Here is a 57671-nt window from a genome sequence, read left to right as displayed (position 1 = left end):
TTAAGGCCGGGACTTCGTTAAGCTGGAGCATTATCGATCACCTCCAGAGCAGGCAAGTTACGGTTACTGTCGCGAAGCTTCAATAGTAGCCAAACCAGAGCTAGAGAAAGCAGTGCATAGATAGCAACTACAGCAATAAGTGTTTCAAAAACACCTTCCGTGGGAGTAACCGCTTCTGATGTCCTCATAATCCCGTAGATTATCCAAGGTTGTCTTCCCACCTCAGTGACTATCCAGCCTGCCTCTAAGGCAGTGTAGCCAGCAATTCCGGATAACACCAATGCGATGTATAACCACTTAGTGTGCAAACGTCTCCAGAACCTAGAAGCCCAGTACCAGACAGATACCACTACCAGGAAGATACCTAACCCAACCATTACCTGAAAGGCCGCACGAACTACCACTACGTTAGGCCATTGATCTCGAGGAACAGAGTCTAGTCCCCTTACCAATGCATTAGGGTCGTGAAAAGCCAGGAAGCTAAGAAGCTTTGGAATCTCAACAGCGTAGCGTAACTGCTCACGCTCCAGATCGGGCCATCCCCCTATACTTAGGCCAGCACCCCTCTCCGAATGGAACAGCCCTTCCATGGCAGCTAACTTAGCAGGTTGTCTAATAGCAACCGATCTAGCGCTAGCATCCCCGCTGAGGGGCATCAGCAAAGCCGATATAGCAGCAACGGCCATGGCTATGTTCAGGGCTCTTTGATGGTACTTTTCAGATTTACCTCTCAATATAGCAAATGCATAAACTGCTGATACCGCGAAGGCAGAAGCTATATAAGTAGATAGTGTCGAATGTAGAGCCATGACTCCCCAAGCCGGATTAAACAATGCCTTAACAGGATCAATATTGGTGGGCTGCCCGCCCACTAATTCAAATCCAGTCGGGCTCTGCATCCAAGCATTCGCAGATAGTACAAGAACCCCGGAGGCCAAGCCAGACAGTGCTACTGGAAACCCGCATAACCAATGTATCTTTGGGGGTAGTTTATCCCATCCGTATAGATATAACCCTAGGAATATGGCTTCTATAAAGAACGCATAACCTTCCAGAGCGAAAGCTACACCAATTATGCCTCCTGCAAATTCCATGAACTTGGGCCACAACAACCCGAGCTCAAAAGACAGCACAGTACCACTTACGGCTCCTATAGCAAAGAGCACAGCTGTTGCCTTAGCCCACTTACGTGCAAGATGGAGATAGTCCTTCTCTCGAGTGCGTAGCCACAATCCTTCAGCTATAAGCATAAGTACAGGCATCCCTATGCCCATAGCAGCAAATATCATATGAAAGGCTAGTGAGAAGGCCATTTGAAATCTTGCAGCAAGGAGCTCGTCCATAACTGACCTCCGAAGTTGTATGCATGCCTTCGATAGATTCTACCCATACAGGTGTTGGTATGAGATCGCCTGGAAGGTCAGTTATGGACTGACCAAAAGATCAGTAAATGGGGTCAAAACCTAGTCTTGTCTCTTATCCTTAGGGATCAAGCCGTGCTGGAGAGCATAGGCTACTACTTGCGCTCGGTTCTGAAGGTGTAACTTATTCAAGATATTATGAAGGTGATATTTGACTGTACTCTCAGATAAGAAAAGCCTTTCAGCAATCTCTTTATTAGAAGTTATTCCTTGTACTAAAAGTTCCAGTATCTCCCTTTCTCTATCGGTTAACTCAGCATCCGGGCGTTTCTTACGCTCAATCTTCGGCTGAGCGAATTCCTGAAGAACCTTGCGCGCAAGATTAGGGGGGAGGGCGGGCTCTCCCTGATATGCTGCCTCAAGCAGCTCAAAAAATCTATCGGGATCTATGTTCTTAATTATGTATCCACTTGCACCAGACCTAATGGCTTCGAACAAGTCCTCTTCTTCTTCAGAAGCCGTCAGTACTACCACCTTAATCTCCGGAAGTTCGGCACTGATGAGCTTAGTAGCCTCGATGCCATCCATCTTGGGCATCATTAGGTCCATTAGAACAATGTCTGGCTTGAGCTCACGGGCAAGCTCCACCGCCTCCTCGCCGTTAGTAGCCTCACCTACAACCTCTATGCCACGAGCCTCGAGCAGGCTCCTAAGGCCGTCACGCACCAGAATATGGTCATCTACTATCAATACTTTCATATGCTTTTGAACTCCCAGCCTGTAACTCGCTCTTAGAAAGGGGTATTCTCAATCTTATCTCAGTACCTTGTCGTGGACCAGTATCTATATTGAGCTCTGCACCAACAGACTCAGCTCTCTCCCGCATCATGGCTAGCCCAAACCTTGGGAAATCACTTCTAGTAAGGGATGAAGGATCAAATCCTGCTCCATTATCTTTTATCGTGACCACTAACCTATCATCTCGTTTATAAATAGTAATCCAGGCCTGAGTAGCCCCTGAATGTTTCCTGATATTGGACAGAGCCTCTTGAACGATACGTATTACCTGTAGATCCGTAGTAGGTGTGAGCCTAATATTCAGTCCTTGCTGTATGTCCAACTCGACCGGGATTCCACTTTGATCCTGCCACTTCTGTGCGTATTCTCTTATTACATCAATGAAACCACGATTTCTCTCCTGTGAGGTTCTTAGAGCAAGGATTTGCTCACGCACATCGGAATATGCTGAGCGGGCAGCATCAACCAGCTGAGATAAATTCTTCGAGGCTTTGTCTAACTCCCCTCGTTCCAATAACATTTGGGTAGCATGCCCCTTAGTGGTGACGTATGTAAGTACTTGAGCAAGGCTATCGTGCATCTCTCTGGCTATACGCTCCCTTTCTTCAGCAATAGCCAGGGCCTTTACTTGTTCATGCAGACGAGCATTCTCAATAGCTAAAGCTGCTTGAGTGGCAAACCGTGCGAGCGTTTCCTCGTCCTCCTCGGTAAACTCTCGAGCACTCTCTTTCCCAGCAACAAATAAATTGCCAAGCACTTTATCTCCGGACAATATGGGAACGGTAAGCAGAGAATGAGCTGCCTGATCGGAAGGCAAGCTGAGTATATGGGCTACAACCTCTTTACCTGATATCCTGATCGGTTTATGGTCAGAGGTATACGAGGTAAAAGCACCTAGTTCAGAAGCCTTTACACCACCAGGACTAAAACCAGAGGTTATGTAGGTATCAACTAGCCCAGACTCATTTATGGTAAGCAAAGCACCATACCTTGCACCTACCAGCTCTCTAGCCTGATCGACTATCTTCTGAAGCACGGACTCAAGATTAAGCTCTCCCGCGATATCAAGCCCAGCTTGATGAAGTGCCAACAGCTCCTTATTCTGCTGGGCCAAGCCAGCTTGCAATCGTGACACAATGCCAAATACTACTTCAGAGAATATAAGCGCGGCGATAAAAGTAAGAATAACCACTCCAACATCTACAGCCCAAACAGCGTAGTTTGAGAGGGACAAAAATTCGTAGAGCGCAAGGACCACTACCACGAACACAGTTGGAGCAGCAACAGTAATAAGCTTGAGCCTCTCCAGGGTTATGATACGCAATATTCCCATAACGCTTATCTCGATAAAGCATAAGTCTGTAAAATATTATTTCAAGTAAATTGTATTACAAAACAGACAAACAGACACTTAGACAATAGACATCTACTAACTAGGGGACATCAGACGTGCTGCAGGAAAGACTCCTTAGTATAGGACAAGAGCTCTGAAAGAGGCATGTTCCAAAGCTGGTCATTGAAAATTTCTACCTCTATAGGGCCCATGTATCCAGCGGACTCTACGGCAATACGTATACGCCGTATGTCTATGACCCCTTTCCCCATCATCTCGCGAGCCACCAGAGGTGAGCGGTCAACCACCCGGGGGTAGTCATTAACATGAAACCCTAATATCCTCCCAGCAGCTCGTCTTATTTGCTCATCAATCTTCGGATCCCACCATATATGGAAAGTATCCAGCACTAAGCCAAGATACTCATCGTTAAACTTATCAATCAGGTCATTGGCCTGTTCCATAGTCACAATCACGGACCTATCTGAAGCAAAAACAGGATGCATAGGTTCTATACCTAGCCTTATGCCACAAGATCTGGCATAAGGTAGCAGAGCATCTATTCCCTTCTCAACCATGTATCTAGCTTTACTCAAGTCTTTATCCGCAGCAGGACCACATACCAGCACCAGCACTTCAGCATCGATATAAGCAGCTTCTTCTATAGCCCTTTTGTTGTCATCTATATGGTCCGCGAACTCTTCTTCGTTACTAGCTGGAAACATACCTCCTCTACACAGGCTTGAGGCCCTTATACCATAAGCCTGAAGTAGGTTAGCAGCCTGCTCGAGCCCTACCTCCGCAATCTTATGGCGCCACATACCCACGTACCTGATACCTAAATGACTACATGTATCTACCAACGAATACAAATCATATTTCTTAGCAGTCATATGATTGAAGCTTAGCCTGGATATGTCTATCTTGCACATCTGTATTACCCTATCCCACAAATCTGTAAGAAGAGCTGCATCCTGCTTGCGGCCAATTCAGGATCTATCAGAACCCCAGCCTTATCTGCCAGCACGAACAAGTCAGCCAGGTAGATGACCGAGCGCATAGACTCTTGTCCACCTAACATACGAAAGTGCGATTGGTGTCCATTCAGGTAAGCTAAGAAGACTACACCAGTCTTATAGTACATAGTAGGAGGACGAAAGATATGCCTAGCCAAGGGGAGAGTGGGGGATATAGTGTCAAGAAAAGCTTGCCTGTTTCCAGCATCGAGGGCTGCGAGTGCGCGTACCGCGACTGGGGCAATAGGGTCGAATATGCCTAGCAGTGCGTGGCTGTAGCCTTTATCATCTCCCAGAATCAGCTCAGGATAGTTGAAATCGTCTCCGGTATAGAGTTTGACCCCTTCCGGAAGCCTACTCCTCATCTCCACTTCAAGGTCTTTATCAAGTAGAGATAACTTTATGCCATCGATCTTCTCTTGATAGCTCTCTATAAGGGCCAGGCAGGACTCCATTGCACGTACAGTATCCGAACTGCCCCAATAACATCTAAGGGCTGGATCAAATGGTTCTCCAAGCCAATGCAGGATAACAGGCTTATCAATCTGATCCAGCAACCTACTATAAACCCATAGATAATCATCTGATGACTTAGCAGTACGAGCAAGAGCACGACTAGCCATTACAACAGGTGTACCAACCACAGGTTGTACAGATTCATACTGGTAAAGGTAAGCATCTAGAATATCCTCGCGAGAGTAAGGATGCTCATCATCTAGATGGTCGGTACTGATACCGTATGCAAACTTGTCTTCGGGTCCTCTAACCTCACCTCCAGTCCTGACGATTAGTTCTCTGGCAGATTCCCAGCTAAGTCCCATTCCCCTCTGAGCTGTATCCATTGCCTCAGCCACACCCATTCCCAGAGACCATAGATACCGTCTATAAGCTAGCGTTGCATCCCAGTCTATTGCTCCTCCCGAAGAAGGATCAATGTCCGCTAGAGGATCAGCTACTACGTGCACTGCAGCAAATGCGACTCGAGAGGAAGGGACATTAGATGAAAGTGAGGTATTTACCTGATCCCTGCCTTCAAGCGTGTACATGTAGACTGTACGATCTTTACTAGGTAATTTAATCTGCAATCTAAACCCTCCGGCTAAAATTCGTTAAGCGGTGGCACATCGATCCATCTGCGTTCTCGCCACGAAAGCATAGCGAGCTCTGCCAACTGTACACCCTTAGCACCTTCCAACAGATCCCAGGGGAAAGGAGTATCAGCAACTACATGCTTAATAAACATCTCCCACTGTAATCTAAAGGCATTGTCGGGTTTCGCCCTATCTGGAAGTAGCAACCAACCTGAGAAGTAATCTTCTCTATGTGGAGAATCGGGATCCCATATTGCTCTAGGAGTAGCAGAGGACGGCTGTACCCAGCAGTCTCGCAACGTAGCTACAGCGCTGCCATCTGTCCCATCCACCTGTAGTACGAAGAGATCTTCCCTGCGAACCCTAGTAGCCCAAGAAGAGTTAAACTGCGCTATCACGTTCCCCTCCAGCTGGAAGAGTGCATAGGCAGCATCTTCAGCCGTACATTGATACTTCCTGTCGAACTCGTCGTATCTCTCTGGGATATGTATAGCTCCGATACAGCATACTGAGATAACATTCCCAAAGAGATTATCCAGAAGGTATCTCCAGTGACAGAACATGTCTAAGATAATACCGCCGCCGTCCTCCCTCCTGTAATTCCATGAAGGACGCTGAAGTCCTCCTTCATCCCCTCTTTCGAAAACCCAGTATCCAAAGTCGGCTCGCACGGCCAGAAGTCTACCCAGCTCCTCGGAGTCGATAACTCTTCGCAGTTTTCTGAAACCTGGCAGGAACAACTTGTCCTGCACAACTCCGTTCTTGACCCCTCTGATCCGTGCCAACTTAGCTAACTCCAAAGCCGAAGATAAATCTAAAGCTACCGGTTTCTCGCAATACACATGCTTTCCGGCGTTTATAGCCTTAGTCAGTGCTGGAACTCTAAGCGCGGTAGTCTGTGAGTCAAAATAGATCTGGTAATTAGGGTCCGACAGCGCGCAGTCAAGGTCGGTAGTCCATTTCGGTATTCCATACGTTTCTGCCAACTGTCGAAGCTTATTCGGATTACGACCAACCAGCAAAGGGTCAATAACAATCCTGTTACCAGAGGGAAGCAAGATACCGCCATCTTTCATAATGGCTACAATTGAACGTTCCAGGTGCTGCCTTGCACCCATACGGCCAGTTACACCATTTAGGATTATGCCTATAATATGTTCTGACACTTTGCCTCCATGGGAAGTGTAATATTAGGCTATACTGAGTAAGTATAGTCACATTATATATAATATACACAAGTTGTGTTAGAAAAATGTTAGGAATAAGATGATGAGTACGAGAGGGAACATGAGCACTTTTACGCCAGTGGGTAAACCACAGACAAAACAAGCATACGTTTACTCAACCCTACGAGAAGCCATAATGCATTGTAAGCTCAGACCAGGGCAAAGGCTGATTATAGAAGATATAGCACGAGAGCTTGGTGTCAGCCCCATACCTGTCAGGGAAGCTCTACACATGTTGCAATCTGAAGGGCTAGTGCACAATGTAGCACATTCCGGGTCGGTCGTAACTCCAATAACTCCAGACTCAGTGCGAGAGACCTTCACTATCTTGGAAGGACTGGAGACTGTTGCTGCTAGAGTTGCTGCGCAGAGAATGCAACCAGAAGATATAGCAGAGCTTGAGGCCATAGTATCGAAAATGGATCATGCAGTAGCTAGGCAGGCAGAGGATGAATGGTCGGCCCTCAACAAAGAGTTCCATACTGCAATAGTAAAAATCACCGATATGCCGACATTGCAAGAGATGACTATAAGGATGTTAGATAGATGGGACAGAATAAGATGTTTCTTCTTCCAAGGTACGATGTACCATCGAATGGGGCAGTCGCAACAGGAACATCACCAGCTTCTTGAGGCTATGAAGTCTAAAGACTATGATCAAATAGAAAACATAGCTAAAATTCACAACCAGCAAGCCCTGGAAGCCTACATGCAGCTCATAGGCAAGAAGGAGGGGTAAACCTAACTAACTGCACTGCTTCTCCAAATAGATATAGAGAAATCGACTAAATTTTAGTCCTCTAACTAGTTGACATCTTAGCTATATTATATATAATATTGCTGATTCCTAGGTGCAGGAGAAGCAATGCAGGCAAAAGTTCAAACTCAAACCAAACCTATACTGCGCGGTGCGGTCAGAGCCAGCTTAAAAGCTCTCACTACTGAGCTTAGAAAAAATTATATGCTCTATATCATGGTCCTACCGGGAATTCTTTACTTTCTAATCTTTCGGTATGGGCCTATGTACGGAGCAATCATTGCGTTCAAAGACTATCACATACAAGAAGGCATATTGGGGAGTCCCTGGGCAAACCCCTGGTACAAGCACTTCAAAACTATCTTCGAGAGCACTTACTTCTTCAATATCCTCACTAATACTATCTTGATAAGCATATATAAGCTGGTATTTGGATTACCAGCGGCCATAATCATGGCTCTGCTATTAAACGAAGCAAGAATAACTTGGTTCAAGAGGACAATACAAACCGTAACTTATTTGCCGCACTTTCTTTCCTGGGTTGTTGTTTACGGCATAGCGCAAGCTGTGCTTTCCCCATCTGGAGGACTGGTGAACAAAGCTCTAGTAGCATTGGGAATGAACCCCGTTGATTTTATAGCTAGCCCTCAGTGGTTTAGAACGGTCATAGTAGCCTCTGATATATGGAAAGATATAGGCTGGGGAGCCATCATATTCCTAGCGGCACTTACAGGTATATCTCCTCATCTGTATGAAGCCGCAGCCGTCGATGGAGCTAGCAGACTTCAAAGGATCTGGTACGTGACGATACCAGGAATTATGCCCGTTGTAGTGCTTGTTGCCCTGCTGAATATTGGCAACCTGCTGAATGCAGGTTTTGAGCAGATATTCATTTTCTATAGCCCATCCGTCTATTCAGTAGGAGATATCATCGACACTTGGGTTTATAGACAAGGTATTGTTGGGTTCCAGTATTCAGTAGCTGCTGCTGTGGGATTATTCAAGGGAGTCGTGGGATTCATACTCATATTTGGTACTAACTGGCTATCCAAGAAGTACACAGGGTCTGGCATATGGTAGATCAGGAGGATTAAGAATGGCACTCTATAGAAGCATGGGCAGGAGCGAAAAATTATGGGACGCTGGGGTCTACTTGCTCCTAACACTAAGTGCCATAGTGGTGATAGTGCCCATATGGTACGTCCTTATGATCTCTATCACTCCCTTTGAGGTTTGGGCTAGAACAGGGGGCACCCTGCTCCCTCATCCTTCGGAGATAACCTTCGAGGCCTATAAGCAGCTACTAAGCTCTTGGCGTTTACCAAGGGCATTCCAGGTTAGCGTGTTCATTACTGTATTTGGCACCCTGCTAAATCTCATTTTCACGACCATGATGGCTTATCCTCTATCCAAGAAAAATTTCAGGCTTAGGAATCCAATCCTTTTGTTTATTCTCTTCACGTTACTATTCAATGGGGGATTAGTACCTACATATATAGTTGTTAGAAACTTAGGCCTAATAGATAGCTACTTAGCACTGATACTTCCCGGCCTAATAAGCGGGTTCAATGTACTGATAATGAAGGCCTTCTTCCAAAATATACCCGATGAGCTTGAAGAAGCTGCTAAGATCGATGGCGCATCCGACTTCCAAGTTCTGTGGCACATAATACTGCCTCTATCTAAGCCGATATTAGCAACTATAGGGTTATTCTATGCGGTAGGGCATTGGAACTCATTCTTCGACGCAATCCTATATATCCGCAGTGCTGATAAGCAACCACTGCAGGTAGTTTTGCGGGAAATCCTAGCCGCTGGCAACCTAACAAACTACGTTCCTGTAGAACACGAAACCATGCCCACGGAATCCCTAAGAATGGCTGCAGTTGTAATAAGTACGATACCAGTACTTATCGTGTACCCATTCCTGCAGCGACATTTCACGGCAGGAGTGCTCCTAGGATCCATCAAGGAATAAACATTCCCAGTAAGTAGGAGGAGTAAGGCAAATGCATAAACTATCCAAATACAAAATATATTATATATTCAGTTTACTTCTTATAACTCTATCTCTCTCGATAACTTCATGTGGAGCCTCGAATACGGGAAGTACCCCTACTACTGCAGCTAATAGTCCATCTCCCAGTCCTTCAGGGGCTAGTCCTTCTCCTAGTAGTCAGCAGAACACCCCAAGCGCTAGCCCTACGCAAGCAAACAATGGACAGGAATCTTCACAGCAACATGGCAAACTCTGGTCGGACAAGCCTGTCTCCATTGAGATTTATGCAACTGTTGGATCCACCGAAGTTGGCCCCCCACCTAAGAACTGGTTCTGGTATGATGCCGTTAAGAAGGCTACTAACATAGATGTCAAGATAAGCTGGATTACAGATCCCAGCCAGTACACACCGACCCTGCAAACAAGGGCTGGCGCTAATGATTTACCTGATCTATTCACAACAGACCGTAACACACTTCAACAGCTAGTACAACAGGGATTAGTTGCCGATTGGTCCCCTTACCTCAAGTACATGCCCAACTTTGTAAAAGATAGAGATGTAAATGAACTAGCTAAGTACGGAACGTTTGATGGCAAACATTATGGACTAGTAACGAAGAATGCTTATCCTTACAAAGGCATCGTAATAATTAGACAAGACTGGTTGGACAAATTAGGGCTCAAACCTCCCAAGACAATAGATGAGTACTTGGAGGTAATGAAGGCATTTACAGAAAAGGACCCGGACGGGAATGGTAAGAAAGACACCTACGGTTACACAGCCTTTATTGACGATAACGGACAAATCTCTGGTTTTGATCCTTTCTTCGCTGCTTTTGGCGCTCAACTCGACTGGAAATTTGAAAAGGACCAAGTGGTCCCGATGAGGATCAGCGATCAGAGACGACAAGCACTTGAATTTATTAACAAGATGGTTAATGAAGGGGTACTGGACCCAGATTGGAAGACTCAGCAAGGGCAAGACTACGCTAATAAATGGAAAACCGGTAAAGTAGGCATATTTGCTGGAGATTGGTGCGCAATATTCTGTCGGCAAGGATATCAAGAATTCGCTCGGGCAAATCCAAACGGTAAGATGGTAATCATTGACCCTCCAGTTGGTCCTAATGGAGACAGCGCAGCAGGAACATACTCTAGGCTAGGAAATATGTATGTAATGTCCAAGAAGGCGGCAGATGCAGGCAAAGGAGAAGCCATTGCTCGGCTGCTTGAATGGATCGATACAGATGGCTACTACCTTACTGCCTTTGGTCAGGAAGGGGTAAACTGGAAACGCGATAGCCAGGGGCACATAGTTCCCGGACCCAAATCCTATCTTGATCCTGAAAATTTGGTGCTAACGCAGCTCAGAGGTTATGCTTACAAGGGTACGGAAGAAGAGTTGAGAGCTAGATATGATAACACTTATAAGGCAGCTAACGGGCAAACCATATCCGTATGGAGTGTTTACCAAAGAGCACTCAAACTACCCAAGCTCGATACCACTAACCAGGCCATAATTCCTCCAGCCCCGCCTGAGATATCTGCAGACCTTACGCGAACAATGGCCGAAGCTGAACTTAAGTTCGCAACAGGACAAAGGCCATTCTCAGATTGGCCCAATTACGTCAATCAAGTTAAGTCTATGGGATTAGATCAATGGACCGAGATGGCCAATCAAGCAGCAGCTGAAGCAGGCTTGATCAAGAAGTAGTTTCCCTCCCAATCGGGGTGGCGAATCTTTATCTGACGATTCGCCACCCCGATTTCACTTCTTCCTAGGAGAGGTTTCCAATGTATAGTCGCACTCTTGTAATTACATTGTTTCTAATAGCTATGCTCCCGATACGAATTACTCATGCAGCATCTACATCAACCCAAAGTTGGATGTTTGATTTCGGCTGTGATAATAGCCCTGTAGCCGAGGGGTATATACAGGTTTCGAACACTATGCTCTACGATACCACTAGAGGTTATGGTTTAGATAGAGAAACAAGTTGTCGAGATAGAGGGACACCAGACCCTGTACGTCGCGACTTTACTAATAGCTCAAATTACAACTTTCTGCTGGATGTGCCCAATGGAGACTATCAGGTAACTATCATCGCAGGAGATGCAATTGCCTCAAACAATACCTCAGTGATGCTAGAAGGACAGAACGTAGGCACTATCTCTAGTCGCAGCGGTAGCTTCGGAGAGCTAACGACCGTGACCAGAGTAATGGATACGCAACTAACTATGGGCTTTGGTAGGGATGGTAGAGTAAATGGAGTAATCGTTATAGCAATCCCCTACCCTACAGGTCTAAGGCTGGAAGATAGAGTCTTAATACCAGATCCCTCTGTAACTATCTCGTGGAATCCTGTTGAAGAGGCGATCAACTATAACATATACCGAGCCGAGGGCAACGATGGGTTTGAAAGGATCGGAAGTACAACCAAATCCTCGTATGTCGACACGACTGTGGAGTTAGGGCTTTCCTATAGATATGCCGTTACTCAGGTAAATAGCAGGGGAATAGAGTCCGCGAAGAGTAACGTACTAACAATAAATATGTGGGATGAATCACACCCGGCTCCCAGGGCCCCACAAGGGATCGAATTAGATACAGCTACAAGAGACGCTCTGGAATTTTCTTGGAATCCTGTGGATGATGCAATCTTATACTATGTCTATAGATCTAAGAATCCTACTGGGCCCTTTGAGCGAATAGGAGCTATAAGTGAGGCTCAATACCGAGACAACTTAAACCCTACCATAAACTATTACTACCAAGTACGTGCAGTTGGGATTGGTGGACTATCACTACCATCTGAAACCCTGAAAACGCCTATAACCAAAACCCCAATTAGGCGTATGGAGAAAATTAGCCGTGCTCCAATAGCAGTACATACTGATAACGGCATCTTAGTTAGTTGGAGACTACTTGCATCGGATCCTCCAAATATAGCATTTGATGTTTATAGAAATGGGCACAAAATAAATAAGTCACCAATCAGAGACCGAACAAATTATTTAGATAGGTCTGGCGATACCGAAGCAGTATATACCGTGAAGCCAATCGTTCGAGGACATATATGGGGCAAAATAGAAAGCACTACTGTATGGGAAAAGAATTATCTAGATGTTCCCCTTCACAAGCCGCAAGGTGGAGTCACACCAGACGGGGTTGAATATACATATAGCGCTAACGATGCTAGCGTTGGGGATCTAGATGGCGATGGAGACTACGAGATCGTATTGAAATGGGATCCGTCAAACTCAAAAGACAATTCTCAAGCCGGCTATACCGGTGAGGTCTTGTTGGATGCATATGAGCTCGACGGCAGCCTTCTTTGGAGAATAAATCTAGGCAAGAACATTAGGGCTGGAGCTCATTATACGCAGTTCTTGGTTTACGACTTCGACGGAGATGGTAAAGCAGAGGTGGTAGCAAAGACTGCCGATGGTACTATCGACGGCACAGGAAGAGTCATTGGTGATCCCAATGCTGACTATAGAAACAGCGAAGGGCGAATATTAGAAGGGCCGGAATACTTAACCGTATTCGATGGTCTCACTGGTAGAGCCCTTGCTACCACAAACTATGATCCACCCAGAGGAAACGTGTGTGATTGGGGTGATTGTTATGGCAACAGAGTAGACAGATTTCTTGCTGGAGTAGCATATCTTGACGGTCAAAATCCAAGTTTCATTATGGCTCGAGGCTACTATACACGTACAGTGTTAGTGGCCTACAACTGGCGAGATAATAAGATCACCAAACTCTGGAAGTTTGACAGCGCGACCCCTGGATATGAATCTTACGCTGGGCAAGGTAATCACCAACTTAGTGTTGGTGATGTAGATAACGATGGCCGAGATGAGATAATTTATGGCTCGATGGCTATAGATGATGATGGAAGTCCCATGTACTCAACAGGACTAGGGCATGGAGATGCTATGCATCTTGGCGACTTAGATCCCCAGAGGCCTGGTTTAGAAGTCTTTCAGGTTCATGAGAACGCTAATAGTCCGTACGGCTACGAAATGCATGATGCTGCCACTGGGGAGATCTTATGGGGAGTTAGGACAGGCATAGATACAGGTAGAGGTCTCGCGGCAGATATAGATCCCAGATACATAGGGTATGAAGCTTGGGCTGTTAAGGGAGAATGGAACAGCCCTACAGGGGGATTACATACAGCTAATGGAGATAAGATATCAGATAACATACCACCGGCAAATTTCGCTATATGGTGGGATGGGGACCTGACAAGAGAGATTCTGGACCACAATTGGTCTCAGGAGCAATATGTAGGGGTTGGTACTATTGGTAAGTGGGATTATGAGCACGAGAAGATGGTCAACCTCCTAACGGCTCACGGCACTTACTCCAACAACGGTACCAAGGGTAACCCTAGCCTACAGGCAGATATATTCGGAGACTGGCGAGAAGAAGTTATATGGAGAACTGAAGATAGCAGCGCGCTTAGGATCTACACTACTCCTTACCCAACCGAGTATCGATTTGTAACCCTCATGCAGGATCCGATTTATAGACTGGGTATTGCATGGCAGAATGTTGGATATAACCAGCCTCCGCACACCAGCTTCTATCTAGGCTCTGGTATGCCAAAACCCAGCTGGAAACCACTAAGCACTGATGAACCCATCAAGGTTAAATTGGACCTCTATCCAAACAGGATAACCCATACAAACGAGAAGCATAACACGCTCAGAGCACTTATAAGGTTTCCAGCTGACATACAAGGCGATGTTGTTGCGGCAAATAGCATCCATTTATTAGTAGACGGCGATGACCTATCTCCCAAGAATAGTAGGTTTGGAAAAGTCATAAGCAAAGGGAACGCCATTCTAGTACCTTTTAGAATGAACGACTTAGTTAACGCAGCAGCTGAGTATACAGGAAAGGTCGAGATAACAATCCTTGGATACACACAAGAAGGTAAAACTTTTTGGGGAACTGCTCTTATTAGGGTTGGGGAATAGACAGTCTATTCCCCAACCCTATGTAATTGATACTAATATCTCCCTCAAGCTTAGCAAGAACCCTTTGGGCCGTATCTAAATTGGGTGCTATGACGTAGTTTACCCACGTACCTTCTTGGGATATAACAACAGTCTTATCGCGAGCCTCAAGAACATAGTTGGCCCCTGACTGTTGATATCTAGCATTAAATCTAGATTCATCATATGAGATCATGGCAGAGACAAATTCCTTAGCGTCACTCTCGCTATCCCATGCACTCTTCCAAACCAGGACTTCCTGATCGCCATTCGTCCATAGAGCAAACTCATCACCATCCCAACCAGCAGCCGCTTTCCGCGCGGTCAGATCATCAATCTGACCATCAAGCAGTACCCTAGTCTGAAACTCCCCAAACAAATTTTCTTCTAACTTCTTCCAGCCCTTGCCTAAGGACTGGGACAGGTCAGGTAAATCTACTAGAGTGGGGTTATCACGATTTATATATCTCTCCGGATGAATAATCTGTTCAGTGCTGGTGGGAGGATCTCTGAAAGCCTTATTAACAGCTGCCAGACCCCCTTCCCTCATCAGGACTGCTACAAAAGTAGCTCCTGCCTCATACGGGAAAAGCAACGTTTCAGAAATTATAGGAGGCGCTGAACTAAGCTTTTCCGAGCTTATATCAGATTGTGTTATTTCATCCTGTATGCGCCCTATCAGAGCAGGATGCCTTGTCAGGTACTCCCGCTCGACGGTACGAGCATCACCTTCTACTAGTGAGGTCACAGCCAAGTACGCGTCGTCATCTTTGTCCTCATATTTCTTGAGCAGAGGATTAAGGTGAAAATGTTGATCCTGGAGAGCATGCGTCACTTCATGAGCGTATATCAGCTCTTCGAGAGCATCTAGTTTGTTGCCCTCGCTAACCACGTATAATTCCTTAGTCTCCGGATCATAGAATCCACCTATTTGTTCTGTATATAGATCCAAATATAACTTATGTAGATCTATATCACCAGATATCAAGCCAAACTCCCTAAGAACCCTTTCATCAGCTTCCGCTTCTGAAGTCGGATAGTCCTTATTTATATCTTTTTCTAGCTTCTCCCTTAGCTGCTCCCTGGTCATGTAATCTAGGCTTATAGGAGCTAGGGGTCTCAATCCCCTGATCTGCGAAACAGATCTAACTATCTCGTTTATCTGAGGATTAGAAGTTACAGATAAGCTTTCCCTGGTGGGTGTGGATGTCGAGCTCCCAGGAGATGCCGGTGGAGTAGGTTTTATAGTAGTGACCTTGGGTTTTGCTGTGGGAGCGGTCCTGGCAACCGTAACGGTGATTACGGGAGAGACCTCAGGTTGAGGGGTAGTAGGCGATTTCTGCTCAGAACCACCGCATGCGGACAAGAAAAGTAAAGCACCGATTATCAAAAAGCGTATAGATCTCAAGTCCTAACCTCGCTTATGCTTAAGAGCACTATATAGAACTATACCCTTTGAGACGTAACTCTGCTCTCTGCAGTATATAATATGTCGAGTATAGGGTATTACAAGTTAGGAGAACCCTAAGTTGGAAAGACCTCTAATCCTTGTAATAGATGATGACAAGAATATCACAAGCTTTCTAAGGAGAGCGCTATCCTACGCTGGATATGAAGTCAAAACTGCACACAATGGACAAGAAGGACTACAGGTAGCCTTATCTAATGCTCCGGATCTTGTGATACTTGACTGGTTAATGCCAGATATGGATGGCATAGAGGTATGCAAAAGACTCCGCTCAGCGGACAATATACCAATACTAATGCTGACGGCAAAGGACGAAGTATCCGACCGAGTGCAGGGGCTGGAGGCGGGAGCGGATGATTATCTTGTAAAACCCTTCGCACATGAGGAACTAATCGCCCGAGTGAAGGCTCTCCTGAGACGAGCCTCACCAGACTCGAGAAAAGTGCTGCGATTCGCTGACCTTTCGGTCGATTTGGGGACCAGAGAGGTCAAAAGAGGTCAAAGAGTCATAGATCTAACAGCTAAGGAATTTGATCTATTGGTTACCTTCATGCAACATCCCAGGCAGGTGCTAACCAGAGATCAGCTTTTGCAGATCGTGTGGGGTTTCGATATGGAGGTTGAATCTCACGTAGTAGCAGTTTACGTAGGATACCTAAGAGACAAACTGGAAGCAGGAGGGGAGTCCAGACTTATTCATACTTTGAGGGGCGTAGGATACGTTCTTAGGGAGTCTAACGAGAAATGAGCCCTCTGGGACTTTTTCCTAAAAGCCTCAGATGGAGATTAGTAGCCCTAGAGTGCATGGTAGTAGGAGTGATACTCCTAGCATTTACTGGGGCTCTGTATGAGCTAGCAGCCAGGAACCTTATGCATGATGTGCAGAGTTCATTAGTAGATAGAGCCCAACAAGTCAATGGAGCCATTCGGCAATATGTAGTTTTTGGAGCATTAAGACCGAAACAGGTTATAGAGATTCCCCCTCCTGAATCCTTTGCATCGTCTGATACAGTAGTGCAAATAAGTACTCTCGACGGTCAGGTTATAGTAACTACCTCTACACCGAACGGGAATAATATTCCTTTGGATCAGGACACACTTCAACAGGTATCTCTAGGCAATAGTACTTTCGAGCGTATAAAAGTAGGAGATGAAGAGCTAGAGGTATACAGTAGCCCTATATTACTCAGAGACAGGGTAATAGGAGTTCTACAGGTAGCAAGAAGCCTGCAGCTCATCGAGCAGACATTGGCAAGGCTCAGATTATTCGCGATAGTAGGCTTCACTCTAGCTATGACAGCTTCGATACTGGCTACATTCTATGTAGCCAATAGATCACTCTTTCCCCTAAAGGAGCTGATACGAACTGCAGAACGCGTGGGGAGGTCTGGAGATCTCTCACAAAGGGTGAAGACTTCTCCCAACCTAGACGAAGTTGGCAAATTAGCATCTACATTTAATACAATGCTAGAACGCCTGGAACTCTCTGATAAGCAACTGAGAGAAACACTAGATGCTGAGAGAAGATTCGTAGCAGATGCATCCCATGAGCTCAGGACACCACTCACAACAATACTTGGAAATGCCGGCCTTCTACTCAAAGTGCCAAATATGAGCCCGGAAGATAGACAAGAATCCCTGGAGCAAATATATGAAGAAGCTGACAGGATGCGCAGGCTTGTATCGGACCTTTTGACCTTAGCTAGGGCCGATGCGGGCTTTAGGCTCAAACAGGAACCTGTAAAAGTACAACCAGTCGTAGAGTCCGCTGTCCGAGAGATGGAGCATAGAGCTACGGATCGACAGCTACGGATAGACAAGATATCCGATGTCGAGGTAGTAGGAGACAAAGATGCGCTGAAGCAGTTGGTCCTGATACTTCTAGATAATGCCATAAAATATACTAGGAACCAGGACTCCATTCAAGTCGAAGTCGAGAAGGATGATTCTCAAGCTGTTATAAGAGTGGCAGATACTGGTATAGGTATATCCCAGGAACATCTTCCCCATATCTTCGAGAGGTTTTACAGAGCAGATACATCCAGAAGCTCCGATGGCACAGGCCTAGGACTATCAATAGCCAAATGGATAGTAGAGCAACACTGCGGTTCAATAAGCGTTGCCTCCGAAATAGGCAAAGGTTCGATATTCGAAGTCAAACTGCCAGCTAAGAAGTAGTTTTCTTATCATTTTCTTATCTTAGTCTTACCTTCAATTGAAACTACAAGAGCAAAATATTACGCGGAAATTGGTATTTGAAGTCGCATGGAGTAGCTCATGAGAAGGAGAATCAGCTACCTGTTGGTTGCATTAGCAGCCGTAACTCTCTTGGCGGGAATGAGTATCGCAAGGGCACAAGCTGATCAGAAGAAGAACTACTACGACATATTCATAGACAAAGTAGCACAACTACTTGGCAAATCTCCTGCAGATGTAGAGAAAGCACTCATACAGGCCAAAGAGCAGGTCATCGATCAAGCGGTCAAGGATGGAGCAATTTCACAGGAAAGAGCCGAGAAGATCAAGCAAAGAATAGAGCGTACAGGCAAGGTCCTTCCGATAATCACATCCAAACCGAGAGGATTGATTCCAAGAGTAATACAAGGGAATGTAAAGGCAGTCACAAGCGATAGCGTAGATGTTGAGACGAAAGCTGGAAAGGTATGGAAAGTAAATATCCAGCCACAAACCAAGATAGTGACAGCAGGACGAATTAAACAAGCTGCTGTACAGGTTGGAGACAGAGTCAAAGTAGTTGGTAAACCTCAGGGAAATAGCATTAATGCACGCGTAATACTTATCAATAACCAAGATACTAACCGCTAGAACTTCAAAGAGACTATCACCTACCCCTCCGGGAGAATGGGGACTTGAGAATCTCAAGTCCCCATTTCCTTCTTAATTTGCCATATATTGTCATATCACAATTCCATTACATTCATATCTATATAATTGACATGATAAAAACTTTGCAATATTATTAACTCAAGGCATGTGGCATACCAATTACATACCTGAAGTTCTAAATCTAGGCTTCAGACCTAATACATAAATGCAGGAGGATTTGCATGTCAGACGAGCCTTGGAATCACAATATTAGTAGAAGACGGATCCTTAAGCTAGGTGGGACGCTCCTAGCGGCGGCTGTTAGTGGAGCGTGGCTTGAAGCTTGTGGGAGTTCATCCCAGAATACCCCTACCAGTAATGTAGGGGGGCAATCTCCTGCTCCAAGTCCTACTCCCACCGCAGCATCGACCTCGATGTCAAGTCCTACACCAATAGCTTCGCCGGTAGCCACCGCTACAACAGGAAACACTAGCTCGTTGCCCTTTGGACTCATACCTGTGCAGGGTAATGTCAGCATAACCGTCACAGATGGTCCAGGCCCTGGCTGGCTCAAGCAAGATAGAGATTTTTACATGGACTTGATCAAGAAATACAATGCAATCTTTCCTAATGTGAAGATTACTCCACATGCCGGCGGTTATGATCCTCAAGCTTTCGCAGCTAAGATAGCTGGAAACAAAGTTGAGGATGGGTTCGCTGTTTGGTTTACAGAGCCTCAGAAATTCATAGAGCAAGGTGTGGCAGCAGATATAACTGATTACATCAAACAATGGAAATATTTCAACGAGTTTCGTCCAGAAGCACTTACTGTCCTTAAGGACAAACAGGGGCATATTTACGGGGTACCAGTCAGCATGTATGCCCTAAGCTTAGCGTATAATCGCAAGATTTTTGAGAAGGCGGGTTTGGATCCTGATAAACCACCTACCACCTGGGATGAGCTCAGGCAGTATGCAAAGCAGATTGTGGAGAAAACTGGCATCCCAGGATTCTGCTTCCTAAGCACGAACAATCAAGGTGGATGGTATTTCACGACCCTTATGTACACTATGGGGGCTACCCCCGAGCAGCAGATAAATGGTAAATGGACTGCAACCTTCAATGATAAGGGGAAAGGACTAGAAATACTAAAGCTACTACATGACATGAAATGGGTTGACAAATCAATGACTCCACAAGCTCTACTAGATCAGGGCAAGCAGTCTCAACTACTAGCTACTGGCAGGGTTGCCATGGCGATAAGTGGTATACCCGGGGCTGACGAGCTAGCCAAGTACAAGGCAGATATAAAGGATTTTGGGCTAGGTATAGTTCCTCAAGGTGGCGGTAATGCCGTGCTAGGGGGAGGATATGCCTGGATGTTTAATAAGAAGTCTTCCCCCGAGCAGATAAAGGCAGCTATAGACTGGGTTCTGTTTACCAACTTCTATCCAGAAAATGTAGAGGCGGGCTATAAGAAGGATAGGGCTCTGAATAGATCAATAGGTTTCCCTTCACCACCAATATTTGAAGGAGAACTACAAAAACAGCTGGAAGCTCTTATTGAGAAGTACGCTACAGTGCCAAATGAGAACTATACACCCTATACAGAGGGAATGAAGCGTATTGCAGTGAAATCCGAACCTCCAATTGAAACTCAGAAGATGTATGCAACTCTAGACCCAGTAGTGCAGGCTGTTCTAACTAAAGAGAATGTCGATATGGAAGCCTTGCTGATGAAAGCCCAAAAGGATTTCCAGACTAGTGTGCTGGACAAGCTCTCTATGAGAGCTTGTCCAGCTTATATACCACACACGTGCAGGAGTCGAGAATGAAAGTAGCTACCAGGCAGGGCTTACAAAGCTCATTTATGATCAGAGTATTGTCCTACAGGGTGAGGCGCAATGTAGTTGCATACCTTTACATAGTGCCTGCGCTAGTACTCTTTGCAGTGTTCTTATGGTGGCCAATACTACAAGCCTTTATTGTTAGCTTCCAGCATGTTGATCTTAGCTTTCAGCCCAGATGTGTAGGGCTACAAAACTTCAGGGATGTTATCACTGATCCTTTGTTCTTCACTGCTTGGCGGAATACCCTCTACTACACGATACTGGCAGCTCTATTTGCATACATAATACCCGTTATATTCGCAATAGCTGTGAATGAGATGCCTATGAAGTCCTACCTGCGAACTGCGTTTTATCTGCCAGCTGTCCTTCCACCAATAGTTACCGCTCTCCTATGGGGATGGATATACCAGCCGGAAGGAGGCTTAGCTAATACCATCTTACATATGGTAGGACTTAACCCTATTAATTGGCTCGAATCTGAAAAAACTGTCATCCCATCAATACTTATCATGACCACATGGGGTGGTATGGGCGGCACAATGCTTTACTATCTCGCAGCGTTGAATGCCGTACCATCTGATCTGTACGAAGCTGCTGAGTTAGACGGAGCCAACATACTGCAGAGAGCGATATATATAACAATTCCTCAAATTCGTCCCATTATGTGGTTGTTCCTGGTAGGACAGATCATAGGCACCATGCAAATCTTTACAGAGGTTTTTGCTTTGACAGACGGAGGGCCAAATAACGCCAGTGTGACCCTGATGCTCTTACTCTATAGATATGCTTTCCAATACAACGAATTCGGTAAAGCAAGCGCTCTGGGTGTCATCCTATTTATATTCTTATCAGCCTTCTCGATCATGTACATGCGGATGACCTTCTTCAAGAAGCAGGAATCTTAAGGGGGAGTAGAATGGCAGTTATTTCGCAAACCCGAATATGGAGAAGGATCAGCTCCAGCGAGGGTAAGAATAGAACACTAATATCGCCTGTAGAACTTAGAAATCCCAAAATCAAAGCTATATACTACCTCATTTTCTTATTCCTGGTAGCATTCTCTCTCACTATAGTTTTCCCCTTGTACTGGCTATTTACAGGCCCGATGAAAAGCCCTGTAGAGTTCTTGCAAATACCTCCAACATGGTTTCCTAGGCACTTCAGTTTGGACAACTACATAGCTGCCTGGCAACAGTTCAATTTCATCAAATACTTCTCTAATACACTAATAATAGCTGCAGGCAGCTGGGTAACCGGCATGCTTGTTACAGTAACAGCGGCCTACTCTCTCTCCAAGCTTAGACCTGTTTTTGGTAACGTGATTCTATTCTTGTTCTTTAGCACCATCATGGTGCCAGGAGCAATGTTGTTAGTACCACTGTATCTAACTGTTGCTAAGGTTCCGATTATTCATGTATCACTTCTTCAAACCTACTGGGCAATATGGCTTCCGGGAGCAACCAACGGATTCGGAATATTTATGATGAAACTTTTCTTCGATGCCATACCCAAGGATCTGACAGATGCCGCAAACCTAGATGGAGCCAATTCCATTCAATCACTTATATGGATAGTACTGCCTATGGCTAAGGCTGCGATAATCGTGATGACTATCGGAGCCATAATGGGGTCATGGAATGACTTCTTCTGGCCATTTCTTGTACTTACGGGTGCTGAAGATAAATGGCCGATAATGGTAGCACTGTTTACCTTCTCAGGTGGCCCTGGTGGAGGGGGAGCACTTGATATGACCATTGCAGCGGATGCCATAGCCGCGATACCACCTCTAGTACTTTTCTTCTTCCTTCAGAGGCACATACTCCAATCCATAAACCTCACTGGACTAATGCAGTCATAGGAATCGCAGGAAGGAGTAGTCTAAATGCTATTCAGAACCAAACTCATCCATGTCATCTTAGCAACCCTATTCGCATTTATGCTATTACCCAAACAAAACAATGTAGTCAGAGCTAATGCAGCAGAACACGGCCTAAATGCACAATACTTTGCAGACAAAGACCTCACAGACCTGAAAGTTACTAGGATAGATCCCAATATAGATTTCGACTGGAGCTCTGGACCACCCGACCCCTCCATACCACCATACGACTTCTCAGCACGCTGGTACGGAAAGATAGAGCCAAAGTACTCGGAAATGTATACCTTTTACACAACTACCGATGACGGTGTAAGGCTGTGGGTTAACGGGCAACTCCTGATCGATAAGTGGGTTGACCAAGCGCCTACAGAGTGGTCAGCATCAATTCAACTGCAAGCTGGGCAAAAGTACGATCTGATAATGGAATATTACCAAGCAGGTGGAGGAGCTATGGCAAAGTTAGAATGGTCCAGCCCCTCCCAGCCAAGAGAGGTAATACCTAGCGATAGCTTGTATCCTGAAGAGGTAACTTTCCCACCTATCATAAATAGGCTTGGCTATGATGATCCAACAGGGCTGTACATAGTAAGACCTGGCAACCCAGCAAAGCCTAAGATAGCCTTAGGTGTTATCAATAAGTCTTCCAACCCCATAACTCTCACACTGAACTGGAAGCTACTGGCAAGAGGTACCGACTTAGTATCTCAGGGCTCTTACGAAATAGATCTAAAAGGTAATGAACAGAAGTTGGTCAAGGTACCATTGGGCAAAATAAAACAACCTAATTACTATCGAGTACAAGTAGAGGTCCTAAACGAAGAAGGTACATTATTGGCCCAGAAGGATATGGGGCTCGGCATCATTTGGCCCCCACACGATGGCTTGAGATACTACTCCCACTTCGGTCTGGGATTTAGATCCGAAGGTGATATGAATATCCAGATGCAGATAGGAGAGAAAATCGGGGTCAAGTGGACAAGAGGCATAAACTCAGTGGATCCACCTATCCTCAACCCGGAACCCGGCGTCTATTGGGGTGACAGGGAAATAAGCCGAGCTCGGGAAGAAGTCTTGAGCTGGATGAGTCATGGCATCTACCCTCTGGGCTATATAAATTACAATATGCCTTGGAACGTTAGACCAGGACCAAATGGTGAACCCCTACCTAGACATGCTAATTGTCCCAAGGATATGGAAGCACATGCCAATATGGTGTACCACGCAATAGCTCCTTTGCACGACCTTGTTAAGGATTGGGAGCTATGGAATGAACCATGGGTACATGGGTGGACTTGGACTACATGTGATGCACAAGATTATAGAATAATGACTAAGCTGATATGGGACAAAGTCAAGAAAGATTTTCCTGATGTAAATCTTATAGGTGGAGGGTCAACAACCTACAACAAAGACGTAGTCTATTGTAAGGGGTGTCTCAACAATAGATACTACGGTGGATACATTGATGGCTCCGTGAACCATGCATACGGAATACCAGACGCAGCCCAACTAGCAGCAATCAAAACCCAAGCAGCTATGGATAAACTCTGGTCCAGGACACACGGCCGAGCTGGATTATGGCAAACAGAGCTAGGAACATCTGAGTCTTATTTCCCTGACTTGCCAGAGCAAGAGCGGCCTTACGAAGTAGCTAGAACTATTGCTCCTACATACCTCCTTCACATTCTGGGTGCAGGTAATATGCCAATACGCATCTTCTGGTTTGCACTATCATACGGTTCAGGCTACTCAGGAGGAGAGTACAACATATACGATACAGAAACTAATACCCCCCAAGCCTGCAGTAGTAGCTTACTCAGCCATGACTCACTTCCTGGAGGATAGCAAGCTCGTTAAGGAACTATTCCCTAATTCAAAGTCAACTTGGGGATTCTTGTTCCGAAGAAATGACGATAGTAAAGCTACAGCAGCTATTTACCTAGATCAAGACTTCAGTGGTACCATAGAGATCCCGAACGCTAGAGGGCTGAAGATTTATGACTACCTAGGAACGCCGCTATTCGACGGCAGGTCAAATGTAGCAACAATATCAGCAGAACCTTGGCAGACCATATACATCGTCAGTGAGCAATCTCCCAAACATCTAGAGAGCATATTACGCAAGGCTCACTTCAATCTAGATAATCCACTCATAGTCAATCCACTATCATTTACCAAGCCTATTTCAAGAAACTCCACCGTTAAGGTTAGAGTTGAAAATGCTTCACCCAATCAAGTAGCGGCTTCGGTAAAGATTCAAGTGCCCTCCGATTGGCTACTTATCAGGGATGAAGCCAGTACAGGTGTAATGCAACCTGGGCAGGTAAAGGTACTAAGGTTTAAGGCAAAGAGGGCTCTACCAAATACAGACAACAAGTACAACATAGTTTGGGAGGCAGAAGTAGTAAATATAAATAGTGGTTACCAGACACAGCAGTCAGGCAACCAAATAGTACAGGTAGCATATGCTCCTTATCACAGGATCAACATAGATGGGGATCTATCAGATTGGCAAGATATAACGCCCGTGTCCATAGACCCAGATGGCAATGGGGGTCTTCCTTCGGACAAGGTTTGGACTGCATGGGATAAGAATTACTTTTATCTAGCAGCTCAAGTACCTGATCAGCAACAATCCTCTAACAAGCCATTCGATGAGGATCCATATGCTTTCGCATTCTATGCCGATAGCATACAGATGGCTTTCGATACCATTAAGAAAAATCTGCCTGATGACTTGTTAGTGGGAGATCCTGAATACGAAAAGGCGTTGGCTTCTGATATGGATCACTTGTTTATAGCTACGTTAGCTCAAGGGAACATGCCGGAGCTATATCGTCAAACGGCCCCGGGGACCAACTACCAGACTTACTATCCTACTAATCCCGATACGAACCCTCCGCTCGGGCCGATGAACGCATCCCCTAGAGGTGGCACAGACGGTAAGATAAAGATAGTAAGAGATGAAACTAATAAAATAACTACATACGAGATAGCCATAGCTTGGAAGGATATCTCACCACTCTGGCAGAAATTGGAAGAACTTAGAAGAGGAGAAACAATTACTACACACTTCGCCTTTGCAATTAACGATACCGGAGACCAGGGGAGAGGTATGTATTACTGGACCAAAGAAGCAGGCATGGTTTTCTCAGGAGGGTATAACTTTGCACCTTTCTGGGGCACTGGACAGAAAGCTAACGGCGGCAGAGTGATAACGCCCTGGGGCTTCGGCAAATAGCACGTAGCATTTAGGGAGTGGCCGGCAACAGGTAAACGTTGCTGGCCACTCCTATATTTATTAATCCCCTACAACAATCGACAATACAAAGCTGACCAGACTAACAACTATTGAACCTAAAAGGGCGGGCCAAAATCCATCTACGTAGAAGCCAACATCTAATATGTTTGTAGTCACAAAGGAAGCCAGCCAAAACATCAATGCATTGAGGACCAACAGAAATAGGCCTAGAGTCAAAATAATCAACCCACACGATAGGAACTCAAGAACGGGTTTTACAAATGCATTTATCAGACCTAAAACCAAAGCCATGACCACTATGGATACAAAAGCATTCTCAGCAACCCTTATACCAGGTACCACATACACCGCCACAAGTAGGGCAACAGATGTAATTAGCCACCGCAAGATAAAGTTCATACAAATCTCCTTTGTTAGATCCTAGCTGTAGAGCCTGGCAGATACCTATTCAACGACAACAGTAGTGGCGACTACATCCCTCTGGTTATAGTAAGTAGTCTCTCCTGGTAGTGTTACATCAAGTTCATGTCTAATATCTACCGAGGAGGATCCAACACGAAAGATATATTGTCCAGGCTCAGTAACAAATTGCATAGCCTCGTTATAAAAAGCTAATCTAGAGGGATGGACTATAAAGGTTAACTTCTTGGATTGACCGGGATCCAATCTCACTTTTGTGAATCCTAGTAACATGTTTGTCGGACGGGAAACAGAAGCTACAACATCTTGACAGTAAAGCTGAACAACCTCACTCCCCGTATATTCCCCTACATTCCTAATTTCAAAGGAGATGGCTGTGGGCTTGGTGGTGTCACCAACTTCGATATTTGGCTGGCTGTACTCAAAGCGTGTATAGGACAAGCCATAGCCAAATGGGAACAGAGGATCTACAGTGGAGTCTATGTAATCTCCAAAGAACATCGCCTTGTCCCCACCATTCCTTTGACCAAAGTAATCAGGTACTTGGCCCACCCTACGAGGGAAGCTAACAGGAAGTTTCCCGCTCGGGCAAACACTCCCAAACAGCACATCAACTATAGCATTGCCCCCCTCCTCCCCAGGAGGCACGCAGAAGATTAAGGCATTAGTTGAATCAACCAGGTCTTCCAGCGTATGAACTCTACCACTTATTACGACTACGACCAGCTTCCTAGCAGCTTCAGCTATAGCTCTGACCAAATCGGCTTGCACGCCTGTCAAAGATAAGGATGTTGCGTCATTTGCCTCTCCGGAAGTAGCTGGTCTCTTCAATCCACTCTTGCCACCCACAAAAACTATAGAAACATCAGCGTTACTGGCAGCATTAACTGCAGCAGCAAACCCAGATCTGTCATCTCCCAAAATATCGCAACCCTTTTCATAAATTACGTCGATATCGGGGTGCTTATCTCTTATTGCCTGTAGTGGAGTAACGTGCGGAGTGTAGTAAGGACCAGGAGCAAAGTTTCCTAGATTAAGTTGACCAGCAGGAGTGGGTGCTGGCTCTTCTGATAGCAACCCTAAGGACTCCGTATCTGATTGAGACTCGAACAAAGACTCAAGGTGTGCTGGATAGTGGTAATCCCCTTGTAGGAGCCTCTTATCGTCTGCTGCGGGACCTATGACTGCTATTGACTTCACATCATCCTTCGATATCGGCAACACACCATCGTTCTTTAGTAACACTACCGACTCTGCTGCAGCCTGATAAGCCAGTTGTCTCTGCTCTGGTGTCTGGAACTTCGAGCTAGCAACCCCTGCATCAACATATGGATTCTCGAACAAGCCTAATCGGAACTTAAGCTCAAGCACTCTTCTAACTGCAGCATCTATCAACTCAATTTTGATGCTTCCATCTTCGATAGCCTTCTTTAGGGGTTCGCCGAAGCAATCCAAAGCAGGCAGCTCCATGTCCAATCCGGCATTTAGAGCTATGCAGGCGGCTTCTGACTTATCAGCAGCAACCTTGTGAAAAGATCGCAACATCTCAACGGAGAAGTAGTCAGCGACTACGGACCCTCTAAACCCTAACTCCTTGCGCAAAAGGTCGGTAAGGATAGACTTACTTCCGGCACAGGGTAAACCATCAACAGAAGCGTACGAATTCATAATTACTGATAAACCAGCATCCCTTATCGCTGCTGCGAATGGTTCGGCATAAACCTCTCTAAGTTCGCGTGGACCTACATGAACAGGTCCCCAATTTCTTCCTCCTAGCGAGAAAGAATAAGCCAGGAAGTGCTTACCTGTGGCTGCAACCCCTTGAGCAAGATCATCCCCTTGCAGACCCTTTATATAGGCTGTGCCCAGTGTCCCCACCAGAACAGGATCTTCACCATAAGTTTCCTCGACCCTTCCCCAACGAGGATCTCTAGCCACATCAAGCACCGGAGCTAGTGCTAGCCTGGCTCCCACAGCCAACATTTGCTCTCTAATCACCTGAGCAACTTTTTCTATTAGCTCGGGGTTCCAAGAACAAGCCAGCCCTAAAGCCTGGGGAAAGACAGTGGCATCTCTATGACAAAAGCCTCCGACGGACTCCTCATGAATAAAGACTGGTATGCCTAATCTCGTCCTCTCAATCACAACCTTCTGAATAGAATTCATAAGATTTGCACTTTCATTAGGACGAAGACCGGTAGCTGCGCCGATGCGTGTAATTTGTCCAATACCATTTGGAATTTGACTAATCGCATAATCAGGATCAAATCGCCCTTCTCGTATTAAGTCAGTACTCCAGATGCAGCCTAGCTGAGCAATCTTTTCATCGATGCTCATCCTGGATAAAAGATCATCTATTCTCTGATCGATTGGGAGTGAACCGTCTTTATATTTGAAGGTCTCAGAGCTCACTACAAACCCTCCTACTTTTGAGAAGATATATTTTCAAGATAAACTGAGAACTATTTAGAGATCAAGCGCGATTTGTCGCCAATAGTAGCAATATAATGTCTCTATGCAACAGGTACTTGCGCTAGCAATTTTATTAGTAACTGTAGGGCTGGTATTTACAAGGCCCAAAGGTATAAGTGAAGGATTGTCGGCACTTATTGGAGCTGTACTGGCGATAATTCTAGGATTAATCTCTCCTGCAAAGGCGCTAAACTCTGTTGTTGAATCTTGGAACGTATTCCTTTTCTTTCTGGGTATGATGGCTATTGCTGCCCTGGCAGACCAGTCTGGAGCTATCGATTTTTTGGCTCAATTAGCATCTAGTATTAGCAAGGGTAGTACTCTAAGGCTATTCATACTGATCTGCATTACAGGAGCAGCTATCTCAACATTGCTTGCCAATGATACTACTGCTGTAGTGTTGACCCCAATAGTATATACACTAGTTCTCAGATTGTCCTTAGATCCCCTACCGTTTATGTTCGCAACAACTTTTATAGCGGACACCGCTTCTATCGGACTCCCAGTAAGCAATCCAATCAACCTGATAATATCGGAGCAAACAGGGATAGATTTACCCCACTACGTTAGCGCCATGTGGCTACCTTCTTTACTTGTTATAGTGGTAAACATAATTTTATTTACCGTCCTCTTTAGAAGAGAGCTAAAGACTAGATACTCAGTACCTCCTAAAACTAGAGCCTCATCCTCGGCATACATTACTATCACTATTCTTATGCTTATAGCAATTACTTATATATGTGCATCATACATAGGATGGCCCCTAGGAATAGTTTCAGTCATAGGAGCAGCGATACTAGCAGTCAATCTTGCCAAACATCACAAGTTATCAATAAAGAGGCTCAGAGAAGATATAAGCTGGTCCATATTCCCTTTTATAACTGGTCTGGTCATAGTAGTAGAAATGCTCAGAGGCATAGGTATAACAGACTATATAGGTAGGTTTATTATAAGAGCTGCGGGTACAAGTCTGATTAGACAGATCACAGTTACCACATTGAGCTCCATGATAGGCACAAATCTGTTCAACAACCTTCCCATGGCGTTGATTATGACTAGAGCTATTAACGATCAGCCACTATCGGTAGCAACCAAGCAGATACTCTCTCTAGCAACGATTTTGGGCTGCGATCTAGGCCCCAACCTTACCCATTTTGGATCGTTAGCAAATTTCCTATGGCTATTCTTCCTGAGGAAAGAGGGAGTTGAGATCTCGGCAGTAGAGTATGCAAAACTAGGAGTAGTCACAATTCCCTTCTTGCTGGCCGCAGCCATTCTTGGTTTGTGGATAACTATTAGATTTCATCTCTGGACGGGAATATGAAAGCTCTAGTTCCTATAACAGGACAAGAAGAGGAAGAACAAATTATTGAAATGCTAAGAAGCCTACCGAAGTCCATAGAAGAGCTCATAGTACTGCATGTGCAGGATCCATCTCCGGAGAAAACATTCGAAATGCTAGAATTAGGGCATCATCACATCTCAAAATACAGGCTGGAAGAAGTCCAGAAAACCCAAGAGGCATATGCACAACAAGCCGTGAACCGAGCTATAGATACCATACGCAGGTACGTTAACATATTGGCTACTGGAATTATCCTAAAGGGAAGAGCCAATGAGGAGATCATGCGAGCTATCCAAAAAGAAGGAGCAGAGTTAGTGATCCTTTTCGCCAAGAAGAATGCCTCAGGTCCGAAATCCATTGGTAAAACCGCAAGGTTTGTTCTAGATCACGCTCCCTGCTCCGTATTATTGATCAGGAAATAGCATCATGATGCTATTTCAAGCTCAGCGGGTTTATTCTTCAGAAGCGAGGAGTAATCCCTAGCGTCACTTTGCTTATAATACTCAACCCTGTATGTGCCAGAAGCCAAGGCCACAATAGATTGCACAAACCAGTTTTCGCTGAGCATCCTGCGAACACCTCTCAACATCAAGGATCTGTTAGAATAGTACACCTTTCTATATTCCATTCTATTTTCCCCTTTGATTGCATTTATTATTGTTGTAAATCTCGAATCTCGTGTTGGTTTCTACAGCATAAATATAATTTCTACCTGATAAAATTAGAGCGGCATTCAGAACAAAAACACACCGTCATTTGTGCATAATGCACAATACAGAGGGGTATTGGAGAAAGTCTTGAGAACGGAGAGAAGACGCTGTTATAGATACTTAGATTTCATAACTGCTGCCTTTGTAGCAGTACTCCTAATATCTAATGTGGCATCCACCAAGATTCTAGTTCTAGGCCCGTTTACATTCGATGGGGGCACCATACTATTCCCTCTAGCTTATATATTTGGCGACGTGCTAACCGAGGTATACGGTTATTCTAGATCCAGAAGGGTTATCTGGACGGGATTCTTTCTTGTAGCTCTAGCAGCCTGCGTCTTTGCTATAGTCGACGTACTCCCCCCTGCCCCTGATTGGAAGTTACAGGAGTCCTTTCATGCTATTCTGGGGCAGACTCCAAGGATAGTGCTCGCCAGCTTAGTGGCTTACTGGATAGGCGAGTTTTCAAATAGCTTTGTTCTCGCTAAGATGAAAATCTTCACAAGGGGACGACTCCTGTGGACTAGAACAATTGGGTCAACACTGGTCGGAGAGGCCTTTGATACCTCTACTTTTCTGCTCATAGCGTTCTACGGATTTCTGCCTTCTAGCCTCATACTGACCGTATTCATATCCAATTATATTTTCAAAGTTGGGGTTGAAGTTCTTGCTACCCCAGTCACCTATATAGTGGTTAACACACTGAAGAAACTAGAGCGTGAAGACTACTTCGACATAGGCACGAACTTCAATCCTTTCCTAATAACCAGTGACAACTGAGTATCTGGAAGCATGCTAGTTAGTACGAACCCTTATAGGTTCACGATTCCACTTGATCTTAATAACTCTCTCCCTAACTCTTTCTTCTAATAACCTTCGCTTTCTAGCCTGTAGCAGCGAGCCGAGGGTTATAACGCCTAATACTCTCTCAGAATCAGGTTCTACCACAGGCATCCTTGTAATACCATGTTCAGCCATCCTATAGGCTATAGACCTCATGGTCTCGTAGGGATAAGCAACTATTGGGTGCTTTTCAGCTACGTCAATTATTTTCGTAGACGGGGGAACGCCTTTGATCAAGCTTTGGGTCACTATGCCTAACAGTATGTTGTTATCTCCGACTATAGAGTACAACCTCTGGTGAAGTGGTATATCCTTCCCCAACCGGTCCACAAATTCGCCCACGGTCATATCCTTTGGAATGAGCCTAGCGTTGGTATCCATAGCCTCAGAGGCAAAATGCAACTCAAGAGGGTCTGGAGAGTATTCATACGTAAGATGATAGCCTCTACGATCTAGTTTTTCAGTAAGAATGGATCTTCTCATAGTAAGTACGGTGAATCCGTAAGACACTATCACGACCAGTATCAAAGGTATTACGGAATGGATATCGTGTGTAAGCTCGAGAGCAAATATTATGGCTGTAAGAGGAGCTCTCATGGCTCCGCCCAATACTGCAGACATGCTGAGCATAGGCCAGAATCCCTCTCCCATCGATGGGAATATATGTGATTCAATGATTCCTATTGATCCTCCTATCATGAGGATAGGAGCTAACACACCTCCAGATGTCCCCGAGCCTAGTGCTATAGCCCATATGGCAGATTTGACTAACAATATACCTAGTATTAGCTGCCAAGTATTCTGCCCTCTAAGCATATCAGCTATGACATCATAGCCAACACCCAGAGCTCTTGGATAAATCAAACCACCTATGCCAACAAATACACCGCCAATAGCAGGCCACCACATCCAGTGAACCGGTAATTTGCGAAATATATCTTCAACTGTGTAGACCATCCAGGTGAGGATCAGTGAAAGCAGGCCAGCAACCAAACCAGTTATGAAACAGTCAACCAGAACCATAAGCGTAGGGTAAAATGTGTGAGTTGGAGTAGGAAATATGGGAGGTGTCCCTAGGAGATAGTACCTTAGAGCGCCTGCGATCGCGCTCGATATAGCAACAGGTATTAGACTTCTTGGCCTCCATTCAAACAGTAGCACCTCAACTGCTAATGCTATAGCTGCAAGAGGCGCACCAAACACAGCAGCCATTCCCGCAGCTGCTCCTGCTACCAAAAGTGTCTTTCTTTCAGAACTGCTCAGTCTAAGCAATTGAGCAATAAGAGATCCAAATGCCCCACCTGTCATGATAATTGGGCCCTCTGCACCGAATGGCCCACCAGATCCTATGGTAATAGCGGATGAGACTGGCTTAAGTATCGCAAGTCTAGGTTCTACCTTACTACCATTGATCAATATGGCCTCGATAGCCTCAGGGATGCCATGACCACGTATCTTCTCAGATCCATATCTGGCCATGAGGCCTACGATAATTCCTCCTATTACGGGGACAAAAAGTACAGCCAATCCTAAATGGTTACGAGATGGTGATACATCCTGAAAAGATATACGCTGGAAAAAGAATAAGCTAGTAAAGAAATGTATTAGATAGAGAAGTATTAAGGCTAAGAAAGCCCCTACAATCCCTACTATGATCGCCAAAGCAGAAATATAAATCAACCTAGGAGAAGCCGAGAAGTCACCAAGTCTGGGTCGTGCATCCCTAGCTTCACGGTGTAGAGTCCTAAGCCCCCTTTCTACAAGAATGCTCAAGTTATCTTCCTCCCCAATAAGTTATTTAGAATACATATCTTCTTTCACTATGGATTCAAGGGCCTGGATCAACTGTGGCCCCATAACTTTCAACTCACTCATGTGAATAGCAGACAACATATCAAGGACTCTTTCACCTTGGTCAGTGAGCCATACTAGGACTTGCCTCTTATCATCCCTATCCTTCATCCTCCTCACGTAACCTGCAGCTTCAGCTCGGTTTACTAATTCAACCGCGGTGTTATGCTGAACCTGCAGCCTTTCAGCAATCTCGCCTATAGTGGGTTTTGCACCCTCCGGCAAGCCTTTTATTGCTAGCATAAGTTGATGTTGCTGGGGCTCTACGCCTGCTTGCCTTGCAGCTGACTCGCTGAAATGCAGGAACTTCCGGATAACGTACCTTAAGTTGGCCAGAGCCTGATATTGCTGCTCAGTAAGAGTCTTGTTGTGCACAAATAAATTATATCGCATTACGATATAAATTAGGAAGATATGCTATTCCCTGTTAACCTCTAATTGATATTGAAAGAAGACCTAGGAGAACAATCGTGGTCAAGGATACAAAGAGTTACTTCGAAGACAAAAGAGTGAACCTAGCATCTTTCGGTAAGGCGCTTGGTTTCATAGCTATATGCGAGGGAGTAGGACTAATAGGATCAATACCAACTGCGCAGAACATACCATCTTGGTATAGCGAAATAAGGAAGCCGAGCTTTACTCCACCTAACTGGTTATTTGGACCTGTGTGGACAATCCTTTATATGCTAATGGGTATAGCTTTATATATTGTCAGCCTTAAAGAAGATAACCCGTTGAAAAGAACAGCAACCAAACTGTTCTTTATACAGTTAGCGCTAAATCTTCTCTGGTCTTACATTTTCTTTGGACTAAGGTCACCCAGGTTGGGATTCATTGAGATCGTCACGCTTGTGGCGTTTATAGCAATGACGATTAGAGCCGTAGCAAGGGTATCAGTTATCGCAGCTGTTATCCTTATTCCTTACCTAGCCTGGTCCATGTTTGCAACTGTGCTCAACTTCTCTATATGGAGGTTGAACAGCTAAATTAGAAACTGTCTGACAAATATCGTTCTATGGGTGTATTATTAGCGTATCCAGAGCTGATGGGAGGAGGAAATCTATGATAGGCAAGCAGACATTTGGTAGAACAGGTCACCCAAGCAGTCGAGTTATCTTTGGAGCTGCAGCCCTTAGCAACGTCACGCAAGAAGAAGCAGATAGAACAATGGAAACAATCATAGAGTATGGGGTAAATCATATAGATACGGCTGCGAGCTATGGTGAATCCGAGAAACTTTTAGGACCATGGATGGAAAAACATAGAAATCAATTCTTCTTAGCCACTAAAACCGAAAAGCGCACTTTTCAGGAAGCATACGACCAGATACATCGATCGCTTGAAAGGCTTAGAGTAAATCAAGTGGATCTTATTCAGCTCCATAACCTAGTGGACCCAGAGGAATGGAATGTAGCCATGGGTCCAGGAGGCGCGCTGGAGGCAGCTATTAGAGCAAAAGAAGAAGGACTTGTAAGGTTTATAGGTGTAACCGGGCATGGTCTTACAGTAGCCCGAATGCACATAAGATCTCTAGAAAGATATGACTTTGATTCGGTGCTACTTCCCTACAACTATCCACTAATGCAAAATACAGATTATGCACGCGATTTTGAAGAGTTGCTAGCCATATGCAAAGAGAGAAACGTAGCAGTACAGACTATTAAGTCCATTACCCAAGCTCCATGGGGAGATCAGCCCAGAACAGCAGCTACATGGTATGCTCCGCTAACCGAGCAGGAAGATATAGACCTAGCAGTGTGGTGGGTGCTAAGCAGGCCGGGAATCTTTCTCAACAGTGTAGGAGATATAAACCTCCTGCCTAAAGTATTAGACGCAGCTGATAGATTCACCGGACAATCACCAACTGAAGAGGAAATGCAAAGATTAGTCATTAGAAGGCACATGGAGCCGCTGTTCGTCTAGAATTATAAACAGCACTGCCTCTGAATTGGAATCTGCCAATCGGGCGCTACTCCAAGCCCGATTGGCAGCGTTTTTAAGTCCTTCCCACAGAACTATGGCCACCAGTTATAGCGGTTTGCGTTTGACACTCTATCTCGTGCACGTCTCTAAGCATCCTGATCGTAAGTTCAACAACACAACTTGGATGTAGGTATATGTCCGCACCATTCCCCCACCAAGCTACTATGGTGCCCTGTAGGGGATAGCCACAGTAAAAGCATGATGTGCCAGACGGTATTGGTCTATGGCTTTCAGTAGCTGGATGCTGCTCATCAGTTGTATGTGTAACCATTCGTTTTGCTCCTTGCTGAGATATTAAGTCCCTGAAAAATCACTAGCACTAGTCATGCTAAGGTAGAATATACAGGTCTTATGATATTGAAGGGAGATGGCAATGAACATCTACAGCAACATGCTAAGAATAAAGGAAAGACTTCAAGCAAGAAGTGCAAGTCCCCAAACGCTTAAAATGATGGACAAGTACATATCCTTGGCTAGTAAAGTAGCGGGAAGCGAGCATACGTCCACTCTAAGAGTGCTGAGCGAGCTCATGAAAACTCCTGAGGCTCTGGGCAACATGTCTATTTATAACGACTTAGCTGCGCTCGAAGAAGAATTGCAACAAGAGCGAATTGAGATCCAGAAAGAGAGAGAGCAGATCGAATCCAGACCAATTCCCAAGCCTAAGAAGTACTACAAGCAACATAAAAACAAGAAATAGCGCTGTTTTATTATTATTCTCTTCTTAGCGTGTTACCTATCCTAATCAGCCAGCGATAGCAATAGCTGGGTATGTTTCGAATAGTACCTAGCAGAATGATCCTCCAATCATTCTTTAGCGTGCTAGCACTCACGATTTTATGCCCGTACACCTCCTCTACGTAGCTGCTAGTTATTCTATCTACGGCATCAGAAGCTCCAGGCACTGCTGAAGACAGTTGCATTGCAAACTCATTTGGAGTCTTACTTTTAGCTGGTATAACTCCTATGAGATACGCCAAGCGTATCAGTTTAGCGTATTGCCTCCTAGCGCCAGAGAGTCCACGAAGCTGGAACACTAATACACCATAGCATGCTGCTACCAGTATTATTAGCGACGACAATACGTAAAAAGGTATCCGCATGAAGTCAAAGATATCTCTCGAATTAGCTATCTCTTGACTTGATCCTCCCTGACCGGCAGCCCGATTGACTGCATCAGGATTAACAGCATTTCTATCTGGAGCCTGAGGAGCAACTGTCCCTCCACCAATTGCAGGAGAACGATTGATTTCGGGCCTAGCTGGCGTAGGTTCATAATTGACCCACCCGTACCCAGGATAGTAAACCTGCACCCAGGCATGAGCTAGAGACTCTGTTACGACATACCTACCAATACGGCTATCGTATTTGCCCGGAGCAAAACCAGTTGCCACACGTGCAGGTATACCTATAGAACGAAGCATTACTACCATGGCCGATGAAAAGTAGGTGCAGTATCCTTCCCTTTGATGGAAGAGGAAATAATCTACGAAGTCCTCACCTTCAGGTGTGGGAGGCATGTCCTCTCTATACTTCATTTTGCGAAGATATGCTTCTATGGCGCTGGCCTTTTGATGAGTGGTCTTGGCATTCCTTGTAATATCTAAAGCCAGCTGCCTTACCCTATCGGGTAAATCCGGGGGCAACTGCAGGTACTTATCCTTGACCCATTGAGGAGGCTGTTGCGTTACCTTATTTAATTGGGCATCTGTAGGATTGGCAACTATGGAAGTAGCCCTATAAGTTTGACCGGGTTCCAATGGGTCCACAGCAGTCACGCTCATAATGTCTCGAATATTGGTCTTATAGTAGGAGAAGGTTATAATCCCCTCACCCCGTGAGTACCTGTAAGTAGTTTCGAGTCCATCCTCTCTTAGGCCAAGCATGTAAGACTGTAACTCATTCGCGCCAGCTCGAAGTCGATAGAACTCAGAGTCCTGATAATTTTGAGATTGCTCGGTTGTAGGTGTCGGACTAATAATATTTCGCCTGAAGACAACACCATCTGCTGTCGCTCGAAGGATTTTATCGGGACCTATAGACAGGATTAAATCCCGCAGCCGAACCAACTCGTCAGAGTACTCAGCAGCATTGGAGGGCTCTTTGCGGGAATCTATAGACCATCTACCCGTTACCTTCTCCCTTGACAGATCCCATATGGCATCCTTGTCAAAAGAAACAGCTCTATCTGCAGCAAGAAGAGTATGTCCTAGAGGAATCCTCAATGTAACCTCTTGATCCACCCTTTGTAAACCGTCCCTTAAAGGTCCAAGCTGGTCCTTGGGAACTAGCTGAGGAGACTCTACCTTGACAGAAGCCTCTGGATTTTCAGCGCTTGATTGCTCCCAACTTGTCCCCGTATATGTATCGTAGGCCGCAGCTTGCCAATACTGCAGAGGATCTCCTAAGGCAATAAAGACCACTCTATTCCCCAGATTCAAAGGTCCACCCAGGCGAAAGTTACTAGTGAAGCTTGCAAAGCCTCCACCAATGCCAGAATTTGAGGGCCGAGCACCATATAGGAAAGCGAAAGCTCTCTCCCAACCATCCTGCAACTTATGAATCGGGGTGCTTATGTTCTTCCAAGCAGATTGCAACGCACTGGCCGCTAATTTATCTGGTCCCCTCCAGGCTAACATCAAAAGTAATATGGATATAGCTGTCCCTACCAGGAATAGCCTCGTTGGAAGACTTGAATCGTAAGATACCCCTTCACGCGCCCATCTCTCTGAGCTGTTAGAGAAATGAGAATATATCATAAGGAGAAGAGACAAAAATAGGAATATACCAAAGGTAGCGTAGTCCCTAGCAGGGCTGTAGCTTACATTAACTAATATAACTACACCAGTAGGTATGATTGCCCACCATACCCATCCATAATTGAGTACAAACCAGGCATTGTTGTAGGCCAAGAGCCAAACTATAAATGCCATAACAAATATGAAAACTAGCGGATCATAACTCCGCCCTCCATCCATAACTATAGATATCCACTCTCGCAGGTGTGCTAGCACTACTGAACTTCTGGCCTCCCCATCCAGAACGACCGGATCCAAGGTTCTCCCAGTTTGCCAGGTAACTATAAAGAACCCAAGTATAAAGGCTAAAACATGGGCCTTGACAGGACTTATACTACTTCTCGAAAGAAAGAAGCCTATCAAGGTACCAAATATTGCAACCCATATTAATATCTGGAGACCTGGAGCCCATTGAGCCTCTTTTATTGAGTTTGCCGTAGTAACGACCATCAGTAGTAATAGGAAGGTCGCAAATATATCCCTGGGCCTTACTGATAGCCTCATATAGCTCTCCTCCTAGCATCCCCTGAACGCGAATAGCTCAAGCTAGGCTCTCCCAACATGTAACTTATGTCATCTCCATTGCGAAGAACGTAAGTCACTGACTTGGCCGCAGAAGTGTTTAGCGAATAAGCGGGCCTTGGAGCCCTTTTGTCAAAGCTCCTAGATTCTATTATTACTTCAGCAAACTGTACGTACCGGCCCCGTCCTAGTGCCAAACCCGCAACCCATTCCCTCGAGATATCGGGAGTAATTACTACTATCGAATAATTACCAGCGAATAAAGGTTGACTATGAATCAAGACATCCTTTAGACTTGGTCCACTGCTTACGTCTACTAATGCCAGGACATCCAGTATTTTCCACAACTGCTTTATACCCCTATCAGGTAGCACCACATACCTATCTTTACTCCATGTAATAAGTCCTACGCTCCTACCCCTTTCCAGAAGGTAGGATGCCAAGGAGGAGGCAGTAGTAACTGCATACTCGACCGTCGAGTTGAGATACCTTCTAGATGGATCATCCCTGACATGGCATTCATGGCTAGCAGTTGGAACATGCCACCTTCGATTAAGATCAAGCACAAGCCATATATCAGAGACTGGATCGAACTCAAACTCCTTGACCATTAGCCGCTGATGCCTAGCTGTAGCTTTCCAGCTGACGTGACTAAGACTGTCACCAGGATTGTAATCCCTTACTGAGCTAGCATAAGGATTAGCCTGAAAAGTACGCTTTTGAGTTATGCTTCCCCCAGGAAGCTCCAAGGCAGGCACCCGAAAGTCGGATATTGTAACTATCTGAGGATAAATTACTAGTTCGTGGGATCTACCTATTTGAATAGTTCTAGAGAATATTCCGAAAGGGTCTGAAGCAGTAACTGTCAGTGGACCTAACCTATATACTCCTCTACGCTCACAGACGGTTCTTCTCCACCAACGCCTTTCGGTCTTAGAGGGGACAGTAATTACGCTTCCTGTATCTCTACCTGGTAAATCGCCACCATCATGCACTTCCAGCCACAGCTTGGGAATTCTAGAAGTATTGATAAATGATACTCTTTCGCGCAGAACGTCACCAACCTGCACCCTAAGAGTAGGCTCTGGGCGAACGACCTTGAGTCCTCTAAATGCCAAGACTACCCAGAGCCAAGCTACAGCCGTTACTCCAAGTATCAACCAAAAAAGCACGAATAATAATCGCCAGCCCGTGGAGACCGCAGCTAACCCTACAGTTATAAGTAACAATCCTAATACTGCAGGACTAATTCTAGACATACATACAAACCTGCAATCTTATCTACGAATAACAGACCTAGTACCAGGAACAGTTACGCTCTCTAGGACGTTGGATATTACGGACTCTGTCGTGACTTCCCTCATACGAGCGGAAGGATTGAGAATTATTCGATGGGACAGCACAGGAAGCACAACAGATTTTACATCGTCAGGTATAACATAATCCCTACCAGAGATCGCAGCACGCGCCTGAGCGACCCTGTATATGCCAAGTGATCCCCTGGGGCTTGCGCCCAAGTAAACATCCGGATGCTCTCTGGTCGCAGAGGTTATATTCACGATATATTCGCTTATCAGCCTGTCTACATATACAGATTTAACTGCTTCTTGTGCCTCTAATATATCTGCTGGACTAACTACCTGGCCAATTTCCTCCAAGGGATGCCTTATGTGCTGGCTCTCCAGTACAGAGATCTCATCAGACTTATCTGGGTACCCTATAGCCATCCTTATAAGAAACCTATCTAACTGGGCCTCTGGCAGTGGGAAAGTGCCCTCGTACTCTATAGGGTTTTCTGTAGCAATGACGAGAAAAGGCTCGGGAAGGCTATGAGTCACCCCATCAACAGTAACCTGCTTCTCTTCCATCGCTTCCAATAGGGCTGATTGTGTTTTGGGAGTAGCTCTGTTGATTTCATCTGCGAGCACAACTTGAGCGATGATTGGACCTGGTCTATATTCAAACTCTCCAGTTTTTTGGTTATATATAGATACGCCAATAACGTCGCTAGGAAGTAGATCAGGGGTGAACTGGATACGCTTGAAAGAACAACCTAGAGATGCTGCCAGAGATTTGGCTAAGACCGTCTTGCCTACTCCAGGGACATCCTCGAGAAGGATATGTCCCTTACTAAGCAATGCTAGGATAGCTAATTCTATTTCGTCCTTTTTGCCCAGAATAACTTTCTGTATGTTCTCAGATATCCTTTGAGCTATTGAAGCTACGTCAACCAACATCCCCACCTTTTTTGAATTTAGTTTACATAGGAGTACGGTAACTGTTTGCTTTATTATAACAGCGAGATCAGTTACGGCAAATTAGCAAAAGATAACCATATCTATGGAGGCCAAGAAAGCGGTGCGAGATCAAATCATCTCAAATCATGACATAGCAGAGAAATTCAGACTGCTAGCAGATCTTCTCGAAATAAAGGGAGAGGCATCCTATAAAATTGCAGCGTATCGTAAGGCTGCAGATTCCATAGATCACACTCCCGAACCTTTATCCACCCTAAGGCAACAAGGCAAGCTCGAGACCATTCCCGGTGTAGGCAAGGCAATAGCTCAGAAGATAGAAGATCTGCTAGATACTGGAACTTTCGAACTGTTAGAAGAGGTTACATCGGAATACCCGCCGACACTCCGTGAGCTATTGCAGGTACCTGATTTGGGACCCAAGAGAGTCAAATTACTATGGGGCGAGTTGAAGGTAGGCTCCCTGGATGCCTTAGAGCTAGCAATAGAAGATGGGAGAATCTATAAGGTAAAGGGTCTAGGCCCTAAAGCTATAGAGAGGATAATAGAGGGGCTGAAATCCCTGAAAGGTCGAGATATAAGGATACCTATAGGAAAGGCAAGGGAGCTGGGTAAGCGCATTGTCCAGCAGCTTCTTGAAAAGACCGATAAGGTGGAAAAGATAGAGCTGGCAGGAAGCATTAGGAGGTTCCGAGAGACCGCAGGAGATATAGATATAGTTGCTGCATCAGAACATCCGGAAGATATAATCGATACATTTTGCTCCCTGCCTATGGTCCAAGACGTAAACATGAAGGGTGAAAATAGATGCAGGGTCATGATCGAGGGCGGCATACAGGTTGACTTGATATGTCTGCCGGCCCAGCATTGGGGGACTTTGTTACTGCACTTCACGGGTAGCAGGGACCATAACCTGCACCTGCGTGACCTGGCATTGGAACGTGGAGCTCATATGAGTGAGTATGGCTTCAAGAAGAACGAACAGCTCATTACGTTCTCAACAGAAGAGGAAGTCTATAAATTTTTAGGAATCCAATATGTGCCCCCGGAAATGAGAGAGGACAGAGGTGAGATAGAACTATCTCTGATTCACCAACTGCCGAAGGTAATTAGACAGAAGGATATCAGGGGCGATCTTCATATGCACTCAACCTGGAGTGATGGTAAGTGCAGTATCCGAGACATGGCGCTAGCTGCTAGATCCCTAGGATACGAGTACATATGTATAACGGATCATTCCCAAAGCCTTGGGATAGCTAGAGGTTTGACTCCAGAAAGAATCGTGGAGCAAAGGAAGGAGATAGAATCCCTCAACAAAGAACTAGCACCTTTCAAGATATTACAAGGCATAGAGATGGAAGTCCTTAGTGACGGCAGTATGGACTTGCCCGAGGAGGTACTTAGAGATCTCGATCTCGTTATAGCCAGCGTACATTCGGGACTAAGGCAAGGGAGAGAGAAAGTTACATCCAGGGCATTGGCAGCAATACGACATCCGCTAGTTGACATACTTGCTCATCCTACAGGGCGAATAATAGGGAGCAGGGAAGGTGGGGATTTTGATCTCGAGACTATCTTTAGAGAGGCAGCCCGAACGGGAACAATACTGGAGGTAGATGGCGATCCCAACAGACTGGACCTTAGAGACGTCAACGCCCAGGAGGCAGTAGACTCAGGCTGCCTAATCAGCATCAGCAGCGATGCACATAGCATTGAAGGACTATACAACATGGAATATGGGGTGGGGACAGCAGCCAGAGGATGGATACGGCCCCAAGATGTTATCAATACCAGGCCCCTAGATGAGATGCTGAAATTACTTAAGAGAAACAGATCTTAGGCTACCTGTACTCTATCGCCCTTATTGTTCACATACAGTCGCCAACATCTGGAACCTAAGACTTTCTCCAGATCCTGTTCTAGTACAGCACTAAATGATACTTCTAGGTTCGTGGGTTCGATGACCACGAACCTAGAACCTACTGGAAGCTGAATCAGGACTTTATCGTCACCAGGGTGAGATCTAAGTAGCTTATAAAGAGCTTGCATCCTTTCTATATCCACCTCAATATCATCGGACACTGGGAAGCGTATTCGTATCTCGTAAGCTCTGGCGCTTTCTGGATGCGGAGAATCCTCCTCAATTAGAGATTCTACCTCCTGCGATATCTCATCTTCAGAGTTACCATCTATCTTCGCCACAGATTCACATACAATCTGGAAGCTTTCCTGTCTCTCATCTAGCTTGCCTGTTACAAGAAGCACGGCATCGCTAACTAGTAAATCTCTATACTTTTCATATTGTTCGGGGAAAACCACAAAATCTATACTAGAGGTTTGGTCCTCTAACTTACCTATAAGCATCTCTTGTTGCCTTTTTGTCGTCCTGATTTGCGGATTCACCAGCATAGCAGCTACTCGCACGGTCTGGCCTACCATTTCTTCGGAAATCTCGGAGATAAGAGAGGTACTATCTAGGCGTCTCTTGCCGAGCACAGCGTTAAGGGGATGCTCACTGAGGTAGAGACCAAGCATCTCCTTTTCCCAAGCAAGCAGTTGCTCCTTGGGAGCTTCATCAACTTCGGGCAGGGTTAGAGACGGCAAGTGATCTTGAGATGAAAAAGCATCTCCAAACAAGCTGAACTGTCCGAGATCTGATGCACGCTGCATCTTCTGATTCAGGGCTATTGCCTCGTCAATTGCCGCAAGAAGTTGGCTTCTATGACCAAACTCGTCAAAGGCTCCGGCTTTAATAAGACTTTCCAGTGCTCTTTTGTTGATTTGCTTGAAGTCAACAACCGTGCAAAAATGTTCGAAAGACTTGAAGCGCTTGTCTGGTAGCGACTCCCTAGCGCTCACAATGGCACTGATAGGACCCGACCCAACGTTCTTCACTGCCCCCAGGCCAAACCTTATGGGTATAGGTTCGCCCGGGCGCTGTGACTGCGGTTCAAGCGTGAACTCCTCAAAGCTATCATTCACACTTGGTGGAAGTACCCTTATGCCCATCCTGTTGCATTCAACTATTCCAGAGGCAACCTTCTCTGAGTTATCCATACCCACTGTGAGCAGTGAGGACATATACTCGGAGGGATAATTCGCCTTCAGATACGCTGTCTGATAGGCCACTAGGGAGTAAGCTGCAGCATGAGCCTTGTTAAAGCCATACCTAGCAAATGGTTCCATCCAGTCCCATAGTTCTCGAGCTTTTTCTGGAGACAACCCCCCATGTTCTTGGCACCCCTTTATAAATTTATCCCTCTGAGCCTCCAATTCTTCACGTATCTTCTTACCAACAGCTTTTCTAAGCTTGTCAGCTTCTTCCCAGGTGTAACCGGCTATCTCTATTGCAATTAGCAGTATGTCATCCTGGTATACAAGTACACCGTATGAATCCTTAAGAATAGGTTCCAATCCAGGGACTAGATATTCAACGGGTTCCCTGCCATGCTTACGTGCGATATATGTAGGTATCATATCCATAGGGCCAGGACGATAGAGGGCTATCATAGCTGCTACGTCCCGTATATTGGAAGGCTTGAGTTCTTTGATGTATCTCCTCATGCCTGCAGACTCTAGTTGGAAAACACCAGTGGTTTCGCCGGAGGAAAGCAATTCATAAGTCTTAGTATCGTCTAGAGGCAGCTTGTCAAGCTCGATATCTATGCCTCGAGTCTGCTTAATGGTTTTGACAGCTCTACCCAGGATCGATAGGTTGGCCAGCCCTAAGAAGTCCATCTTGAGCAATCCTATCTTTTCACACATACGCATATCGAACTGCACGAGAGGCCTGGAGCCGTTCTTATCCTTCTGAAGCGGGGCATAATTTATGATCGGTTCGCGCGAAATAATAACCCCGGCAGCATGGGTAGAGGCATGTCTTGTTACACCCTCCAGCTTGGAAGCTACGTCTATAAGTTGCTTTATCCTCTCATCTCGCTCGTACCACTGCCTTAGTGCCAAAGAGTTCTCCAGAGCTTCCTTTATGGACCACCCTGGTTGGATCATTTTCGCTATAGTATCTGTATCGCTATAGCTGATACCCAAAGCTCTACCCACATCTCGGACAGCAGCACGAGCTTCCATTGTACCGAAGGTGATGATTTGCGCTACGTTCTCTTCACCATACTTGGAGGTAACATACTCTATTACTTCCTCCCTTCTTTTATCCTCGAAGTCCATATCAATATCGGGAGGGCTGGGTCTATGTATGGTAAGGAACCTTTCAAAAGGAAGCTTGTATTCTATAGGATCTGCAGTAGTTATGTTAAGAAGATAAGAAACCAGGCTTCCAGCAGCTGAGCCTCGGCTCGTAACAGCTATTCCTCTACTTCTGGCCCAGTTTACAAAATCCTGCACAATCAACATGTAGGCAGTATATCCCTTGGTGTTAATTACATCGAGCTCGTATTCGAGTCTGTCGCGAATTTCCTGCGTCACCTCTGAATACTTTTGCCTGAGTCCCTCCTCGCACAGATATCTTAGATAGGACTGAAGGTCGTAACCCTCGGGGACATCAAAGTGAGGCAAAATCCACTTACCCATCGGGATTTGCAGGTTACACATCTCGGCTATTAGAGCGGTATTCTTGATTGCTTCCGGATAATCCCTGAAGGCTTGCTCCATTTCCTGAGGAGAGCGCATATAGTTAGTATCACTACTCATCCTCATGCGGTTCTTGTCGGTAACCTGCTTACCTGTTTGCACGCACAGCAATATATCCTGGATAGCAGCATCTTCCTGCCGTGGATAGTGCACGTCACAGGTAGCTACTAGAGGAATTTCCAGGTCCTTGGCAAGCTCTATAAGCTTAGTGTTAGCTATACGTTGCTCTTCAAAAGGGTGATCCTGTAACTCGATGAAGTAGTTCTCACGACCGACTATGGATCTGTATTTGTCAGCTAGTTCCCTTGCCTCCTTATCCTTTCCTTGAAGCAATAGTTGTGGAACTTCTCCACCAATACAGGATGATGTAACTATTAGACCTTTGGAGTACTTAGCCAAAAGCTCGTGATCTATCCTAGGTTTGTAGTAATACCCTTCAAGGAAAGCATAAGAAACAAGTTTGATAAGGTTTTGATACCCTTCATAATCCTTGGCTAAAACAAGGAGATGAGCATAATCCGAATCTAGCCTTTTCTCTCGATCATGCCTAGACCTGGGAGCGACGTAAAGCTCACAACCTATGATAGGCTTTATTCCTGCCTCCAAGGCCTCGGTGTACATCTCAATGGCGCCATACATGACGCCATGATCGGTCAGAGCAATAGCTTTCATACCATATGCTTTGGCAAGACTTACGTAATCCTTGATCTTTCCCAAACCATCTAGAAGGGAATAGTCAGAGTGAAGATGAAGGTGTACAAAATCGCTCGACAATGCTCAACCTCCTTTCGGAGTATAGGATACCAGCACACCCTACAAGTTGGTACACCACTTATATGAATTACAAACAGTAAAGATAGAATGATTGGCAATTAGCACCCGTCACTATTTGACAAACAATACTAGACAGAAGCTAATATTTGGAGTAGTATAAGTTCAAAGGGTCTTTGGTCCTTGATTTCGTGGTCGTCGTCCTGAGAAATCAATAACAGAAAGGAACATAGGCGGCGCGATGATCTACAAAATGTATTTGACCCTTCATTTCTTGACCATAAATTCAGTGAGTAATTGCAGTTATCTAGATACTGGCTGAGATCCTGGCCTAGCACATATTTTATTTTTATAACTAGAGGCTATTAATGCAGGTAGGTGCAGAGCAGGAGTAGGAGGCCAGGATAATGATTCAAGATTACAAGTTCCGTATTAGCATACCCAGTGATGGGTCGTTCATAGAAGATGCTCATTTACAATCTGAAGAAAGCTTCGAATTAGAGAGTGAAGACATAGCGATTGAATTCTCTGATGACGCTACTAACGATGTAGACCAGGAAGGTAGTGACCTAAGTGATCTCGAACATATAGAAGGCTACGCTGACGATCTGGACGAGCCAGTCCAGATGTACCTTCGAGAAATTGGTAAGGTCCCACTACTAACGGCAGAGCAAGAGGTTATCCTTGCCAGGAAGATAGAATTATCTCGTAGGTTGGATGAATACTGGCTTCAACAGCACACAAATGCGGATGTAACCTTAGTAGCTCTCAAGATATATAAATCCGCATCTTTGGGTTACGTGCAAGCAAAAGAGTGGCTTCCCACAGACGTAAGCTTACCTCTATCTGAGCTCTATCAAGCAGCTATAACACACGCACGTGAGTCATTTGCAAAAGACGAAGAAGTCAAGAAGTTGCTGGAAGCAGAGCAAGACATGTACTTGCTCCCCCCTCTCATCACGGAATACATAGAGCGCTCAAATAAGTGTCCAGATGTCAAAACAGTATCACAGGTCCTATTGGCCAACAAAAGTATAGTCATCAACCACTGGAATAAGGTAAGAAAAGAAGGAGAAGGAGCGAAGTGTAAGCTGATAGAGGCCAATACAAGGCTAGTGGTAAGTATAGCTAAGAAATACCTGGGCAGAGGATTGTCACTACTAGATCTTATACAAGAAGGCAACATAGGCTTAATGAGAGCCGCTGACAAGTTTGACTATACTCGCGGTTACAAGTTCTCGACCTACGCGACTTGGTGGATAAGACAAGCAGTAACTAGAGCAATAGCAGACCAATCTAGAACCATACGTCTTCCAGTCCACGTATGCGAAACCGTCAGTAAGATCCATAAGACAAGTCAGAAGTTACAACAAGAGCTCGGGCATGAACCTACAATAGAGCAACTTTCCAGTGAGTTAGGTATGCCTATGAAGAAAGTTGTGCAGATACAACAGGCTTCCAAGTTCCCTGTGTCGCTGGAAGCCCCTATAGGTGAAGACGGTGATAGCATGTTAGGAGATTTCCTAGAAGACGTCCACGTGCTAAATCCAGTGCAAAAAGCGGCGAATGACATACTTAGGGAACAAATTAACTCAGTCCTCCAGAACCTTCCACCAAAAGAGAGAAAGGTTCTGGAACTGAGGTTTGGGTTAGTTGACGGTAAATGTAGGACACTTGAAGAAGTAGGTAACGAATTTGCTATAACTAGGGAACGGGTGAGACAAATAGAGTGTACCGCCTTGCGTAGGCTAAGGGAAAACCATTTGATAAAGCAGTTACGAGACTTTCTAGAGGATTAGCTGTAATAATTCAGCTATGGATTTTGAGCAAGCAGAAACATCTGTTTCAAGTTATCTAGAGACCCTACCAGATCAGATAGGTCTGGTAGGGTCTTTATGTGATCCTTACTTGTTAACCAATAAAAATGGGGACATTCTAGGATATAGCGATTCTACAAGAGAACTCTTAAACCTAAGACAAGCGTCTAATCTAAGTAATATCCTAACAGCTGAAGACTACCAAAAGATAGAAAACACTTTGCAAGGCAATAAGATAGCAGGTGAAGAGGTACTCGTACCAGTAGCCATCAATGGGGAGACGGCTACTTGGCTTGTCAAGAGCATTAGATCAAGATCAGGTAGTCTATTCCTGCACCGGATATTTCTGTCAAGCGAACAAGAAGAAGCCAAGAACGATTTCTTGAGTAACGTCACTCATGAGCTAAGGACCCCTTTGACGGCTTTGGTTGCTACTACCGAGGTGATGTTACAAGACTACAAAGACATACCCCAATCTGAATTAGGCAGCATGATTAACCTCCTACATAGGAATACCCGTAGGTTGGAATCGCTAGTCAGTAATTTACTAGATGTAGCAGCGATACAAAATGGCACGCTTCACCTGAGGAAAAGCTGGGCCTCAGTAGAATCCTTAGTCAAAGACGCAATCGACTTCGTCCAGCCATTACTAAATAGCAAGAATCAGAGGCTAGAAATCAGAACTATTAGTGAAGCCCCAGCTTTATTTGTAGACCAAAGAAGGATTATAAGTGTAATAGTGAATCTACTATCTAATGCTAGCAGGTACGGTCCTCCGAATGAGCCTATACAACTTATAATGGCCAATGAAGGCACCTTGGTAAGAATATCCGTAAGGCAAAGAGGCCCGGGCATACCTAAGAACGAAATAGCAATGCTTTTCAAGCGTTTTTATAGAGCTAGCACTTCAGATAAGAGTCCCGTAGGTACCGGACTAGGCCTAGCAATCGTGAAAGAAGTAGTGGAGTTGCATGGAGGGACGGTAGGGGTTACGAGCCAATCTGGAAAATCAACCACCTTTTGGTTTACCCTTCCCATTGAGAGCCGAATACAAGGAAAATGATAAAGTCTACCGACGATAATAGACCTGGTATAGAAAAGAAGCTGAAAGTACTGATAGCAGATGATGACCTGGATCTGCTAGATATCCTTGCTTTTACTCTAAGAAGAGAAGGATTCGAAGTTATAAAGGCCATAGATGGTAAAGAAGCCTTAGACAAAGTCTTCTCTGATTCTCCAGATTTGGTCGTGCTTGATGTAGCCATGCCTCAGGTGGATGGATTTGAGGTCTGCGCAAGACTGAGAGCCAATAGCTCTGTACCAATTATCATGCTTACCGCTAGAGGGCAAGACGCGGATATAGTGCACGGCTTGGAACTCGGAGCAGATGACTACATCACTAAGCCCTACTCACCTAGAGAGCTAATAGCCCGACTAAGAGCACTTGCTAGAAGATCAAACAATGCGAGTGGAAACCAGCGAATCATAGCTGGACCTTTTCAGCTAGATCTCCAACATATGGAGGTAAGGTACAAGGGGGAGTTAATTAGGCTAACTAAGCTTCAATTCGAACTCTTCAGATACATGGTAATGCATCAAGGAGAAGTGCTTCCAACAGAAGACCTAATGAGAAATGTTTGGGGTTATAGTGTGGCAGCAGATGATAGCCTAGTTAAGACTCACATCTATTATCTCAGACAGCGTATAGAAGAAGACCCTGCTCACCCCAAACACATTCTCACCGTACCAGGTGTAGGTTACCTCTTCCAGCCATGATCTTCTGTTCGCAAATTCACTAATTTGACAAACATCCTATTAACACATATACTACTAAGTGAACAAGCGTTCATTATTTCCGAGGTGATAACGGTGAAGAAAGAATTTATAATCGAAAGACAGGGAAAGAGCTTCGTCCTATATGCCGGATTGCTAGAGGAAGCACACGCTCAAGGGCTAAAGAGGATAGAAACAGAGTTGTTGCAAATACCTACGCCGGAGAACGGTCACGTAGCTATATGTAAAGCTACAGTACAGACAGAAAAAGGCACCTTTACAGGTCTTGGGGATGCATCTCCCGAGAACGTATCGAAGCTCATGAGTCTACATCTCATAAGGATGGCTGAGACCCGGGCAAAGGCAAGAGCTTTGAGAGACGCCGTCAACGTGGGCGTAGCTGCTCTAGAAGAGCTAGCAGAAGATGAGCCAGAATCCACGCGTACATCCGAAGCAGATTCACTAGAAAGAGATAATACGGCAGAATTTGCTCCCAGTACCGAAGCAAGAGCAATTAGTGCTAGAAGTATAACCGAAAAGCAGCTTAATGCTATATACGCCATAGCTCAGAACAGCCTCAACATGAGCAGGGAAGAGGTAGATGAGAAATGCCAAAGTATATATGGGCATAGCCCTCAGGAGCTCACTCGATGGGAGGCTTCCAGATTTATAGACATGCTGAAGGCTGACAGAGTCGCTTAGGAAGTAACTAGCTTAGGAAGTGGGCCATATAGCTAGACTTAGCTATATGGCCCATATTTATTTGGTATGTAAGTAAAGATAATTGCTAGTATAACTTTCAAAGTGTGTGAAGCAAGATGCGGAGGAATAGCGTTTGAAACGCAGCATAGAGCGTATCACTGTAGTAGGGACAGGATCGTGGGGTACTGCACTTGCCGCTATGCTCTCTAGAGAGCATGAGGTTACTCTTCTTTGCAGATCCAAAGAAGAAGCGGAAAAACTGTCAACTACACGAAGGAACGAAAGATTCCTCCCATCTATAGTACTACCTGAGCAGTTATATATTACTGCGGATCCTGAGATCGCTACTAGCCAGTGCCCCTTAGTAATAATGGTAGTACCATCAGTAGCCATGAGAGAAAATATCAGGCTTCTATCGCCTTACCTGAGTGAGAATCACATAGTCTTAAGTGCCGCCAAAGGTTTTGAACCATGCACCGAACTTCGAATGACCCAAGTTTTGCAGGCTGAATTACCAGGCATTGACCCCAAGAACATCGGAGCGCTGTCAGGACCAAACATAGCACTGGAAGTAGCTGAAGGCAAACCTACAACTAGTGTAGTCGCATTTCCAGATGAGCAAGTTGCTATGAGAGTAATCAACGCGCTCACCACAAAAACATTCAGGATTTATGGCAGTCGAGATGTCGTCGGAGTAGAGATAGCAGGAGCTCTAAAGAATGTCATAGCTATAGGTGCTGGGGCCATTGATGGCCTGGCAGCAGGTAATAACGCCAAGGCAGCATTCGTGACTAGGGGTATCGCAGAGATATCTAGATTCGGAATAGTTCAGGGCGCTAACCCATTAACATTTGCTGGACTTGCAGGTATCGGAGATCTCATAGTTACTATCACCAGCAAATACAGTAGAAACAGGTGGGTGGGGCAAGAGTTTGCTAAAGGCAGGAAACTGGCGGATATATTATCAGAGCTGCATCCTCAGGTAGCCGAAGGGGTAGAAACTACTCGGACAGCATGGAAAATGGCTCAGGAGCTGGCAGTAGATATGCCAATAATAGAGCAGACTTACAAGGTTATGTTCGAAGGCAAACCTGTACATGAGGCTCTAATAGATCTAATGAACAGAGAACCCAAATTTGAATCCTAATCCAAAGGGTCTTTGACCACTATAGTCTGATTCCTAGCTGGGCCAACTGATATTATCGACACGGGAACTTCTAACAGCTCTTCTATACGACGCACATAATCCTGAGCCTTCTCAGGTAGCTCTTCCCAGCTCTTAGCTTCACTAGTAGAAGTTTCCCACCCATCCAACTCTTCATATACTGGGACACACTCAGCAAGTACCTGTGACCTAGCCGGGAAATGACTGATCCGTTCCCCGCGGTACTCGTACCCAACACAGATCCTAACCTTATCCAAACCATCTAAAACATCAAGTTTGGTGATAGCTATAGTGGTAGCACCATTTATCTCAGCAGCATACTTGCTAGCTATAGCATCGAACCAACCGCATCTTCTTGGCCTACCAGTTGTAGTACCAAACTCGTGGCCCCTCTCTCTTATGTAGTCGCCATAATCATCGTTTAACTCTGTAGGGAAAGGACCTTCTCCCACCCTAGTCATATATGCATGCATCACCACTACAACATGAGATATGTCCTTAGGAGGTATTCCCAGATAGGCACATGCACCACCAGAGGTAGTAAGAGAGCTCGTAACGTATGGATAGCTCCCACAATCCAAATCTAGTAATGTGCCTTGTGCACCCTCAAGTACTACCCACTCACCTCGACGCAAGGCAAGTCTGATCAAATCTTCCGTATCACATATCAAAGGTGAAAGGGCAGCACACCACTCACTTGCCTGAAAAACCAATTCTTCCACATCTATCGCAGGGGAATTGAGAACACACTCTAGGTATTGGTTGGCAATTAGTGCATTGGCCCGTACTTGACTTAGAAAATAATCCTTGTCAAGCATATCGCCAGCTCTAATCCCATCTCGAGCAGCTTTATCGGTATAGGCTGGCCCTATACCTTTGCCAGTGGTGCCAATCCTTCTATCACCTCTACAGTTATCACGGGCTTTATCAATAGCTAGATGATAGGGCATAACTAGATGTGCCCGCTCGCTAACATGGAGATTAGATAGATTTATACCCCTGCTCTTGATACTATCTATCTCCTCAATCAATGTAGCAGGGTTCAACACAACCCCTGCTCCTATCATCGCTTTGACACCGGAGTGAAAAACGCCACTTGGGATCTGATGTAGCGCAAACTTCCCAAGATGGTTGACCACAGTATGGCCGGCGTTGGCACCGCCACTATAACGCACGTTATAGGTAAACCTACCCGCGAGCAAGTCTATTATCTTGCCCTTCCCTTCATCGCCCCAATGGCCACCCACTACCACTACCGCTGGCAATAAGTTCCTCCAGACATGTTTATTTCATCGGGTAATACCCCCGAACATTATATAAGCTTTTATATCTCCATCTAAAGGTTAGATATCTGGTCTATTAAACCGGTATAATTGTTATGTGAACAAAATTTCTCTTTTTAAGCACTGCGACTACAACTAGGGGGTTGTCATAGGAAGATGGAAATAGGTGTAGTACGTCCTGTTGATATAGATCAAGAGATGCGCTCATCCTACCTTGATTACGCTATGAGCGTAATCATGTCCAGAGCGCTACCCGATGTAAGAGATGGACTGAAGCCGGTACAGCGAAGAACCCTCTACGCCATGTACCAGCTGGGACTCACTCAATCTGCGAGATACAGAAAAAGCGCAGGTATTGTGGGTGAAGTACTGAAGCTATATCACCCACACGGTGATTCAGCAGTATACGACACCTTGGTACGCATGGCTCAGGATTTTACACTTAGATACCCCCTAGTCGATGGTCAAGGTAACTTTGGTTCCGTTGATGGTGACAGCGCAGCTGCTATGCGTTACACCGAGGCAAGACTGACAGGGCTTGCGGAGGAGCTACTGCGTGATATCGACAAAGATACAGTAGACTTTGTTCCAAACTACGATGATAGTGAGAGAGAGCCTGTAGTACTACCTAGCAGGATTCCTAATTTGCTGATCAATGGCTCCTCTGGAATAGCCGTAGGTATGGCAACAAATATCCCGCCGCACAACCTACGCGAGATATGTGATGGTCTTATCTATCTGATCGATCATCCAGATGCCACAATAGAGGATCTATCTAAGATAGTCCAAGGGCCAGATTTTCCTACTGGAGGTATTATTCTCGGCAGGGAGGGCATACTCTCCGCCTATGGCACAGGAAAAGGTAAGATCATAGTAAGAGCCAAGGCACATATTGAAGAGCTGCGAGGCAATCGCTCAGCTATAATCGTCACCGAGCTTCCCTACCAAGTCAATAAGGCAGCTCTAATCGAGAAGATTGCCGAACTGGTCAAGGAAGAACGTATCCCAAGTATCTCTGATATTAGAGATGAGTCTGATCGAAACGGTATGCGGATAGTTATAGAGCTGCGCAGAGAGGCTCAGCCACTGAAGGTGCTCAACCAATTGTATAAGTTCACGCCTATGCAAACGACTTTTGGCGTCAACTCTCTAGCTCTCGTTGACGGAACCGTGCCGCGCATGCTCACATTGAAGCAGATGATGCGGCATTACATAGAGCATCGACAGATAGTTATCAGGCGCAGAACTGAATACGATCTCGGCAAGGCCAGAGCACGAGCACATGTGCTCGAAGGATTAATGATAGCTCTCAGCAATTTAGACGCAGTCATAAATACAATCCGTAACTCCAGAAGTGCCGATGCTGCCAAAACCAAGCTAATGCAGGACTTTGGACTTACCGAGGTCCAGGCTCAAGCAATTCTGGATATGCAATTGAGAAGGTTGGCAGCCCTGGAGAGGCAGAAAATAGAGGACGAGCTCAAAGAAGTAAGAGCCCAAATAAGGGAATATGAGTCGATTCTGGCAAGCCCTGAAAAGGTATTAGCCATAGTCAAGTCTGATCTCCAAGAAATCAGAGATAAATATGGCGATGAACGTCGCACCAAGATAGTAGAAGCTAGCGGAGATATCAGAGACGAGGATCTCATACCAAACATCGAGGTAGCTGTAAGCGTAACCGATAGGGGGTATATTAAGAGACTACCACCTGATACCTATCGCACACAACGTAGAGGCGGTAGAGGCGTCAACGGGGTGGGAGTCAAAGACTCTGATGTAGTAGAGCACCTCCTAGTGTGCAATACCATGGATAGCGTCCTATTCTTCACCAATAAGGGTAAGGTTTACCAAATTAAGGCACATGAGATACCCGATTCGAGTCGAACCTCTAAGGGGCTCCCATTAGTCAACCTAATTAACCTAGAACCACACGAGAGAGTGACTGAGGTAATAGCGGTCAGGGAATTCAAGCCAGATCGCTACCTTACAACTATAACCAAGAATGGAAAGATAAAGAGAACTTCACTAGAGGAGTATTCATCAGTTAGATCCAATGGACTAATCGCAATGTCGTTAGAAGAGGGAGATGAGCTAAGAGATGTTCGACTCCTAGGTGACAACGACGACATACTCGTCCTTACTGCTAAGGGACAATCAATAAGATTCCCAGCCTCTGATGTACGCCCAACTGGAAGACAAGCAATAGGCGTAACCGCTATAAGGTTATCAGAGGGCGATGAAGTAGTTGCTATGGAAGTCGTTCAAAGCGGTGCAGAGATACTCTTAGTAACTAAGAAAGGTTTTGGTAAGCGGACGTCTATAGATGAGTTTAACAGGCAAGCTAGGGCCGGATCAGGAGCTAGAGCTATCAAAATAGATGAGAAGACGGGTGATTTAGCTACCGCCAGGATGGCACCAGAAGATTCTGAAGTTTTGATAGCCTCTGCCAGCGGACAAGTAGTAAGATTAAAGACCAATACTATTAGTAAACAAAGCAAGGCAGCGCGCGGTGTATCTCTAATGACTCTAAAGCCTAATGATAGTGTCACTAGCCTCGCGATTATAGCCAATAACCACAAGAGATAACCTCTAACCCTAGCAGTAGAGATTCAGAAACCTGATTTGCTATTTCTGAGTCTCTACTGCTATAAACTCTTCAAAAACGCCTTAGGGATGAAACGTGATTCCTCAGGTCTACGATCTTACCCAGCAGACCCTAACTAAAGCTGCAGATATTATTGGCAAAATAGCTGTCCTACTGATTGCACTCATAATCTCGATCACGATTGGCAGATATATAAGAGACAGAATAGTCCGTACCGGGAACAGAGCTCTTCGAGATCCTGCAATCGTGGCGTTGCTATCTAACATCGCCTTTGTTTCTGTGATCATCTTAGGCATACTTACCGCCCTACCCTTAGTAGGTGTACAGATCACAGCGATAGTCACCGTGCTTGGTGTTAGCGGTTTAGCCGTCAGCTTGGCTCTACAGGATATACTAAGAAACTTCATAGCAGGTATATACATACTTCTAGAGAAGCCATTCAACATCGGTGACAGAATAACAATAAGGGATCAAACAGGAAACGTACGTACTATAGAATTGAGGACTACCGTATTAGAGACAGATAATGGCACGAAGGTTATAATTCCCAATTCGGTACTGATGACGGACATCATCTCCAATAAGGCAGCCAGTAACCTGCTACCCTATCTGGTTACTATCAAGGCCAATAGAGAAGTCATATTGCAGATCGTAGAGTGGTATCCGTCTCTAGCAAATGAGATTCCAGAGCTGAATCTGATGCCTAAACCCGAGACACGTATAGACCTGATAGAGGATGAAAACACGACTTTAGGTTTGAGATACTGGCTGCCTAAGGACAGCTTATTGATAGGCGAGATCGCAGCTAAAATAAAAGAACACTACCCACAAGTCAACATCAACGTAAAAGTAGAGGCATAAATCAAGACTATGGGAAAGATCGGTATAATGGGTGGCACTTTCGATCCCCCACATATAGGCCATCTAGCAGCAGCCGAGGAGGTCCGGTATAGACTAGGACTGGATAAGATACTCTGGATACCTGCGGGTATTCCTCCACACAAGAGAGACATTCAGGTCACACCTCCTGAGCATCGGCTCCAAATGGTAAGGCTTGCTATAGAAGGAAACAATCTATTTGAGCTCTCCGATATTGAGGTAAAACGCCCAGAAGTGTCTTACACGGTCCATACCCTAGAGACGCTCAAGCAGCTAAACCCGAACGACTCACTCTTCTTCCTTCTTGGGACAGACGAGTTCTCCTCGCTTTATCGTTGGTACATGCCTAATAAGATAGTGTACCTAGCCAACTTAGCTGTGATGAAGCGAGCTGGCATGGGTCCCGATATAGCCAAAGTCGAATCCGAGTTGCCTTGTATTAAAAACAGATACTTTTTAGTAGATGTGCCTCATATACCTATTAGTAGTACAGAGTTAAGAGATAGAGTAAGAAAGGGGGAACCTATAAGATATCTCGTTCCAGATAAGGTTATGGAGTATATCTATTATCACAAGCTCTATGTAGGCTGTAGTAACGGTGGTGCACTCTAAGGCTGAGTAAGCGCTAGCTTGATTAGATTACTTGCCAGCATCAGGTTGGTTAGGGGACCTATACCACCAGGCACAGGAGTAATAAAGCTTGCTAATGGAGAAACCGCCTCAAAATCTACGTCCCCTACGAGTCTATCGTTCACAAAATTTATTCCAAAATCTATAACTATGACCCCTTCTCTCACCATATCTGCAGTGAGAGTATTGGGTCTCCCTACGGCTACGGCCACAATGTCAGCATTGAGTGTATAATCTCTGATCGATTTGGACCTACTATGTAACACGGAAACTGAGGCATGCTTCATAAGCATTAGCTGAGCAAAGGGCTTCCCTACTACATTACTCCTACCGATAACAACTACATTCTTTCCTGAAACATCTATC

At 45.3% G+C, this 57671-nt stretch carries 47 protein-coding genes (2 of these 47 running past the window's edge); 28 read left to right on the top strand and 19 right to left on the bottom strand.

Translation table 11 applies throughout. From position 1 onward, the window contains the following. From TTER_RS05645 to TTER_RS05615, 7 genes are all read right to left on the bottom strand, one after another. Positions 1-31 carry the start of a cytochrome d ubiquinol oxidase subunit II gene (locus tag TTER_RS05645; RefSeq protein WP_012875062.1) on the bottom strand. 983 nt of this gene lie to the left of the window's left edge, so only the first 31 of its 1014 coding nucleotides appear in the window; the start codon lies at positions 29-31; its stop codon lies beyond the left edge, outside the window. After that, complete coding sequence (locus tag TTER_RS05640; protein WP_012875061.1) at positions 18-1343, bottom strand: cytochrome ubiquinol oxidase subunit I; 1326 nt, start codon at positions 1341-1343, stop codon at positions 18-20. The genes TTER_RS05645 and TTER_RS05640 overlap by 14 nt, the downstream gene beginning before the upstream one ends. Before the next feature lie 120 nt (positions 1344-1463). Beyond that, a complete protein-coding gene (locus tag TTER_RS05635; RefSeq protein WP_012875060.1) occupies positions 1464-2120 on the bottom strand; it encodes a response regulator in 657 nt (218 codons plus the stop codon). Beyond that, a complete protein-coding gene (locus TTER_RS05630; protein ID WP_012875059.1) occupies positions 2098-3492 on the bottom strand; it encodes a GAF domain-containing sensor histidine kinase in 1395 nt (464 codons plus the stop codon). The genes TTER_RS05635 and TTER_RS05630 overlap by 23 nt, the downstream gene beginning before the upstream one ends. Before the next feature lie 110 nt (positions 3493-3602). Beyond that, the gene (locus TTER_RS05625) at positions 3603-4424 is read right to left on the bottom strand and encodes a sugar phosphate isomerase/epimerase family protein (protein WP_012875058.1); all 822 of its coding nucleotides are present in this window, start codon (positions 4422-4424) and stop codon (positions 3603-3605) included. A 5-nt stretch (positions 4425-4429) separates the two neighbouring features. Further along, positions 4430-5593: a dihydrodipicolinate synthase family protein gene (locus TTER_RS05620; RefSeq protein WP_012875057.1), complete on the bottom strand. Its 1164-nt coding sequence runs from the start codon at positions 5591-5593 to the stop codon at positions 4430-4432. A 14-nt stretch (positions 5594-5607) separates the two neighbouring features. Next, entirely contained in the window at positions 5608-6765 is a 1158-nt protein-coding gene (locus TTER_RS05615) for a Gfo/Idh/MocA family protein (protein ID WP_012875056.1), read from the bottom strand. Between the two features lie 121 nt (positions 6766-6886). Here TTER_RS05615 and TTER_RS05610 point away from each other — a divergent pair, with 121 nt between their 5' ends. From TTER_RS05610 to TTER_RS14665, 5 genes are all read left to right on the top strand, one after another. Further along, positions 6887-7564 carry a GntR family transcriptional regulator gene (locus TTER_RS05610; RefSeq protein ID WP_041424374.1) on the top strand — a complete coding sequence of 226 codons (678 nt, stop codon included), beginning with the start codon at positions 6887-6889 and terminating at the stop codon, positions 7562-7564. Positions 7565-7846: 282 nt separating this feature from the next. After that, the gene (locus TTER_RS05605) at positions 7847-8662 is read left to right on the top strand and encodes an ABC transporter permease (RefSeq protein ID WP_241215194.1); all 816 of its coding nucleotides are present in this window, start codon (positions 7847-7849) and stop codon (positions 8660-8662) included. A gap of 16 nt (positions 8663-8678) precedes the next feature. Beyond that, positions 8679-9560 carry a carbohydrate ABC transporter permease gene (locus tag TTER_RS05600; RefSeq protein WP_012875053.1) on the top strand — a complete coding sequence of 294 codons (882 nt, stop codon included), beginning with the start codon at positions 8679-8681 and terminating at the stop codon, positions 9558-9560. A 31-nt stretch (positions 9561-9591) separates the two neighbouring features. After that, on the top strand, positions 9592-11295 hold the full coding sequence (locus TTER_RS05595) for an extracellular solute-binding protein (RefSeq protein WP_012875052.1): 1704 nt from the start codon (positions 9592-9594) through the stop codon (positions 11293-11295). Between the two features lie 80 nt (positions 11296-11375). Beyond that, entirely contained in the window at positions 11376-14573 is a 3198-nt protein-coding gene (locus tag TTER_RS14665) for a rhamnogalacturonan lyase family protein (RefSeq protein ID WP_012875051.1), read from the top strand. On the opposite strand, the gene TTER_RS05585 is transcribed toward TTER_RS14665, so the two are convergent. After that, the gene (locus tag TTER_RS05585) at positions 14557-15999 is read right to left on the bottom strand and encodes a hypothetical protein (RefSeq protein ID WP_012875050.1); all 1443 of its coding nucleotides are present in this window, start codon (positions 15997-15999) and stop codon (positions 14557-14559) included. The genes TTER_RS14665 and TTER_RS05585 overlap by 17 nt on opposite strands. 121 nt (positions 16000-16120) lie before the next feature. On the opposite strand from TTER_RS05585, the gene TTER_RS05580 reads away from it, so the two are divergent. From TTER_RS05580 to TTER_RS05545, 8 genes are all read left to right on the top strand, one after another. Continuing rightward, positions 16121-16807 carry a response regulator transcription factor gene (locus TTER_RS05580; RefSeq protein ID WP_012875049.1) on the top strand — a complete coding sequence of 229 codons (687 nt, stop codon included), beginning with the start codon at positions 16121-16123 and terminating at the stop codon, positions 16805-16807. Positions 16808-16863: 56 nt separating this feature from the next. Then, positions 16864-18237 carry a sensor histidine kinase gene (locus TTER_RS05575; protein WP_169302628.1) on the top strand — a complete coding sequence of 458 codons (1374 nt, stop codon included), beginning with the start codon at positions 16864-16866 and terminating at the stop codon, positions 18235-18237. 99 nt (positions 18238-18336) lie between these two features. Next, positions 18337-18885: a hypothetical protein gene (locus TTER_RS05570; protein ID WP_012875047.1), complete on the top strand. Its 549-nt coding sequence runs from the start codon at positions 18337-18339 to the stop codon at positions 18883-18885. A gap of 242 nt (positions 18886-19127) precedes the next feature. Beyond that, positions 19128-20720, top strand: a complete 1593-nt coding sequence (locus TTER_RS05565) for an extracellular solute-binding protein (protein ID WP_012875046.1) — start codon at positions 19128-19130, stop codon at positions 20718-20720. Next, positions 20717-21640 carry a carbohydrate ABC transporter permease gene (locus tag TTER_RS05560; RefSeq protein ID WP_012875045.1) on the top strand — a complete coding sequence of 308 codons (924 nt, stop codon included), beginning with the start codon at positions 20717-20719 and terminating at the stop codon, positions 21638-21640. The genes TTER_RS05565 and TTER_RS05560 overlap by 4 nt, the downstream gene beginning before the upstream one ends. An 11-nt stretch (positions 21641-21651) precedes the next feature. Continuing rightward, positions 21652-22593, top strand: coding sequence for a carbohydrate ABC transporter permease (locus tag TTER_RS05555; RefSeq protein WP_012875044.1), 942 nt, complete (start codon positions 21652-21654; stop codon positions 22591-22593). A gap of 24 nt (positions 22594-22617) precedes the next feature. Next, complete coding sequence (locus tag TTER_RS05550) at positions 22618-24459, top strand: PA14 domain-containing protein (protein ID WP_012875043.1); 1842 nt, start codon at positions 22618-22620, stop codon at positions 24457-24459. Continuing rightward, positions 24437-25855: a DOMON domain-containing protein gene (locus tag TTER_RS05545; protein ID WP_012875042.1), complete on the top strand. Its 1419-nt coding sequence runs from the start codon at positions 24437-24439 to the stop codon at positions 25853-25855. The genes TTER_RS05550 and TTER_RS05545 overlap by 23 nt, the downstream gene beginning before the upstream one ends. A 60-nt stretch (positions 25856-25915) precedes the next feature. On the opposite strand, the gene TTER_RS05540 is transcribed toward TTER_RS05545, so the two are convergent. Further along, positions 25916-26275 (bottom strand): phage holin family protein, encoded by a 360-nt coding sequence (locus TTER_RS05540; protein ID WP_012875041.1) that lies wholly within the window; start codon positions 26273-26275, stop codon positions 25916-25918. A 45-nt stretch (positions 26276-26320) separates the two neighbouring features. Further along, a complete protein-coding gene (locus tag TTER_RS05535) occupies positions 26321-28708 on the bottom strand; it encodes a glycoside hydrolase family 3 N-terminal domain-containing protein (protein WP_012875040.1) in 2388 nt (795 codons plus the stop codon). 103 nt (positions 28709-28811) lie between these two features. Here TTER_RS05535 and TTER_RS05530 point away from each other — a divergent pair, with 103 nt between their 5' ends. Next, positions 28812-30092, top strand: coding sequence for an ArsB/NhaD family transporter (locus TTER_RS05530; RefSeq protein WP_012875039.1), 1281 nt, complete (start codon positions 28812-28814; stop codon positions 30090-30092). Beyond that, the gene (locus tag TTER_RS14660; protein WP_012875038.1) at positions 30089-30535 is read left to right on the top strand and encodes a universal stress protein; all 447 of its coding nucleotides are present in this window, start codon (positions 30089-30091) and stop codon (positions 30533-30535) included. The genes TTER_RS05530 and TTER_RS14660 overlap by 4 nt, the downstream gene beginning before the upstream one ends. A 2-nt stretch (positions 30536-30537) precedes the next feature. Here TTER_RS14660 and TTER_RS05520 read toward each other — a convergent pair whose 3' ends face one another. Further along, positions 30538-30741 (bottom strand): hypothetical protein, encoded by a 204-nt coding sequence (locus TTER_RS05520; RefSeq protein ID WP_012875037.1) that lies wholly within the window; start codon positions 30739-30741, stop codon positions 30538-30540. Positions 30742-30910: 169 nt separating this feature from the next. On the opposite strand from TTER_RS05520, the gene TTER_RS05515 reads away from it, so the two are divergent. Further along, on the top strand, positions 30911-31603 hold the full coding sequence (locus TTER_RS05515) for a queuosine precursor transporter (RefSeq protein WP_012875036.1): 693 nt from the start codon (positions 30911-30913) through the stop codon (positions 31601-31603). Between the two features lie 15 nt (positions 31604-31618). On the opposite strand, the gene TTER_RS05510 is transcribed toward TTER_RS05515, so the two are convergent. Continuing rightward, positions 31619-33439: a chloride channel protein gene (locus TTER_RS05510; protein WP_012875035.1), complete on the bottom strand. Its 1821-nt coding sequence runs from the start codon at positions 33437-33439 to the stop codon at positions 31619-31621. 21 nt (positions 33440-33460) lie between these two features. Beyond that, positions 33461-33892 carry a MarR family winged helix-turn-helix transcriptional regulator gene (locus tag TTER_RS05505; protein WP_241215193.1) on the bottom strand — a complete coding sequence of 144 codons (432 nt, stop codon included), beginning with the start codon at positions 33890-33892 and terminating at the stop codon, positions 33461-33463. A 95-nt stretch (positions 33893-33987) separates the two neighbouring features. Between TTER_RS05505 and TTER_RS05500 the strand changes: the two genes are divergently transcribed. From TTER_RS05500 to TTER_RS05490, 3 genes are all read left to right on the top strand, one after another. After that, positions 33988-34503, top strand: a complete 516-nt coding sequence (locus TTER_RS05500) for a TspO/MBR family protein (protein WP_012875033.1) — start codon at positions 33988-33990, stop codon at positions 34501-34503. Positions 34504-34579: 76 nt separating this feature from the next. Beyond that, positions 34580-35440: an aldo/keto reductase gene (locus tag TTER_RS05495; protein ID WP_012875032.1), complete on the top strand. Its 861-nt coding sequence runs from the start codon at positions 34580-34582 to the stop codon at positions 35438-35440. 433 nt (positions 35441-35873) lie between these two features. Further along, a complete protein-coding gene (locus tag TTER_RS05490) occupies positions 35874-36200 on the top strand; it encodes a hypothetical protein (protein ID WP_012875030.1) in 327 nt (108 codons plus the stop codon). 13 nt (positions 36201-36213) lie between these two features. On the opposite strand, the gene TTER_RS05485 is transcribed toward TTER_RS05490, so the two are convergent. From TTER_RS05485 to TTER_RS05475, 3 genes are read right to left on the bottom strand one after another with little or no spacing between them, the layout of a single operon-like run. Beyond that, on the bottom strand, positions 36214-38802 hold the full coding sequence (locus tag TTER_RS05485) for a DUF4129 domain-containing transglutaminase family protein (RefSeq protein ID WP_012875029.1): 2589 nt from the start codon (positions 38800-38802) through the stop codon (positions 36214-36216). Then, positions 38799-40079 (bottom strand): DUF58 domain-containing protein, encoded by a 1281-nt coding sequence (locus TTER_RS05480; RefSeq protein WP_012875028.1) that lies wholly within the window; start codon positions 40077-40079, stop codon positions 38799-38801. Before TTER_RS05480 ends, TTER_RS05485 begins: the two co-directional genes overlap by 4 nt. Before the next feature lie 18 nt (positions 40080-40097). Next, a complete protein-coding gene (locus TTER_RS05475; RefSeq protein WP_012875027.1) occupies positions 40098-41057 on the bottom strand; it encodes an AAA family ATPase in 960 nt (319 codons plus the stop codon). A gap of 121 nt (positions 41058-41178) precedes the next feature. On the opposite strand from TTER_RS05475, the gene polX reads away from it, so the two are divergent. Next, complete coding sequence (polX, locus tag TTER_RS05470) at positions 41179-42915, top strand: DNA polymerase/3'-5' exonuclease PolX (protein WP_049822962.1); 1737 nt, start codon at positions 41179-41181, stop codon at positions 42913-42915. On the opposite strand, the gene TTER_RS05465 is transcribed toward polX, so the two are convergent. Further along, positions 42912-46454 (bottom strand): DNA polymerase III subunit alpha, encoded by a 3543-nt coding sequence (locus TTER_RS05465; protein WP_012875025.1) that lies wholly within the window; start codon positions 46452-46454, stop codon positions 42912-42914. The genes polX and TTER_RS05465 overlap by 4 nt on opposite strands. 404 nt (positions 46455-46858) lie before the next feature. Between TTER_RS05465 and rpoD the strand changes: the two genes are divergently transcribed. From rpoD to TTER_RS05440, 5 genes are all read left to right on the top strand, one after another. Further along, a complete protein-coding gene (gene rpoD / locus TTER_RS05460) occupies positions 46859-48250 on the top strand; it encodes an RNA polymerase sigma factor RpoD (protein ID WP_012875024.1) in 1392 nt (463 codons plus the stop codon). Positions 48251-48359: 109 nt separating this feature from the next. Continuing rightward, positions 48360-49331, top strand: a complete 972-nt coding sequence (locus TTER_RS05455; protein ID WP_169302627.1) for a sensor histidine kinase — start codon at positions 48360-48362, stop codon at positions 49329-49331. Beyond that, complete coding sequence (locus TTER_RS05450; protein ID WP_012875022.1) at positions 49328-50044, top strand: response regulator transcription factor; 717 nt, start codon at positions 49328-49330, stop codon at positions 50042-50044. The genes TTER_RS05455 and TTER_RS05450 overlap by 4 nt, the downstream gene beginning before the upstream one ends. Before the next feature lie 93 nt (positions 50045-50137). Further along, positions 50138-50743, top strand: a complete 606-nt coding sequence (locus TTER_RS05445; RefSeq protein ID WP_012875021.1) for a hypothetical protein — start codon at positions 50138-50140, stop codon at positions 50741-50743. Between the two features lie 133 nt (positions 50744-50876). After that, the gene (locus tag TTER_RS05440) at positions 50877-51890 is read left to right on the top strand and encodes an NAD(P)H-dependent glycerol-3-phosphate dehydrogenase (RefSeq protein WP_012875020.1); all 1014 of its coding nucleotides are present in this window, start codon (positions 50877-50879) and stop codon (positions 51888-51890) included. Here the strand turns inward: TTER_RS05440 and TTER_RS05435 are convergent. Next, positions 51887-53173 carry an adenylosuccinate synthase gene (locus TTER_RS05435; RefSeq protein ID WP_012875019.1) on the bottom strand — a complete coding sequence of 429 codons (1287 nt, stop codon included), beginning with the start codon at positions 53171-53173 and terminating at the stop codon, positions 51887-51889. The genes TTER_RS05440 and TTER_RS05435 overlap by 4 nt on opposite strands. A 174-nt stretch (positions 53174-53347) precedes the next feature. Here TTER_RS05435 and gyrA point away from each other — a divergent pair, with 174 nt between their 5' ends. From gyrA to nadD, 3 genes are all read left to right on the top strand, one after another. Continuing rightward, complete coding sequence (gene gyrA, locus TTER_RS05430) at positions 53348-55777, top strand: DNA gyrase subunit A (protein WP_012875018.1); 2430 nt, start codon at positions 53348-53350, stop codon at positions 55775-55777. A 94-nt stretch (positions 55778-55871) separates the two neighbouring features. Then, the gene (locus TTER_RS05425; protein ID WP_012875017.1) at positions 55872-56657 is read left to right on the top strand and encodes a mechanosensitive ion channel family protein; all 786 of its coding nucleotides are present in this window, start codon (positions 55872-55874) and stop codon (positions 56655-56657) included. Positions 56658-56666: 9 nt separating this feature from the next. Next, positions 56667-57287 (top strand): nicotinate-nucleotide adenylyltransferase, encoded by a 621-nt coding sequence (nadD, locus tag TTER_RS05420; protein WP_012875016.1) that lies wholly within the window; start codon positions 56667-56669, stop codon positions 57285-57287. Here nadD and TTER_RS05415 read toward each other — a convergent pair. Continuing rightward, positions 57284-57671, bottom strand: partial view of a bifunctional 5,10-methylenetetrahydrofolate dehydrogenase/5,10-methenyltetrahydrofolate cyclohydrolase gene (locus TTER_RS05415; RefSeq protein ID WP_012875015.1) — the 3' end only. It continues 470 nt past the right edge of the window; the window shows 388 of its 858 coding nt (coding positions 471-858); the start codon falls outside the window, past its right edge — the gene reads right to left on this strand; it ends in the stop codon at positions 57284-57286. The two genes, nadD and TTER_RS05415, sit on opposite strands and share 4 nt — an antisense overlap.

The sequence above is a fragment of the Thermobaculum terrenum ATCC BAA-798 genome (genome assembly GCF_000025005.1).
Lineage (GTDB): Bacteria > Chloroflexota > Chloroflexia > Thermobaculales > Thermobaculaceae > Thermobaculum > Thermobaculum terrenum.
The sequence above is the reverse complement of the archived record's forward strand: the minus strand, read 5'-3'. Positions and strand labels throughout refer to the sequence as shown.

What these genes read in the sequence shown, in the direction of transcription:
- TTER_RS05485 (WP_012875029.1), bottom strand. Translation starts at nt 38,802, where the DNA reads ATGAGGCTATCAGTAAGGCCCAGGGATATATTTGCGACCTTCCTATTA.
- TTER_RS05545 (WP_012875042.1), top strand. Translation starts at nt 24,437, where the DNA reads ATGACTCACTTCCTGGAGGATAGCAAGCTCGTTAAGGAACTATTCCCT.
- TTER_RS14660 (WP_012875038.1), top strand. Translation starts at nt 30,089, where the DNA reads ATGAAAGCTCTAGTTCCTATAACAGGACAAGAAGAGGAAGAACAAATT.
- TTER_RS05630 (WP_012875059.1), bottom strand. Translation starts at nt 3,492, where the DNA reads ATGGGAATATTGCGTATCATAACCCTGGAGAGGCTCAAGCTTATTACT.
- rpoD (WP_012875024.1), top strand. Translation starts at nt 46,859, where the DNA reads ATGATTCAAGATTACAAGTTCCGTATTAGCATACCCAGTGATGGGTCG.
- TTER_RS14665 (WP_012875051.1), top strand. Translation starts at nt 11,376, where the DNA reads ATGTATAGTCGCACTCTTGTAATTACATTGTTTCTAATAGCTATGCTC.
- TTER_RS05640 (WP_012875061.1), bottom strand. Translation starts at nt 1,343, where the DNA reads ATGGACGAGCTCCTTGCTGCAAGATTTCAAATGGCCTTCTCACTAGCC.
- TTER_RS05595 (WP_012875052.1), top strand. Translation starts at nt 9,592, where the DNA reads ATGCATAAACTATCCAAATACAAAATATATTATATATTCAGTTTACTT.
- TTER_RS05490 (WP_012875030.1), top strand. Translation starts at nt 35,874, where the DNA reads ATGAACATCTACAGCAACATGCTAAGAATAAAGGAAAGACTTCAAGCA.
- TTER_RS05570 (WP_012875047.1), top strand. Translation starts at nt 18,337, where the DNA reads ATGAGAAGGAGAATCAGCTACCTGTTGGTTGCATTAGCAGCCGTAACT.
- TTER_RS05475 (WP_012875027.1), bottom strand. Translation starts at nt 41,057, where the DNA reads ATGTTGGTTGACGTAGCTTCAATAGCTCAAAGGATATCTGAGAACATA.
- TTER_RS05635 (WP_012875060.1), bottom strand. Translation starts at nt 2,120, where the DNA reads ATGAAAGTATTGATAGTAGATGACCATATTCTGGTGCGTGACGGCCTT.
- gyrA (WP_012875018.1), top strand. Translation starts at nt 53,348, where the DNA reads ATGGAAATAGGTGTAGTACGTCCTGTTGATATAGATCAAGAGATGCGC.
- TTER_RS05610 (WP_041424374.1), top strand. Translation starts at nt 6,887, where the DNA reads ATGAGCACTTTTACGCCAGTGGGTAAACCACAGACAAAACAAGCATAC.
- TTER_RS05600 (WP_012875053.1), top strand. Translation starts at nt 8,679, where the DNA reads ATGGCACTCTATAGAAGCATGGGCAGGAGCGAAAAATTATGGGACGCT.
- TTER_RS05450 (WP_012875022.1), top strand. Translation starts at nt 49,328, where the DNA reads ATGATAAAGTCTACCGACGATAATAGACCTGGTATAGAAAAGAAGCTG.
- TTER_RS05555 (WP_012875044.1), top strand. Translation starts at nt 21,652, where the DNA reads ATGGCAGTTATTTCGCAAACCCGAATATGGAGAAGGATCAGCTCCAGC.
- TTER_RS05550 (WP_012875043.1), top strand. Translation starts at nt 22,618, where the DNA reads ATGCTATTCAGAACCAAACTCATCCATGTCATCTTAGCAACCCTATTC.
- TTER_RS05560 (WP_012875045.1), top strand. Translation starts at nt 20,717, where the DNA reads ATGAAAGTAGCTACCAGGCAGGGCTTACAAAGCTCATTTATGATCAGA.
- TTER_RS05495 (WP_012875032.1), top strand. Translation starts at nt 34,580, where the DNA reads ATGATAGGCAAGCAGACATTTGGTAGAACAGGTCACCCAAGCAGTCGA.
- TTER_RS05540 (WP_012875041.1), bottom strand. Translation starts at nt 26,275, where the DNA reads ATGAACTTTATCTTGCGGTGGCTAATTACATCTGTTGCCCTACTTGTG.
- TTER_RS05520 (WP_012875037.1), bottom strand. Translation starts at nt 30,741, where the DNA reads ATGGAATATAGAAAGGTGTACTATTCTAACAGATCCTTGATGTTGAGA.
- nadD (WP_012875016.1), top strand. Translation starts at nt 56,667, where the DNA reads ATGGGAAAGATCGGTATAATGGGTGGCACTTTCGATCCCCCACATATA.
- TTER_RS05565 (WP_012875046.1), top strand. Translation starts at nt 19,128, where the DNA reads ATGTCAGACGAGCCTTGGAATCACAATATTAGTAGAAGACGGATCCTT.
- TTER_RS05575 (WP_169302628.1), top strand. Translation starts at nt 16,864, where the DNA reads ATGGTAGTAGGAGTGATACTCCTAGCATTTACTGGGGCTCTGTATGAG.
- TTER_RS05605 (WP_241215194.1), top strand. Translation starts at nt 7,847, where the DNA reads ATGTACGGAGCAATCATTGCGTTCAAAGACTATCACATACAAGAAGGC.
- TTER_RS05530 (WP_012875039.1), top strand. Translation starts at nt 28,812, where the DNA reads ATGCAACAGGTACTTGCGCTAGCAATTTTATTAGTAACTGTAGGGCTG.
- TTER_RS05625 (WP_012875058.1), bottom strand. Translation starts at nt 4,424, where the DNA reads ATGTGCAAGATAGACATATCCAGGCTAAGCTTCAATCATATGACTGCT.
- TTER_RS05480 (WP_012875028.1), bottom strand. Translation starts at nt 40,079, where the DNA reads ATGTCTAGAATTAGTCCTGCAGTATTAGGATTGTTACTTATAACTGTA.